This is a genomic window from Pseudomonas sp. FSO-7 (assembly GCF_059579345.1).
In genome coordinates, this window is sequence record NZ_CM184193.1 from 6,051,374 (window position 1) to 6,109,044 (window position 57,671).

The following is a 57,671-nucleotide window of genomic DNA, read 5'->3' on the forward strand; positions in this document are numbered from 1 at the left end:
TTGCTGACTGCGGTCCACCGAACGCAGGCGATCGACCTGCACGTCGGACGACTGGCTGGTGACCGAACGTTCGATCGTGTTGTTGGCGATCTGGCTGGAGGCCTGATCGACGCGGTTCTGCCCTGTCTGAATCGTGCTCAGACCGGCATAGAACGCGGTGTTTCCTGAGATTTCCATGGCAGGGTTCGTCTTCTTGAAGGGTCGACAGTGGCCATTGAACCAGAAGCCCCGGGAAAAGGCCCGACAAAAACACTAATGGCACAGTGCCGCGTCATAGGCAAAACCTTGGCGGGCCTCAGTCCAGCAGATCCAGTTGCAGGTGTTCGGCCACGGCTTCGGCCGTCACGCTCTGGATCCGCGCCACCCGGCCCAGGCACGGAGTCGGCAGCCGCTCGGCCAAGGTTGCCAGGTTTTCTTCCAGGCGCGAGGTGGCCGGGTCGATGATGTTCGCGACCCAACCGGCAAGCTGCAAACCATCACGGGCGATCGCCTCGGCGGTCAACAAGGCGTGGCTGATGCAACCCAGGCGCACGCCCACCACCAGGATCACCGGCAAGCCCAGCGCGATCGCCAGGTCGGAAAGATTGTCCTGGCCGGACAGCGGCACGCGCCAACCACCCGCGCCTTCGATCAAGGTGAAATCGGCGCCCAGCGCCAGCACTTCACGCATCGGGCCTAGCAGCGACTGCACCGTCAACGCAACGCCCGCTTCCCGGGCGGCCAAGTGCGGCGCTATCGCCGGTTCGAACGCCACCGGATTGACCTGTACGTAAGTCAACGGTATCGAGCATTCGGCCAACAAGGCCAAGGCATCGGCGTTGCGCAGGCCCTTGGGCGTCACGTCGCAGCCGGAGGCCACGGGTTTTCCGGCAGCCGTGCTCATGCCAGCTAGCCGCGCGGCATGCAGCAGGCCCGCCGCGACAGTGGTCTTGCCTACATCGGTGTCGGTGCCGGTAATGAAATAGGCCTGGCTCATAGCGGTTTCTCCAAAACGGCGTAGACCACCTGGTAAGTTGCCGGCAGCCCCTGGGCCTGACGAAATTGCTCATAGGCTTCAACCAGCGCGAGAATCCGCGCCCTGCCCGTCAAGCCGCCCGGGCGACCCGGGTTCAGATTGTGGGCACCCAACGCTTTCAGTTCATGGGTCAGGCTGCGCACATAGGGGTAATACAGCACATGGGGACGGTTTTCCAGACTGACGACATTCAGCCCGCTGGCCGCGCAAAGGTGCTGATACGTCTCAAACCCACGGAAACGGTTGACGTGCACCAAGCCATCCACCTGACGCCAACTGTCGCGCAATTCGTACAGAGTGCCCACACAGAGGCTGGTAAAGGCCAACACCCCACCCGGTTTCAACACGCGATGGGCCTCGCTCAGCACTGCGGCAAAATCCGCACACCATTGCACCGCCAGGCTGGAGAACACCAGGTCGCAGCTCGCCGCTTGCAAAGGCAGCCGCTCAGCATCACCGGCGACAAAATACGCGGCGCCACCTTGGGGACGCGCATGGTTGAGCATGCCTTCGGCGATATCCAGCGCCAGGCCGTTTGTCTCACCGAAACGTGCGCCCAGTGCCCGAGTGAAATAACCGGTGCCACAGCCCAGGTCCAGCCAACGTTGCGGCATGAATGAAGGCGGCAAGCGGCCGAGCAATTGCTGGCCGACATCGCGCTGCAACGCCGCCACGCTGTCGTAACTGGTCGCTGCACGGGAAAACGAAGCCGCTACCTGGCGCTTGTCAGGCAAGACGCCGGGCAATTTGGGAAGAGACAAATCAGTCATCACCGGACTCATGCAAAAAAGCCTGGATCGCGCCCGCTACACCGTGGGGGTCCTCCAGAAGAAATCCGTGGCCGGCCTGTTCGATCAAACCGATTTCGACATCCGGCAGCAAGACCAGCAAATCCCCCGCGGCCTCGGCCGGTACCAGGGCGTCGAGCCCGGCAAACAGATGCAGTTGCGGGCCACGGAAGCTCTGCAACGCGGCGCGGGTGTCCAATCGCGCCAGCAGTTCGAGCCCGGCCATCAATATTTCGGGCGGAGTGCTCGGTGCCCCGGCCAACAACAACCGCGACAACCCGCGCGGATCATTGCAGCCCTGGGCACACAGCAAACTGAAACGCTTGAGGGTCTGGCGTGGGTCGGCAGCGCACCCGGCGAGAAAACCATCGAAGGTTTCACCGACCATCGCGCTCGGCCATTGCTCGTGGGCGACAAAGGACGGATTGCTCGCCAAGGTCAACACGCCGCAGCAGCGCTCCCCCCGACGCGCCGCCAGCGCCGAGGCCAGCATACCGCCCAGGGACCAACCGCCCAGCCAGGCGTCCTGGGGCACGGTGGCGTCCAATTCTTCGAGCCATTCATCGGGATCGCTCGACAACAACGCCGGCAACGGCTCGATTTCCACCCGAAGATGTTCGTCGAGCCCTTGCAAGGCCGCCGCCAGCGGTTCCAGCGGTGAAACGCCCAAGCCCCAACCGGGCAACAAAATCAGTCGATCACGCATGGCTTGGCTCCGGCCCCAACAGGGCAAAACACTCGGCCAGTGCATTCAACAATAACTGCACCTGGGCCTCACTGTGGGCGGCGGTCAGGGTCACGCGCAAACGAGCGCTGCCGGCCGGCACGGTGGGTGGTCGGATCGCCGTGACCATCAGCCCGCGCTCGCGCAGCATCTGCGACACGCGCATGGCCCGCCCCGCATCGCCCACCAGGATCGGCTGGATCGGTGTGAAGCTGTCCATCAATTGCAGGCCGATCTGCTCGGCGCCCTGGCGGAACTGGCGGATCAACAGCTGCAGGTGTTCGCGCCGCCAATGCTCGTCGCGCAGCAGTTCCAGGCTCTTGAGCGTCGCGCAGGCCAGGGCCGGCGGTTGGCTGGTGGTGTAGATGTAGGGGCGAGCGAACTGGATCAGGCTTTCGATCAGTTCCTCGCTACCCGCGACGAAGGCCCCGGCAGTGCCGAAGGCTTTGCCCAAGGTGCCCACCAATACCGGCACGTCATCCTGGTTCAAGCCGAAATGCTCGACGATACCGCCGCCGTTGGCCCCTAGAGGGCCGAAACCGTGGGCATCGTCGACCATCAGCCAGGCGCCCTTGGCCTTGGCTACGCGGGCCAGGGCCGGCAAGTCGGCAATGTCGCCGTCCATGCTGAACACGCCGTCGGTGACCACCAGGGTATTGCCGGTGGCCTTCTCCAGGCGGTTGGCCAGACTCTGGGCATCGTTATGCAGGTATCGGTTGAAGCGCGCACCGGACAACAGCCCGGCGTCAAGCAGCGAAGCATGATTGAGGCGGTCTTCCAGCACCGTGTCGCCCTGCCCCACCAGCGCAGTGACCGCGCCGAGGTTGGCCATGTAGCCGGTGGTGAACAGCAGCGCCCGCGGACGCCCCGTCAGGTCGGCCAAGGCTTCTTCCAAGGCGTGATGAGGGCTGCTGTGGCCGACCACCAAATGGGAAGCGCCGCCACCGACACCCCAACGCGCCGCGCCGGCGCGCCAGGCTTCGATCACTTGCGGATGATTGGCCAGGCCCAGGTAATCGTTGTTGCAGAACGCCAGCAGCGGCTGGCCGTCCACCACCACTTCCGGGCCCTGGGGGCTTTCGAGCAGCGGGCGCTGGCGATAGAGGTTGTCGGCACGACGGGCAGCCAGGCGTGCGGCGAGATCGAAGGGCATGCAGGCCTCGGGGTGAACCACTTATTTAAGACGGGTGAGATCCCCTGTGGGAGGGCTTTTGTGGGAGTCGAGCTTGCTCGCGATGAGGGCTCCACGGTCTATGGCAAGACCGCGTTACAGTTCATCGCGAGCAAGCTTGGCTCCCACAAAGCCCGCTCCCACACTGGGTTTTGCGTCAACTCAAACAGCGGCGTTATAGAACTGCTCGCTGCTTTTCTGCTCCACCAGCGCCTGTTCAATCGCCGCCTGGTGCACTTCGTCGGCGTGTTCTTCGCGGGCTTCGGGCTGGATGCCCAGGCGTGCGAACAATTGCATGTCCTTGTCGGCTTGCGGGTTGGCGGTGGTCAACAGCTTGTCGCCGTAGAAAATCGAGTTGGCGCCGGCAAAAAATGCCAGGGCCTGCATCTGCTCGTTCATCGCTTCACGGCCAGCGGACAGGCGCACATGGGACTGGGGCATCATGATCCGCGCCACGGCGAGCATGCGGATGAAATCGAACGGATCGATGTCTTCGGCATTCTCCAGCGGCGTGCCGGCGACTTTGACCAGCATGTTGATCGGCACCGATTCCGGGTGCTCCGGCAGGTTCGCCAGTTGGATCAGCAGGTTGGCGCGGTCGTCCAGGGACTCGCCCATGCCCAGGATGCCGCCGGAGCAGATCTTCATCCCCGAATCACGCACATAGGCCAGGGTTTGCAGGCGCTCGCTGTAGGTACGGGTGGTGATGATGCTGCCGTAGAACTCCGGCGAGGTATCGAGGTTGTGGTTGTAGTAGTCCAGGCCGGCCTGGGCCAGCGCTTCGGTCTGCTCCTGGTCGAGACGGCCCAGGGTCATGCAGGTCTCCAGGCCCATGGCCTTCACGCCTTTGACCATTTCCAGCACATACGGCATGTCCTTGGCCGACGGATGTTTCCAGGCCGCGCCCATGCAGAAACGGGTCGAACCGATGGCCTTGGCCCGGGCGGCCTCTTCGAGGACCTTCTGCACTTCAAGCAATTTCTCTTTATCCAGGCCGGTGTTGTAGTGACCGGACTGCGGACAATATTTGCAATCTTCCGGGCAAGCGCCGGTCTTGATCGACAGCAGCGTGGAAACCTGGACGCGGTTGGCGTCGAAGTGCGCGCGGTGCACGGTCTGCGCCTGGAACAACAGGTCATTGAATGGCTGGACAAAGAGTGCTTTGACTTCGGCCAAAGACCAGTCATGACGCAGGTTGGCAGTGGTGCTGGCGCTCATGGGCATTTCCTTGATTATGCTTGGCTAGCGCCTGGGGGATGGAATACCCACAGGCGCGACACGGATGTTCGGCATATTTAAGGAAGAGTCATGCGCTGTCAACCACGTTACAAAGGACCGGTTTACATCTGGTTAAAAAACAAACAATCCTGCTTATTGTGCGGAGAAAGCACCGACACACCACAGCCTATCTGCACCCCCTGCGAAAGCGAGCTGCCCTGGCTCGGCGATCAATGCGGCATTTGCGCCCTGCCACTGCCCATGGCCGGATTGCGTTGCGGCCAATGTGCCTCGCGGCCGCCGGCCTTCGAGCGGGTCCTGGCGCCCTGGGCCTACGACTTCCCGGTGGACAGCCTGATCACCCGCTTCAAGCATCAGGCGAAATGGCCCCTGGGTCGGCTGCTGGGCGAACTGCTGGCGCAGTCGCTGCAACACCATTTCGACGAAGGGCTGGAACGGCCCGACGCACTGGTTCCGGTGCCACTGGCGACTCGGCGCCTGCGCCAGCGCGGCTTCAACCAGGCGGCGCTGCTGGCCCGCTGGCTCAGTGGGCCGCTGGCGATCCCTTGCGAAGAAAACCTGCTGCGACGCACCCAGGACACCCCCGCCCAACAGGCACTCGACGCCCGGGCCCGGCGACGCAACCTGCGTCAGGCCTTTGCCCTCGCGCCCCAGGCAGCGTTGCGCAACCGTCACCTGGCATTGGTCGACGATGTGCTCACCACCGGCGCCACCGCCCAGGCGCTGGCCGCCCTGTTGCGCGATGCCGGCGCTGCGCGGGTCGATGTGTATTGCCTGGCCCGCACGCCAAAACCCGGTGAGCCGGCTTGACGTGTCGCGCCCAAGGCGCCAACGTCCGCTCATCGACCTTTGCACGCAGTTTTCTGCCATGTCATTGCCCACACTCCTGACCCAGCACATCGTTCGGCGACCCCAACGCATCGCCCTGTTGCAGCACATCGCCGAACAGGGTTCGATCACCCGCGCCGCCAAGAGTGCGGGCCTGAGCTACAAGGCAGCGTGGGATGCCATCGATGAGCTGAACAACCTCGCGGACCAACCGCTGGTAGAACGCAGCGTCGGCGGCAAGGGCGGTGGTGGCGCCAAGCTGTCGGAGGAAGGCCAACGCGTGCTGCGCCTGTATCAGCGCCTGCAAGCACTGCAGGCGCAACTGTTGGAAGCCAGCGAAGACGCCGGCGACCTGGGTCTGCTCAGTCGCCTGATGCTACGCACCAGCGCCCGCAATCAATTGCATGGCAAGGTCCTGGGCATCGAGGCCCAGGGCCACAACGACCGGGTACGCCTGGAGCTGGCCCGGGGCCTGGTCATCGAAGCGCAGATCACCCATGACAGCACGCTGCGCCTGGAGCTGGGTATCGGTACCGACGTGGTGGCGCTGATCAAGGCCGGCTGGCTGGAATTACACCCAATCGAACACGCGCAAAAACCGGGAATCAATACCCTGCGCGGCGTGATCGAGCAGGTCGACGCCGCCGAAGACGGCCCCAGCGAAGTGCGCATCGGCCTGCCCAACGGCCAGACGCTGTGCGCCTTGGCCGACCCGCTTCAGTTGCAAGCGCAGAACCTGGCAGCCGACTCACCGGTGCAAGTGACGTTTTGTGCCACAAATGTGCTGCTCGGCACACCGCTGTAGCGCGCTGCAACAATAGTTTCATCGACCCGCTTTAAGGTGACTGCCAAAACCAGCAGGGAGCCTGATGATGAGCCTATTAGAAGAAAACCAATCCACCGACCTGGAAAAGATCGTCGGCCTGAGCCGACGCAGTTTCATCAGCGCCGGCGCCCTGTGCGGCGCGGCGATGTTCCTGGGCGGCAACCTGCTGAGCCGCAGCGTGCTGGCCGCCGCCGTGAGCGAAGGCAACAGCCGGCTGCTGGGTTTCAACAGCATCGCCGCCGCCACGGCCGACACCATTACTCTGCCGCCGGGCTACAAAGCCTCGGTGCTGATCAGTTGGGGCCAGCCACTGCGCAAAAATGCACCGGCGTTCGACCCCAGTGGCAATGGAACAGCCCGCGCTCAGGAAGAGCAGTTTGGCGACAATAACGACGGCATGAGCCTGTTCGAATTCCCCGGCGACAAGAACCGGGCGCTGATGGCGATCAACAACGAGTACACCAACTACCAATACCTGTTCCCTCACGGCGGCCAGCCGCAGTCGGCCGAAGACGTGCGCAAGGCCCAAGCCGCCGAAGGGGTGTCGGTGATCGAGATCCAGCGTCGTCGCGGCCAGTGGCAGTTCGTCCAGGAATCGCGCTACAACCGCCGGATCCACGGCAACACGCCGATTCGCCTGCGTGGTCCGGCAGCCGGCCACGACCTGCTGAAAACCAGCGCCGACAAGAGCGGCAAAAAAGTGCTGGGGACTTTCCAGAACTGCGCCAACGGCATGACGCCGTGGGGCACTTACCTAACTTGCGAAGAAAACTTCACTGACTGCTTCGGCAGCAGCAAGACCGACCTGCAGTTCGACGCGGCACAAAAACGCTATGGCGCCACCGTCACCAGCAGTGAAATCAACTGGCACCTGCACGACCCACGTTTTGACCTGGCGAAGAACCCCAACGAACTCAATCGCCATGGCTGGGTGGTGGAAATCGATCCGTTCGATCCAGAATCCACGCCGGTGAAACGCACTGCCTTGGGCCGCTTCAAACACGAAAACGCCGCCCTGGCCCAAACCAATGACGGTCGCGCGGTGGTGTACATGGGCGACGATGAACGCGGTGAGTTCATCTACAAATTCGTCAGTCGCGAGCGCATCAACCATCGCAATGCCAAAGCCAACCGCAACCTGCTGGACCACGGCACCTTGTATGTGGCGCGCTTCGATGCCGGCGACGGCAACCCGGACCACCCCAAAGGCAAGGGCCAGTGGATCGAGCTGACCCACGGCAAGAATGGCATCGATGCCAGCAGCGGTTTCGCTGACCAGGCCGAAGTGCTGATCCATGCGCGCCTGGCCGCCAGTGCCGTTGGCGCCACGCGCATGGACCGTCCGGAGTGGATCGTGGTCAGCCCCAAGGACGGCCAGGTCTATTGCACCCTGACCAACAACTCCAAGCGCGGCGATGCCGGCCAACCGGTGGACGGACCAAACCCTCGGGCCAAGAATGTCTACGGACAGATCCTGCGCTGGCGCACCGACCGCGACGATCATGCCTCCAAGACCTTCTCCTGGGATCTGTTCGTGGTCGCCGGCAACCCGACAGTACACGCCGGCACGCCGAAAGCCGGCTCGTCCAACATCAACGCCCAGAACATGTTCAACAGCCCCGATGGCCTGGGCTTCGACAAGGGTGGACGGTTGTGGATCCAGACCGACGGCGACTCGAGCAACGCCGGGGACTTCGCTGGCATGGGCAATAACCAGATGCTCTGCGCCGACCCCAACAGCGGTGAAATCCGCCGCTTCCTGGTCGGGCCGGTAGGCTGCGAAGTGACCGGGATCAGTTTCGCGCCGGACTACAAGACGATGTTCGTCGGGATCCAGCATCCCAGCGGCGGCTCGACGTTCCCTGAGCACCTGCCCAATGGCAAGCCGCGGTCTTCGGTGATGGTGATTACCCGGGAAGATGGCGGGGTCATCGGCGCCTGACACTTTGTGGCGAGGGAGCTTGCTCCCGCTGGGTTGCGCAGCGACCCCATTTTTTATGGGCGCTTCGCACCCAAGCGGGAGCAAGCTCCCTCGCCACGAAGAGCGATGCAAGTCTCATCGATCAATCTCGACTGCTTTGCGCTACCATGCTGGGCCGGACGCGGCAGCCCTGCCGCTGCGCAGGAGTCAGCATGTCCCATCCGTTTGAAACCCTCACGCCCGACCTTGTGCTCGATGCCGTTGAAAGCATCGGCTTTCTCAGCGATGCCCGCGTGTTGGCCCTCAACAGCTACGAGAACCGCGTCTATCAGGTCGGCATCGAAGATTCCGAGCCGCTGATCGCCAAGTTCTACCGCCCCCAGCGCTGGACCAACGAAGCGATCCTGGAAGAGCACAGCTTTACCTTCGAACTGGCCGAATACGAAGTGCCGGTGGTGGCGCCGCTGATCCACAACGGCGCCAGCCTGCACGAACACGCCGGGTTTCGTTTCACCCTGTTTCCTCGTCGCGGTGGCCGGGCGCCGGAGCCGGGCAATCTCGACCAACTCTATCGCCTGGGACAATTGCTCGGACGCTTGCACGCGCTCGGGGCAACGCGACCGTTCGAACATCGCGAAGCCCTGGGCGTGAAAAATTTCGGCCACGATTCACTGGCCACCGTCCTGGCAAGCGGCTTCGTCCCCCGCAGCCTGCTCCCGGCCTACGAGTCGGTTGCCAGGGACCTGCTCAAGCGCGTCGAAGAGGTCTACGCGGCCACGCCCCACCAGAACATCCGCATGCACGGCGATTGTCACCCCGGCAACATGATGTGCCGCGACGAAGTGTTCCACATCGTCGACCTGGACGACTGCCGCATGGGCCCGGCGGTGCAGGACTTGTGGATGATGCTCGCCGGCGATCGCCAGGAATGCCTGGGGCAATTGTCGGAACTGATGGACGGCTACCGTGAGTTCCACGACTTCGACCCGCGTGAACTGGCGCTGATCGAGCCGCTGCGAGCCCTGCGCCTGATGCACTACAGCGCCTGGCTGGCGCGCCGCTGGGACGACCCGGCCTTCCCCCGCAGCTTCCCGTGGTTCGGCAGCGAACGTTACTGGGGTGACCAGGTGCTGGCGTTGCGCGAGCAACTGGCGGCGCTTAATGAAGAGCCGTTGAAGTTGTTCTGACCATGCTGCGGCCCCCCTGTGGGAGCGAGCTTGCTCGCGATGGCGATCGAACATTCAACACCTGTGTCGAATGACATACCGCTATCGCGAGCAAGCTCGCTCCCACAAAGGGATTGCGCTGAAACGCTCACAAAGGTTCGCAGCACAATCTGACAAATCTCCTTACAATCACTCCTTTGTTAGCTGCCTAAGCAAGGATTCTGCATGCAAGCCGCCAACCCGCGCCGCGGGTACATCCTGGGCCTGAGCGCCTACATCATCTGGGGTCTGTTCCCGATCTACTTCAAGGCCATCGCCAGCGTGCCTTCGGTGGAAATCATCATCCACCGGGTGCTGTGGTCGGCCCTGTTCGGCGCGGCGTTGCTGCTGGTCTGGAAACACCCGGGTTGGTGGCGCGAACTGCGGGACAATCCACAGCGCCTGGCGATTCTCGCCCTGAGCGGGACACTGATCGCGGCCAACTGGCTGACCTACGTCTGGGCGGTGAACAACGAGCGCATGCTCGAAGCGAGCCTGGGTTACTACATCAACCCGCTGGTGAACATGTTGCTGGGCATGGTGCTCCTCGGCGAGCGCCTGCGCCGCATGCAATGGCTGGCGGTGGGGTTGGCGGCCGTCGGCGTGGCGCAGCAGGTCTGGCAAGTGGGCAGCCTGCCGTGGGTGTCGCTGGTACTGGCGCTGACCTTCGGTTTCTACGGGCTGATCCGCAAACAGGCGCCAGTCAAGGCATTGCCGGGGCTGGTGGTGGAAACCTGGATGCTGGTGCCGATCGCCATCGCCTGGTTGCTGTTCAATCCCACGGCCACCAGTGCCCAGGCCGCTTTCTGGACCACCTCCGAAGCCTGGTGGCTGGTGGCGGCGGGTCCCGTGACACTGGTTCCGTTGGTGTGCTTCAACGCCGCAACACGGCATTTGCCCTACACTACCATCGGTTTTCTCCAGTACATCGCACCGACCCTGGTGCTGCTGCTCGCCGTGTTGCTGTTCGGTGAGCACCTGTCGTCCAGCACGCTGGTGGCGTTCCTGTTCATCTGGGCTGGGCTGGCGGTGTACAGCGTCGATGCGGTGATCAGCATGCGCCGGCGCAGCTGATCAAAAAACGCACAAACCTCTACAGGCCACGTCCGGCGTGGCCTGCGCTTATCTTTCCCAAGGTTATCCACAGCGTGATCCCCGCCGTTTGTGCACAAGCGCTTGAAAATTGGTGATTTTTTGATCATTGGTCGCTGAGCCCCGGCAGGCCTGGGCTGGGGCCGGGTCTCTACAGGTTATCCACAGGCAGGCGCAGTTTTTCCTTGGATAACCTTCATTACGCTTCGTCGCTGAGCTTGAGCTCCACCATCAACTCATCGGCCAAGGTTTCCAGGCGTTCCTGCAAGGTCTCCAGCGACAGGGTCAAGGGCACGCCCAGGATCGCCTCGGCATGAAACAGCAGCTCGCTGCTCATCGGTGCCGGCCGGACGTGGGTCACCAGGCGCTCGACATTGACGCCCTGTTCGCTCAACAACCGGGTGATGTCCCGCACGATGCCGGGACGATCATTACCCACCAGTTCCATGGTGATGGGTTTCCAAGCGCAGGACTCCTCGACGGCGCTTTCCGCGATCAACACGCGGATGCCGTGGGCCGTCAGCCCCTGCAGGGCTTCGATCAATTCTTCATGGGCCTCGGCCGGGGCGCTGATTCGCAGGATCCCGGCAAACTGCCCGGCCAGGTGCGACATCCGGCTTTCCAGCCAGTTACCGCCATGCGCGGCGATGCATTCGGCGATGCGCTCGACCTGCCCGGGCTTGTCCGGGGCGAAAACAGTGATGACGAGGTGGTCCATGGCGCAGTCCTCTTGTTGTGGAACGGACAGTATAGGCAGCTGATCTGCGAGCAGACGGTGGCCTGGAGATTTATACCTCTCCCTGTGGGAGCAAAGCTTGCTCGCGATACAGGCACCTTGGTTCCCAGAAGAATCGAGTTGATTTCATCGCGAGCAAGCTTTGCTCCCACAGGATGACATCAGCGGCATCGTGTACAAACCTTGAGATTTATCTGGAACAATCCATCTGTTTTTTGAGAACATCCCGTGTCCCGACGTGACCGTAACACTTTAGTCGGTCGCGGAACGACGCAATTAGTCTAATTTTCACAACCGCAATTGATCATGTAGTATTCCGCAGCGCGCACTACATAATCGCGACACCCCTGTTGTACCGATGTCTGCTTAAGGCCAGTCGCATCCCTGAAAAGCCCCGTCAGCAAGGCTTGAATACCCAGCCGCCAGCGATGGCATGTACTGGTTCCGGGGTTTGTGGTTTAAATGTCCCGAGGCTTCATTGTCAAAATCGAAGAGCTGAAAAGCGAAATAGCTGAGCAGAGTGAGGCAAGCAATGACTGAACACGTTCAAGTCGGTGGCCTGCAGGTCGCCAAAGTCCTGTTCGACTTCGTGAATAACGAAGCCATTCCCGGAACCGGCCTCACCGCCGACGCGTTCTGGGCCGGTGCCGACAAGGTCATCCACGACCTGGCCCCGAAGAACCAAGCCCTACTCGCCAAACGCGATGATTTCCAGGCGCGGATCGATGCCTGGCACCAGGCCCGTGCCGGCCAGGCCCACGACGCCGTGGCTTACAAAGCCTTCCTGCAAGACATTGGCTACCTGCTGCCAGAAGCGGCGGACTTCCAGGCCACGACCCAAAACGTCGACGACGAAATCGCCCGCATGGCCGGCCCGCAGCTGGTGGTGCCGGTGATGAACGCCCGCTTTGCCCTCAACGCCTCGAACGCCCGCTGGGGTTCGCTGTACGACGCGCTGTACGGCACTGATGCCATCAGCGAAGCCGATGGCGCGGAAAAAGGCAAAGGCTACAACAAGGTACGCGGCGACAAGGTCATCGCCTTCGCCCGCGCCTTCCTCGACGAAGCGGCCCCCCTGGCGGCCGGCTCCCATGTCGATTCCACCGCGTATAAAATCGTCGACGGCAAACTGGTCGTCGCTCTCAAGGGTGGCAGCAACAGCGGCCTGCGTGACGATGCCCAGTTGATCGGCTTCCAGGGCGATGCCTCGGCACCGACCGCCGTGCTGCTGAAACACAACGGCCTGCACTTCGAAATCCAGATCGATGCCAGCACGCCCGTCGGCCAGACCGACGCCGCCGGCGTCAAAGACATCCTGATGGAAGCGGCGCTGACCACCATCATGGACTGCGAAGACTCGGTCGCCGCCGTCGATGCCGATGACAAAGTGGTGATCTACCGCAACTGGCTCGGCTTGATGAAGGGTGACCTGTCGGAAGAAGTCGCCAAGGGCGGCCAGACGTTTACCCGGACCATGAACCCTGACCGTGTCTACACCGCCGTCGACGGCTCGGGCGTGACCCTGCACGGTCGTTCGCTGCTGTTCGTGCGTAATGTCGGCCACCTGATGACCATCGACGCGATCCTGGACAAGCACGGCAACGAGGTACCGGAAGGCATCCTCGACGGCCTGATCACCAGCCTCGCGGCAATCCATAGCCTCAATGGCAACACCTCGCGCCGCAACAGCCGCACCGGCTCGGTGTACATCGTCAAGCCGAAGATGCACGGCCCGGAAGAAGCCGCGTTCACCAACGAGCTGTTCGGTCGCGTTGAAGACGTGCTGAACCTGCCGCGCAACACCCTCAAGGTCGGGATCATGGACGAGGAGCGCCGTACCACGGTCAACCTCAAGGCCTGCATCAAGGCTGCCAGCGAGCGCGTGGTGTTCATCAACACCGGCTTCCTCGACCGTACCGGCGATGAAATCCACACCTCCATGGAAGCCGGCCCGATGGTGCGCAAGGCCGACATGAAAGCCGAGAAGTGGATCGGCGCCTATGAAAACTGGAACGTCGATATCGGTTTGAGCACCGGCCTGCAAGGTCGCGCGCAAATCGGCAAGGGCATGTGGGCCATGCCCGATCTGATGGCGGCGATGCTCGAGCAGAAAATCGCTCATCCGCTGGCCGGCGCCAACACCGCGTGGGTGCCCTCGCCGACCGCCGCCGCCTTGCACGCGTTGCATTACCACAAGGTCGACGTGTTCGCCCGCCAGGCCGAACTGGCCAAACGCACCCGTGCTTCGGTGGACGACATCCTGACCATCCCACTGGCCGTCAACCCGACCTGGACGCCGGAGCAGATCAAGCACGAACTGGACAACAATGCCCAGGGCATCCTCGGCTACGTGGTGCGCTGGATCGACCAGGGCGTGGGCTGCTCCAAGGTGCCGGACATCAACGACATCGGCCTGATGGAAGACCGTGCGACGCTGCGTATCTCCAGCCAGCACATCGCCAACTGGCTGCGCCACGGCATCGTCACGCAAGACCAAGTGATGGAAAGCCTCAAGCGCATGGCGCCGGTGGTCGACCGCCAGAACGCCAGCGACCCGCTGTACCGGCCGCTGGCGCCAGACTTCGACAGCAACATCGCCTTCCAGGCGGCGGTCGAACTGGTGATCGAAGGCACGAAGCAGCCTAACGGCTACACCGAGCCGGTGCTGCACCGTCGCCGTCGCGAGTTCAAGGCAGCCAATGGGTTGTGATTGAGCGGTAGACGCGGCACAAAAAAAGCCCTGATCGAAAGATCAGGGCTTTTTCATTTGCAATGCCTGACTGCTTTTGTGGCGAGGGAGCTTGCTCCCGCTCGGTTGCGCAGCGACCGCAATGTAGGTTGATACGATTCCGAGTTCTGGAAAGAGGGTCTGCTTCGCAGCCCAGCGGGAGCAAGCTCCCTCGCCACAAAAGCTATTCCACCATGCCTTGGTTCCAGCCACAGAAGCACTTCGACACGATTGAGGACGATTGGCTAGAGATCCATCCCCAACTCATGCTTGACCAACCCCAACAGCTTGTCGGTATCGATCGGCTTGAGCAGAAAATCCACCACGCTCAAGTGCATGGCTTCGATGGCGTCCTTCACGTCGGCATCGCCTGACACGATGATGATCGGCAGCGCTGCCCGTTCGGACTCGCGCACCAGGCGGACCAGTTCCAGGCCATCGACATTGCCCATGCGCAGGTCGGTGATCAGCAGGCCGATCGACGGTTTGGTTTCCAGCATCTTGAGTGCCGTTTCGCCACTGGCGGCGGTCATGCAGTGAATCCCGTCCAATGCCAGGATCTCCGACAACAGCTCACGGGCGTCCTTGTCGTCATCAACGATCAAGACGCGCTGCGGCGGCAGGTCAGGTTCCAACATGACGGCACTCAGCGCCTCGCGCTCATCGTCACTCAAAATATCGTGGTCGGGCATGGTGCTCTCTACTTTTTTTAAATCGATCCTCTGGCACAGTGGTCAGACATCGTTCTGCGGCGCTTCAATGTGCACTTCGTCGGATTTTTTTCCAAGAACATTCAATGAAGATTTTCCTGACGCTTGGCGTAAGACTTTTCCGTAAGTCCGGCCCTTGGGCAGCGACCTAGACTTACGTCCAATGGGCACCCCGCGCTGAGGGGCCGACCATGGAGAACAGATCCGACCACAACAATTCGAATAAGACTGCGTAATGGTTATGAAAAAAGCGGACGCCTTCATCCAGGCAGGGAAAACCGCGGTGTTGCAAAACATCCAGGGGACGCTGCAGTTTCTCCAGCGCTTTCCCCCGTTCAACCAGATGGAAAACGCCCACCTGGCCTACCTGGTGGAGCAATGCCTGCTGCGTTTCTATGCCCCGGGCGACACGATTATCAAACCAGCCGACGGCCCGGTGGAGCACTTCTACATCGTCAAGCAGGGCCGGGTGGTGGGCGAACGTCCGCATTCGGCCAAGGGGGGCACCGAGACCACCTTCGAGATCACCACCGGCGAATGTTTCCCCCTTGCCGCGCTACTGGGCGAGCGGGCCACTCGCACCGAGCACCGGGCCGGCGAAGACACGTTCTGCCTGCAACTGAACAAACTGGCCTTCATCAAGCTGTTCGCCCTGTCCGCCCCGTTTCGCGATTTTGCCCTGCGCGGGGTCAGCAGCCTGCTTGATCAGGTCAACCAGCAGGTCCAGCAGAAATCCGCGCAAACCCTGGGCACCCAGTACTCCCTCAATACGCGGCTGGGTGAACTGGCGATGCGCCACCCGGTCAGTTGCAGCCCGGACACACCGCTGCGCGAAGCCGTGAAGCTGATGCACGAGCAGCAGGTCGGCAGCATCGTGGTGGTGAATGAGCAGAAAGCGCCGGTGGGCATTTTCACCTTGCGCGACCTGCGGCATGTGGTGGCCGATGGATCCGGGGATTTTTCCCAGGCCATCGTAGGACACATGACCCAGGCACCGTTTTTCCTCTCGCCGGACCATAGCGCCTTCGACGCGGCCATCGCCATGACCGAGCGCCACATCGCCCACGTCTGCCTGGTCAAGGACCAGCGCCTGTGTGGCGTGGTCTCGGAGCGCGATCTGTTTTCCTTGCAGCGCGTCGACCTGGTGCACCTGGCCCGGACCATCCGCAATGCCCCCAGGGTGGAAAACCTCGTGGCCCTGCGCGGCGAGATCGGCCAACTGGTGGAGCGCATGCTGGCCCACGGCGCGTCGTCGACCCAGATCACCCACATCATTACCCTGCTCAACGACCACACCGTGTGCCGCGTCATCGAACTGACCCTGGCCGACAAGGGCGACCCGGGCGTGCCGTTCAGTTGGCTGTGTTTCGGCAGTGAAGGCCGGCGCGAGCAAACCCTGCACACCGACCAGGACAACGGCATTCTGTTCGAGGCCCGGGACGCCGCCCATGCCGCGCAGATCCGCGGCCTGCTGCTGCCCATCGCCCAACAGATCAACCAGAGCCTGGCCCAGTGCGGCTTCACCTTGTGCAAGGGCAACATCATGGCCGGCAACCCCGAGCTGTGCCTGTCCCGCGCCGAATGGGCCCGGCGCTTCGCGTCATTCATTCGCGAAGCGACGCCGGAAAACCTGCTGGGCTCGAGCATCTATTTCGACCTGCGGGTGGTCTGGGGCGATGAGCAAGGGTGCGAGCAGTTGCGCCAGCAGATCCTCGGACAAGTGGCCGACAATCGCTTGTTCCAGCGCATGCTGGCCGAGAACGCACTGCGCCACCGACCGCCCGTGGGACGCTTCAGGGATTTCGTGCTGAGCCGCAAGAATGGCGAAAAGGCGACCCTGGACTTGAAAGTGCAAGGCCTGACGCCCTTCGTCGACGGCGCCCGTCTACTGGCATTGGCCAATGGCATCGAAGCCAACAACACCTTGGAACGCTTGCGGCAACTGGTCGTCAAGGAAGTGATCGAACCGCTCGATGGCGCAGCCTATGAAGAGGCCTATCACTTCATCCAGCAGACCCGCATGCAGCAACACCAATTACAAACCCGCGAGAACCTGCCCTATTCCAACCGCGTCGACCCCGACAGCCTCAACCATCTGGACCGACGCATCCTGCGCGAATCCCTGCGCCAGGCCCAACGCCTGCAAAGCAGCCTGACGTTGAGGTATCAGTTGTGAGCATTTTTTCCTGGTTGCGCCCAGCCCAGCCAATGGTGCCCGAAGAAATGCAAAGGCGCCTGGAACGCTTGCCGGCGGCTTCAGCCTTGGGTGAAGGCAACCTGCGGGAACAACGCTGGGTCGTCCTGGACCTGGAAACCACCGGGTTGAACCTGAACAAGGACCAGGTGCTGTCCATCGGCGCGGTGGTCATCGAAGACGGCGCCATCGACTTCAGCCAGCAGTTCGAACGGACCTTGCAGTGCGATCAGCAAAAGCTCGGGCCCAGTGTGTTGATCCATGGCCTGGCGCCCAGTGCCATCGCCGCCGGCAGCGACCCGGCCGAAGCGCTGCTGGCGTTCATGGAATTCGTGGGCGACAGCCCGATGCTGGCCTTTCATGCGCCGTTCGACTCTCACATGCTCGGACGCGCCTTGAAAGACTACCTGGGTCATCGCCTGCAGCATCCGTTCCTCGACGTGGCGGACCTGGCCCCGATGCTTTGCCCCCAGGCTCATCTGCGCAAGGCGGGCCTGGATGAGTGGATCGACTGGTTCAAGCTGCAAGTCTTCGACCGTCACAACGCCAGCGCCGACGCCCTGGCTACGGCGGAGCTGGCGCTGATCCTGTTCAGCCGCGCCCGCCAGCAACAGATCCACAGCCCGCTGGACCTGCAACAACGCCTGGGCCAGTGGAAACGGCGGCAGCAGGCGCCTTCGCTTTAAAACCCCGAGAACACAACACCCTCTTGTGGGAGCGAGCTTGCTCGCGATAGCGCAGTGTCAGCCACCATCAATGCAGCCGGCTCACCGCTATCGCGAGCAAGCTCGCTCCCACAAGGGTGTTGAGTTGTCTGTCCCGACCAGCGCCAATTGCTTTCCCGCCCCCGCCTCTGCCACAATCGCGAACAATTCTCGTTACTTAAAACTTCGGTGATGCTCTGTGTCGTCAGTCCCCAGTCCTCATAGTGATTTGGTTGGTGCGTTGTACCGTGACCATCGCGCTTGGCTATTGGCATGGCTGCGACGCAACGTGGCGTGTGCGCACCGAGCCGAGGACCTGAGCCAGGACACTTTTGTGCGCTTGCTGGGTCGCGAGGAACTGAAGGCGCCACGCGAACCCCGGGCGTTTCTGGTGGCCATCGCCAAGGGCCTGTTGTTCGATTATTTCCGTCGAGCGGCATTGGAGCAGGCTTACCTCACCGAACTGATGCTGATCCCCGAGGCCGAGCAGCCCTCGGTGGAAGAACAGCAAATCATCCTGGAAGACCTCAAGGCCATCGATCGCCTGCTCGGCAAGTTGTCGAGCAAGGCCCGCGCAGCCTTTCTCTATAACCGCCTCGACGGCCTCGGCCACGCCGAGATCGCCGAGCGCCTGGGGGTTTCGGTGCCGCGGGTACGGCAGTACCTGGCCCAGGGCATCCGGCAGTGCTACATCGCCCTGTACGGTGAGCCTACATGAGCCAGGCCCATGCCAAACCGGTCTCGGCCAGCGTGCTGGATGCCGCCATTGCCTGGCAGTTGTCCCTGGACGCGAGCAGCGCCCAGGAGCGTGAAGCGTTCGCCCGTTGGCATGCCGCCGATGAAGAACACGCCCGGGCCTGGCGGCAATTGGGCATGCTCGATCAGCGCTTCAGCGTGGCCAACGGGCCGGCACGGGCGGCGTTGCTGCAATCGCGGGTGAGCATTCGGCGACGGATACGCAAGATGGGCAGTGGCCTGGCCAGTGTTATCGCGGTCATCGGCCTGGCGTTGTTCGCCGGGGAGCGTTACCTGCCGCTGGATTACTGGCTGGCCGATCAGCGCACCGCGACAGGCGAACAACGCACCCTGCGCCTGGCCGATGGCACGCTGATCAACCTCAACACCCATAGCGCGCTGGACGTGCGATTCGATGACAAGCAGCGCCGTATCGTCCTGCAGGAAGGCGAGATCCTGGTGGAAACCGGCCATGACGACCCGCGCCCGTTCATCGTCGAGACCCGCGAAGGCCGCCTGCGCGCGTTGGGCACACGCTTCCTGGTCAAGCGTGAAGACGAGGGCACGCGCCTGAGCGTGTTGCAATCCGCCGTGGCGGCGCATCCCCAGGCCACGGACATCGAACAGATCCTGCGCGAAGGCCAGCAAGTGCTGATGCGCCGCGACGGCCTCGGGCCGACCATCGCCCTGAGCCCCGGCGCCGATGCCTGGACCCGCGGCATGCTGGTGGTGGACAACGCCCGCCTTGAAGACCTGATCCATGAATTGGGGCGTTACCGGCGCGGCTACCTCGGCGTCGAGCCACAGGTGGCCGACCTGCGCATCACCGGCAGTTTCCCGCTGCACGACACCGACCTGGCCCTGACCGCCCTGCTGCCGACCTTGCCGGTGCAGGTCGAGCATCACACGCGATGGTGGGTGGTGGTGGGGCCGAGCACCGCGCCGAAACCCTGAGAGATCTTGTGTCAGATAGACCGCCTTCGCGAGCAAGCCCGCTCCCACATGGGAATGCGGACTCCTGTGGGAGCGGGCTTGCTCGCGAAGAGGCCTGTTGCCTCAGCACAAAAACCAAACTGGACGCCCCACTCGCAAAACGAATCTAAATTATTTTCATCCAGCCCTATCACTTTTCGATTTTCATCCGGCACCCAGGCAATTGAGAAATATTTCCATTCAGGAGCCGCCGTATGTCCCGCCCGCTAGACACCCTGTTGCGCCCCAGCCTGCTGGCCGTTGCCATGGCCTTCGCCGTCCCGTTGACCAGCGTCCCGCTGCTGGCCGCCGAACAGGCCACGAGCGTGCGCACTTACAACCTGCCCGCCGCGCCCCTGGCCAGCACCCTGAACCAGATCGCCAGCCAGGCCGGCCTCGCGCTGAGCCTGAATCCATCCCTGGCCTCGGGCAAGACCTCGGCCCCGGTCCAGGGCCAGTTCGACGCCACCGGCGCATTGCGCGCGGCCTTGCGCGGCACCGGCCTGCAACTGGAACAAAGCAGCGCCGGTACCTACAGCCTGGTGGCCGTGCCGGAAGGCGTCATGGCCTTGCCGGAAACCGGCGTGATCGGTGCCGGTCTCAGTGAAACCGCCTGGGGCCCGACCGAGGGCTACGTCGCCACCCGCACCGCCGCCGGCACCAAGACCGACACGCCGATCGTCGAACTGCCGCGCTCCGTCTCCGTGGTTACCCGCCAACAGATGGAGGACCGTTCTGTCCTCAACCTCAATGACGCCCTGCGCTACACCGCCGGCGTACAGAGCAGCGGCTACGGCTCGGACTCGCGCAACGACTGGCTGCTGGTTCGCGGTTTCATACCCACCCAATTCCTCGATGGCCTGCCGCTGCCCAAGGGCAACTACATCACCCCGAAAATCGAGCCCTGGAACCTTGAACGCATCGCCGTGCTGCGCGGTCCGGCCTCGTCGGTCTACGGCCAGACGCCACCCGGCGGCATGCTGGACATGGTCAGCCGCCGCCCACAGGCCGAAGGCAGCCATGAAGTCGAGCTGCAGGCCGGCAGCTACGAACACAAACAGATCAACTTCGACAGTACCGGCAAAGTCGATGACGAAGGCCGGTTCCTCTACCGGGTCAGCGGCACCGTGCGCGACAGCAATTCTCAGGTCGATCACATCCCGGACAAGCGCTACAACCTCGCGCCGAGCCTGACCTGGAACATCAACGACGACACGCGCCTGACTTTCCTGTCCCAGTACACCCGCGACGACACCGGCATCACCGGGCAATTCCTGCCGCTGCAAGGCACCAAGCTGTCCTCGCCGGCGGGCAAGATTTCCCACCACAAGAACCTTGGCGACCCGGATTGGGAATTCTACGACCGGACCTACTACGCGCTTGGCTATGCATTCGAACACCGCCTGAACGACACCTGGCAGTTCCGCCAGAACCTGCGTTACACCAAAAGCGACCTGGAAACCCAGGGCATCTCCGCAGGCGGAGCGTTTTTTCCTGCGGGCCCGGACCAATCCGTGGACGCCGACGGCACCGTCAGGCGCAGTGCCAGTGTCATTGACGAAGACATCAGCCAGTTCGCCGTGGACAACAACTTCCAGGCCGACTTCCAGACCGGGGCCCTGAGCCACACCCTGCTGCTGGGCCTGGATCACCAGCGCTCCAACAGCAATTCGCGCTGGGATTGGGGTTCGACCGGCGTGCCGACCAGCAACATCCACAACCCGATCTACGGACAGGATTTCTCCAACGCCCAGTACTTCACCATGTACGACTACAACCAGAAAACCCACCAGACCGGCCTGTACGTCCAGGACCAGATCGCCCTGGACAACTGGCGCCTGACCCTCGGTGGTCGTGAGGACTGGATTCACACCGGCACCGAATTTCACAACCAGAACAACGTCACCAACACCCAACGCGACAAGAAGTTCAGCGGCAACGCGGCGTTGAGCTATGTCTTCGATAACGGTGTGACGCCCTACATTTCCTTCGCCCAGTCGTTCCAGGCGGCGGCAGGTTCAACCATCAACAGCACCGAAGCGTTCAAGCCGACAGAAGGCGAGCAGTACGAGGTGGGTATCAAGTATCAACCGCCGGGCACCAAGACCTTGCTGACCGCCGCGGTGTTCGACCTGACGCAGAAAAACAACTCCGTAACCGAAAACAACGTCACCCGCCAGGTGGGTGAAGTTCAGGTGCGCGGCTTGGAACTGGAAGCCTCGGGCGATGTGACCGACAACCTCAAGCTCATCGGTTCCTACACCTACAACGACAGCGAAATCACCAAGGGCACCGCGGCGGAAAAAGGCAAGCGCATGGCCCAGGTGCCGCGCAACCAGGCCACCGCCTGGGCGGACTACACCTGGCACAACGGCCCGCTGGACGGCTTCGGGGTCGGCGCCGGTGTGCGTTATGTCGGCGACACCTACGGCAACACCACCAACACCGACGGGGGCCATGTCGGCTCCTACACCGTGTACGACGCCTCGGCCCATTACGACCTGGGCCGTTTGAACAAAACCCTCAAGGGGGTCACGGTAGCGGTGGACGCGAAAAACCTCTTCAACAAGGACTACCTGTCCACTTGCGACGGTTTCTACTGCTACTACGGTGACCAACGCAATGTCGTCGCCAGCGTGAATTACAAATGGTAAACGGTTAGCATTTGCGTAAACCTTTTGAGGGCATGCTGTTGGATGCAACGCTGTTCATGTAGGGGAACGAAACCGTGGCGAGGGAGCTTGCTCCCGCTGGGCTGCGTAGCAGCCCCAAAAGCTTGGGACCGCTGCGCGATCCAGCGGGAGCAAGCTCCCTCGCCACAATGGCTGTCCCCCGAGCGAACAGTGTTATCAGCCCAGGTGCCCTCTTGCATTCGGATCGCTCATGAAAAGCAAAACCATTCGCCGCTGGTCCTTCGTCCACACCTGGACCAGCCTGATCTGCACGGTGTTCCTGCTGATGCTGGCGATCACCGGGCTGCCGTTGATCTTCCACCATGAAATCGAACACCTGCTGGGCGACGCCCCCGAGCTTCGGGATATGCCGGCCGGCACGCCACCGCTGGACTTGCAGCAACTGGTGGAAAAAGCCAAGGCCCATCGCCCGGGTGAAGTGGTCCAGTATTTTGGCTGGGACGAGGACGATCCCAACGGTGTCATTACCATCATGGCGCCGACACCGGGCACCGAACCCAACTCATCCCACACCTTCATGCTCGACGGGCGTACCGGCGAAGCCCTGGAAATGCCCTCGGCCAATGGCGGTTTCATGATGGTCATGCTGCGCCTGCACGTGGACATGTTCGCCGGGTTGCCGGGCAAGTTGCTGCTGGCGTTCATGGGGTTGCTGTTCGTGATTGCCATCGTCTCCGGGGTGGTCCTGTACCTGCCGTTCATGCGCCGGTTGAAGTTCGCCACGGTGCGCCAGGACAAATCCACGCGCCTGCGCTGGCTCGACCTGCACAATCTGATCGGTGTGGTCACGCTGGTCTGGGCGCTGACCGTGGGCGTCACCGGCGTCATCGCGGCGTGCGCCGACCTGCTCATCGCGGCGTGGCGCAACGACAGCCTCAGCGCCATGGTCGAACCCTACCGCAACGCCCCGCCCCTGACCCAACTGGCGCCGGCCACCCGCTTGCTGGACATCGCCAAAGGCGTCGCGCCGGGCATGGAGCCAAGTTTCATCGCCTTCCCCGGCACGCTGTTCTCCAGCGAGCACCACTACAGCGTCTTCATGAAGGGTGACACCCACCTGACCTCGCACCTGCTCACGCCCGTGCTGATCGATGCCACCACCCTGGACGTCACCGCCGTCGCCGAACGACCGTGGTACATGGACATGATGAGCCTGTCCCTGCCCCTGCACTTCGGCGACTACGGTGGTCGGCCAATGCAGATCTTCTGGGCGACCCTCGATGTGCTGACCATCATCGTCCTCGGCAGCGGCGTCTACCTGTGGCTGGTGCGGCGTAAAGCGGCCAAGCGCGCAACCGTCGGCACGGAGGTCGCTTCGTGAGACCTCGGCAGTCGAGTTTCTGGAAGGTGTTTGGTATTCCCCTGATGATCGGTGCGCTGAGTGCGGCGGGGTTGTTCAGCGCGTTGCTCGGTGACGGAGGCTGGGATGCGGTGAGCTGGGTTGGGCTGGGGATACCGACGGTGCTGGGGGCTTGGGGCTTATTCAAACGGGGATGATTTCAGCGTGGCACGAGACCTGTGGGAGCGAGCTTGCTCGCGATAGCGAAGCGTCAGTCGACGTCAATGCAAGCTGATGCACCGCCATCGCGAGCAAGCTCGCTCCCACATTGGAATCCACTGGCCAACCGGGCACTCGCCAGCCGTCTTGGAACTGTCTAGGCTAAGCCCCTGGCCGTTCATCGAGGATACCCGCATGTCCACCCCCACCATGACACTGTTCCACAACCCCGCCTCGCCCTTCGTGCGCAAGGTCCTGGTGCTGCTGCACGAAACCGGCCAGCAAGACCGCGTGGCGTTGCAGCTCAGCCAGCTCACCCCGGTCAAGCCGGACCGCGCGCTGATCGAGGACAACCCGCTGAGCAAGATCCCGGCCCTGCGCCTGGCCAACGGGACGGTGATCCATGACAGCCGCGTCATCCTCGACTACCTCGATCACCAGCATGTCGGCAACCCGCTGATTCCCCGGGACGGCGCGGCTCGCTGGCGACGCCTGACCCTGGCCTCCCTGGCCGACGGGATCATGGATGCGGCGGTGATGATCCGCTACGAAACCGCGCTGCGCCCGGTGGAAAAACACTGGGACGAGTGGCTCGATGCGCAACGGGACAGGATTCGCCGTGCCCTGGGCCTGCTCGAAGCCGACGCGATTGCCGAACTGGCCTGCCATTTCGACGTGGCCTCCATCAGCGTGGCCTGCGCCCTGGGCTACTTGGACCTGCGCCATCCCGATCTGGAATGGCGCGAGGCCAACCCGCAATTGGCGGCGTGGTTTGCCGAGGTGAGCGTGCGGCCTTCGATGCTTGAGACGGTGCCCAGGGTCTAGTTCTGTATTGGCTGCACCGACCTCTTCGCGAGCAAGCCCGCTCCCACAATGATTGCGCAAGACTTGTGGGAGCGGGCTTGCTCGCGAATGGGCCAATACGGTTCCAGAGGAAACAACCCAGCAATCAGCGCCACCAACTTTTCCCCCTCACGCTGATCTTCACGCAACCCCAACGACCGGCTCATTTCACCTCTCCCAACTCGAAGCTCATCGCCGCCGTCGGCTTCGCCCCAACCCCATACCAGTCCAGCTTGCGGGTCAGCACCATGAACACGCCCAGCAGGCCGAACAGCAACAGCGACCCCATCAGCAGCGCATAGTCCTCGGCGCTCAACAGGCCGTAGAGCAAACCGTACAAACCCGCCAACCCTGCCGAGAACCCCAGGCCGTGGCTCACGCTGCGCAGCACATGGCAGACATAAAACCCGATCAACACGACACAGGCACCGGCCGACACCAGGTACGCCAGGGTGAAGCCGATGTGCTCCGACAGCGACAACAGCAGCAGGTAGAAGAACGCCAGCGCCACGCCCACCAAGGCGTACTGGACCGGGTGCACCGCCAGGCTCTTGAGCACTTCGAAGAGGAAGAAGCCGGCGAACGTCAGGGCAATGAACAGCAGCGCATATTTGATCGCCCGGTCGCTCTTGAGGTACTGGTCCACCGGGTCGATGAAACTCACCCCGAAGGCTCGGCTGCGGAACGCTTCGCAACCATCGCTCGGCTCGCAGGCTTGCAACGTCTCCAGCAGGTTGGTGGAGAAAAACGACGTCTGCCAGTCAGCGCTGAAACCCTGCTCATTGATCTCACGATTGCTGGGCAGATAGTTGCCGATGAAGCTCGGGTGCGGCCAGTCCGCCGACAGGTGCACCTGGGTGGATTTGCCCACCGGCAGAATCTGGAACTCGCCAGTGCCTTGCAGGCGCAGGTCAAAACCGAAGGTCAGCTCGGGGCCGCCCTGGGCGGTGATCATCGGCAGCGGCACATGCACGCCCTGCCCCAACCAGCCAAGCCGCGAGCCGGGCAGGAAGTCGACGGTCTGCTGGTTCAGCGTCAAGGTCAGCGCATTCTCGATGCCACGAATATCGCTGATGCCAACGCTCAAGTACGGCTCGTCGAAGCGGTAGTCGGCAAAGTCCTTGGCAGCGACACCGTAGCGCTCAGGCACCTTGAAGCGGCCATCAATGCGGTTGTCGGCGTGGAACATCCGCGCTTCGTAGATACCCCGGGCACGGGTCTCGGTGCGGACTTGGCCATCGAGCTCGAATTGCTCCGGCAAGAAATACAACTCGCCCGTTCGCTCGACGGTTTCCAGGAAACGCACGCCGGTCTTCTCGTTGGTGTTCCAGACCTTCACGCTCTTGCGAAACGGCACCACGATCATCGGTCCGATCAGTTGCTGGCTGTAGCTGGAGCTGCGGGCGATGTCCTGCAGCACACCGTCGCGCAATTCCTGGCGCTCGTCGATGAGGCCATTGATCATCAACAGCGGGATCATCAGCAAGAGAATCAAGAGGGCGATCATGCCCAATTTTATGGCTAGGCTGCGGTTCATGTGGGGCTCTCCCTGTTCGAATGAGGGAGAGTCTGGGGTGGCTGTGTGAGGGGTTTATGGGGGGAATGTGGAGATTGTGTGGAGAAGCAGAACCAGGCTCGCTCCCACAAGGATGAGTGTTTGGCCAGATAGCAGATACGGTTTCAGGGCAACCGCAAAACCACCTCCACCCCACCCTCGACATTGCCAATACCGAACTGCCCCCCATGCAACTGCACCACCTCCTCCACGAAGTTGAGCCCCAGGCCGGTGCTCTTGCGGCCGCTGTCCGGGCGCGGCAGGGAGTAGAAACGTTCGCTCAGGCGGGGCAGCGCGTAGTCGGGGATCGGCGCGGCCTGATTGAACAGGCGGATCTCGACGCGGTTCCCACGGCGCTCGGCGCTGACCCGTAGCAGGCCGTTGACGGGGGTGAAGTCCAGGGCGTTTTCCAGCAAATTGCCCAAGGCCTGGCGCAACAGAAACGGCTCTCCGGTCAGCGTCAGGTCGGCAGCGATGTGCTGCTCAACCGTCAACTGGCGACTTTCGATCCAGCCGCCACGCGCCTCCAGCAACTCGTCCATTAACGCCGCCAGCGGCACCGCGACTTCTTCTTCCAGGCCCTGGCGCTGCTCGATCTGGGCCAGGTTGAGCAAGCGTTCGATCAACTGCTGCATGCGCGCACTTTCGTTGTCGATGTTACTGACGAAACGCTGGTGCTGGGCGGCGGGCATGTCGCTTTGCAGCAGTTCGGCAGCGCCACGAATCGCCGCCAGCGGGCTCTTGAGCTCGTGGGTGAGCGTGTGCACGTAACGCTCGACGTACGCCTTGCCTTCGAGTTGCGTGCGCATGTGTTCCACGGCACCCGCCAGTTGCTCGAACTCGCCGCCACGATAATGCGGCACTTCCACCCGACGCCCCTGGCTGACCGCCTGGGCGTAGATCGTCAAACGCCGCAGTGCCGCGCTGAGCCACCACGACAGCAAGCCGCCCAGCAATAAGCCCAGGGCGACCAAGCCGGCGCCATAAAGCAACAGGCGTCGTTCGGTGCGATCGACATAAGGCTGCAAGGAACTGTTGGGCTTGGCGACCGTGACGACACCGATGATCCGACCGTTGTCGCGAATCGGCGCGCCGACGTGCATCACCGACGACGCCGGATCGTCCGGATCGCTGCGGCTCGAGCGGGCGCCGTAGTGGCCACGCAGGGTCAGGTAGACGTCGTTCCAACGCGAATAATCCTGCCCAACCGCCACGCCACTGGAATCGAGCACTACCATGCCCTTGGCATCGGTGACGTAGATGCGATGGCTGACCTGGTTCTTCGGCAGGCCCCAGATCGTCGCCGCCGGCTGGCGCTCACCGTAGGCCTTGAGCAACTGTGGCCAGCGATTCTGGTTGAGGGTGCCGGCCTTGAAATCGTCCCGCAGGATCTCGGCCATCAGGTTGGCGGTGTCCACCAGGGTTTCTTCGGTGGACTGGCGCACGCCGGGACGGATTTCCTCCATGACCGTGTTGAGCACGAAATAGCCGGTCAGGGCGATAAACAGCACATACACCAGGAAAATCCGGATCCCCAGCGACATCAGCTGTGCCCCGGGCTGTAGCTGTAGCCCAGGCCCCGATGTGTCTGGATCGGTTCGGCCTCGGCCCGGACCAGGCGCAACTTGGCGCGTACGCTCTTGATGTGGCTGTCGATGCTGCGCTCGTAGCCGGCATCGCTGGCAACGCCCAGGGCATCGAGCAATTGTTCGCGGCTGAAGACCCGCTCGGGTTGCTCCAGCAGACAATTGAGCAGACGAAATTCGTGGCGGGTGAGGTTCAGCGGTTTGCCGCGATAGTTGATCTGCACACGGTCGGTATCGACCTGAAACAGCGCCATGCCCGACTCCGCCGCCGGACGCGGCGCCACGCGCTTGAGGATCGCCCGGACCCTGGCCGCCACCTCGCGGGGGCTGAAGGGTTTGACCACGTAATCGTCGGCACCGATCTCCAGGCCCACGATCCGGTCGATCTCGCCATCCCTTGCTGTAAGAAAGATGACCGGAACGTCGCTGAAACGTCTGAGATTTTTACAAGTCTCGAATCCGCTGATATCCGGCAGGCCCACATCGAGAATGATCAGGTCCGCCGGGGTGCTTTTCTGGTGCTCGAGGGCGGCGGCGCCAAGGCTCAACCAAGTGGTGTCAAAGCCTTCACCTTGCAGGGCAAACACCAGCGTATCGGCGATGGCGGCTTCGTCTTCGACAATCAGGATATGAGGCATGGCTTGCGAGCCCGGCAGTAAAGTTGCCGGAACGGTGCCGCAAGCCTCGGGGTGAGTCAATCAGGGAAATCAGCAGTCCGGCTTATCCGCCGTAAACCGCCGCGCCGGGTTCACCGCCGCGCCGAACTCACGCAACGCCTTGGCCCCGATCAACAGTGGGTAATTGAAACTGCTGCGGTCGGTCAGGTTGACCTCGACCGTGCGCTTGACGTTACCCAGGCACAACTCCAGATCGACCACCGGGCGCTTGGTGGGCGCGATCTTTTCGTCGTCGTCTTCATCCTCTTCGGAACGGGTCTTGATCTTGCTGATGCGGGCGATCTTGTGTTCGTAGACCTTATTGTCCGCATCCTTGGTCGCCAGGCGAAACCGCACCCAATCATCGCCGTCACGGGTAAAGGTCTCGATGTCCTTGGCCGACAGCGAGGCGGTCAGGGCGCCGGTGTCCATCTTGGCCTTGAGAACTTGACCGCCGATTTCCGGCAGCGCGATGTACTCATAGCGCCCGTAGAGGGTCGGCTCGGCGGCCAGCACTGGAAGGGCCATCAGGGAAAGCAGGGCGAGAACTGATTTCATGTAATTAGGGCTTCCATTGTGGGAGTGGGGTTTTAGACCGTGGCTGATGAATTCGTTCGGTTGATCGCACACCTGTGGCGAGGGAGCTTGCTCCCGCCCGGCTGCGCAGTCGTCATAATCAGGTCTAGCCATCGCCGCCAATTGGGGGCCGCTTCGCAGCCCAGCGGGAGCAAGCTCCCTCGCCACAAAAGCAGTCCCAACCTACCCTAGCCCAAGTGAAACTTTCGTCCACACCGATTTGGCCTACCGCCCGAAGCTTGCTTATCATGGCCCGCCCACCCGTTTGCAAGAGTCATCTATGCGCCGCCTGCTCACCGGCTGTTTCGTCACCCTGTTGCTGTTGCTCAACACCCTGGTGCTGTTCGGGCCGTTGATGGTGTTCGCACTGCTCAAATTGGTCCTGCCCGGGCGCTTTCGCGACTATGCCTCGTGGTCGGTGATGTGGATCGCCGAGACCTGGGCCGAGATCGACAAGCTGATCTTTGCCCTGTGCATCCCGACCCGCTGGGACATTCGCGGCGGCGCGGACCTGCGCGGCGATACGTCTTACCTGGTGATCAGCAATCACCAATCCTGGGTGGACATCCCCGCCCTCGTCCAGACCCTCAACCGGCGCACGCCATTCTTCAAGTTCTTCCTCAAGAGGGAACTGATCTGGGTGCCATTCCTGGGGCTGGCCTGGTGGGCGTTGGATTACCCCTTCATGAAACGCTACACCAAGGCGTTCCTGGCGAAGAACCCGGAGCTGGCCGGCAAGGACCTGGAAATCACCAAGGCCGCCTGCGAGCTGTTCAAGCGTCAACCGGTCACCGTGGTCAACTACCTCGAAGGCACCCGCTTCACTGCCACCAAAAGCCAACAACAGCAATCGCCCTTCACCCACCTGCTCAAGCCCAAGGCGGGTGGCGTGGCGTTCGTGTTGGCGGCCATGGGTGAACAACTGGATGCGGTACTGGACGTGACCGTGGTCTATCCGCAAGAGCGCATTCCCGGGTTCTGGGACTTGATCAGCGGCGCGGTGCCCAGGGTCATCATCGACATCCAGACCCGCGAACTGGACCCGGCGTTGTGGCAGGGCGACTACGAAAACGACCCGGTGTTTCGCCAGCACGTGCAGAACTGGGTCAACCAGCTCTGGACTGAAAAGGACCAGCGCATCGCGGCCCTGCGTAGCGAGGGAAGTACTGCCTGACCGTTCTGACAGGTAAAGCCGCGGATGAAATACCTTGAAGGGGAAGGTCCGTTTTTTTGGACCTGATCTCTTTTAATTCCAAATCAGCATAAAAAACTGTCAACACTGACAGTAGCCCTGGCCAGGCACAGCCGCAAACATGTCGCCGTCACAGAATAGGGAGGCAGGCCAATGGGAAACTTCATCACGGGCGGCTCAGGAATACTCTTGTTGCTAATCGGCCATGTCCACGCCGCAGAAGTCACTGGCCCGATTGCGACACCCAGCCATGGCAACACTGAAACGGTAGAGATTCAGAATGATCGCGAATGGCAGCACCCGCGCCTCATGCAGGCCGCCAACCCAGCGATGGAGCAATTCAACGAGGCCGAGTTCGCGGTCCATGAATCCGACGAAGAGGAACAAGCATCAAGCAGGCTGACCCTCACTTGCAAAGTGGGTGGCATCCATCTCACGCGGCATTACCTTCACGCCCAAGCGCCAACACCCGACTGCTTCAGCTTGAGCTTTTAAGAGGTTCGTGGCGGATTTTCGATGTCGCCACCTTCATCAGACACCCGCCCCCGTGCCCCAAATACCACCCAGGTTCTGCAACAGCGAACCGGCAACACCCTGTTGGCCAAGGTACTGCAGAATGATCGGGGCAAACTGGCCGATCATGCCGCTGTCCATGCCCAGCGCACTGAAGGCATTGTTCAGGTCACCGGTGTCCTTGACGTTACCCAGCAGGCCGTCAAGCAAAGCATTCTTGTCCGACCCGCCACCGAGCAAACCGCCCAAGCCGTTGAGTCCACCGATGGCGCTGTTTCCGGCAATCTGATCCAGCCCCGGCACACTTTTGCTCAACTCGGAGAACTGCGGCTCGCTGAGCCGATTCTTCGCCAGCCCCAGCATCGCACCGGCGCCGCCGATGGCCTGTTCCGGTGTGATCTTGAGTTCCGATCCCAGGGTGTTGAGCAGGCCGGCGGCTTTCGGCGCCGCGGCCACGACACCCTCCTCCTCACCTGAGTTGCCCTGCATCGCCGACACCACATTGGCCGCATCGCTGAGGCTGAACTGCGCGAAGGCCGGGCTGGCGGCCAGTGTCAGCAGCCAGGAGAGTGCAAAACCTCGTGAAACCTTCATTCGGGACATCCTCTTGAGCATGAAAAACCGCCCTTAAAGAGCGGCGCAAAGCGTGCGTTGGACTGGCGCACACAGGGATTGTTCCTAAACGTATTACGCGAGTGGCCGATAGCCATTACAGAAAATTCTTCGAAGACCGTCAGAAGCGTCTGTTTTAACGAAAACTGCGCTTTTTTATATAGCAAAAAGTTACCAAATATTCACACACAGTTCTAAATTGACATAAATAACTGTCAACCTTGACAGTACCCGCCCGACCGAAGCCATGAAATTGTTGAACTGAGCCATGGAGCCTGGCACATGAAAAAAATACTGGCTGGCGGCGCGATCTTGCTTTTGCTGATCATCGGCCACGTCCATGCCGGTGAAATAACCTGCCCCGCCGCCACTGACATTCACAGGAATATTGAATCGCTGGAAGACGTTTACACCGTCGATGGGTGGGAAGAGCATGAATGGAAAAGCGAAAGCCTGGTGGACGTGGTCGACCCGACCTCGTTGCAATTCGAAGGTGCCGACTACGTCATTCATGAGGACGATGGGGACGAGCAGACAGCCTCCCAAGGAACCATCACCTGCAGGTATGGGGCGATCAATCTGAAGTTGGACTATCGACAAATCCTGGAACCGGCCTTCTCAAAGTGGATAAGCAATCGCTGCGAAAGTACGGATACCCGAATGTGCATGTTGATGGACGACGACTACTTCAACTTGATTGATTGATCGGTCATGGTAACCGCGTCACTGTTCCAGCCCCCCGCTCATAGCCCCTGCCCTCGCCTGCGCCATTACCGTACAGTGCGGCTTCCTCCAACAGAGTTTGCCCATGAACGTAAAAATCGGTGGCGCCACCCTCGCGGTCATCCTGACCGGCATGCTCATTGTCCTGGGCGTCAACGAATGCCAGCGCGGCCCACTGAATCCGGAACTGGCCGATGGCACCCGCGAAGAACAAAAGACCTGGCTGACCATCGAACACCGCATCAAGCGCTCCGACCCGACCCTGACCGAGGTGACCCGCGACCAACAAACACTGACCGTGCACTACCGCCCGAACGCCGCCACGGAGAGCGACGACTGGGTTGCGGACCTGCTGCGAATTGTCGGCCACGGCCTGGCGGCACTCAATGGCGCACCGGGGGGCAAGCAGTACACGCAAGTGACGGTCAAGGCACGCCTCCATGCCGATGATGAAGTGGAGCTGGTCTATGACATGCCAGGTTTTGACGCCATCAAGACCCAACAAGGCGGCTACGAAACCTTTGCCGGCATGCCCCTCAGCCTGAAATTCAGCGGCGACGCCCTGGCCCAGGCGCAAGCCTATTGCCAAGGCCCTAGCGCCAAAGGCTTCTACCCTGAATTCTGCGAACGGGTCGAGACCGCAACTGCCCAGCAGTAACCGTGGAGAGGGAGCTTGCTCCCGCTGGGCTGCGAAGCAGCCCCCGCTTCTCGGATACCAACGGCGAGCGCTTCGCACTCGAGCGGGAGCAAGCTCCCTCGCCACAACAGCGCTCGATCATCGTCGACCAAAAATCTTATAACTACTTGGGAAATCCCCCCTCGACGTCCGCCACGACTTCACTCTGCTCCTGGCGATTCCGTTACGCGACGGCTAGCACAAGCCATGGCATGACCGCAGCGACCGTCATCCGACTATCAACGCGCAAGCCGTTATTTCCTCTCGGTATTGCCTACTGTCAACGTTGACAGTAGGCAGCTGTCCACACGGGTTCTAAGCTGCAGCCGTGACAACGAAAACAAGGCTATGGGCAAACCACAGTCCCTGTGCCTTTCTTCATTCGGGCAAGCAGGAAGAATAAAAATGAGCGACCGAATCAAAGGAACCGTGAAGTGGTTTAACGATGCAAAAGGCTATGGCTTCATTACTTTCGGCAAAGAAGGCGAGGAGTTGTTCGTTCATTACTCGGCGATAGCCGGCGAGGGTTATAAGACACTGAAACAGAAGCAGACTGTTTCGTTTGAAATCCAGCAAGGCAATAAAGGCATGCAGGCTATGAGAGTGACGCCGGAATAGCCATCGGTTCGCTCAGGCACGCCTCCTAAAACGGCGCATGAAAATCCGCAAGGTTATTTCCTTTTGGTCTGACCTACTGTCATTTCTGACAGTAGGCTCAAGCACAACGCTCAGCGATCATCATGGCTCCAATCAACAAGCGAGTACGTGAAATGCGCGGTTTAATCGTTGGCTTACTTTCCGTCGCTGGACTTCTGGGCGTTACCCAAGCTGCGAACGCAACAAACTGTCCCGCCGTAGGGGAAATAGTGTTTCGTTCAATGCCAGAGACCACTCCTGGCCAACCGGTCTTCGAGGAATATGCTGTGAAGGACCCCACCGGAAAAGTTATCTGGCGGGGCGAAGCCGTGGGCCCTAACTTTTTGCAACCGCAGTACCAAATGACGTTAACAACGCCCACCCCTATAGCAAACACCTGTTTATATAGTTATCGGGAGGAATATGTGGATGAGGGCCCCCCTCCTCAGCAGGCCTGGAGGAATAAACAGCTGACACTCCATAAACAGCCTTGAGGGCAAGCCCTTATCAAATAAAAAGGGCGACATCACTGTCGCCCTTTTTCCGTCTTGCCTACCGCTTTACGCCGCACTGAACAACTTGTGCGGGTCAATCACAAACTTCTTCGGCACGCCCGCATCGAACTCGCCGTAGCCTTTCGGCGCGTCGTCCAGGCTGATGACCTGCACGCCGACGATTTCGGCGATGTTGATACGGTCCCACATGATCGCCTGCATCAGTTGGCGGTTGTACTTCATCACCGGGGTCTGGCCGGTGTGGAAGCTGTGGGATTTGGCCCAGCCCAGGCCGAAGCGGATGCTCAGGCTGCCCATTTTGGCCGCCGCATCGACGGCGCCCGGGTCTTCGGTGACATAGAGACCGGGGATACCGATCTTGCCGGCGACGCGGACCACGCCCATCAACGAGTTGAGCACGGTGGCCGGGGCTTCGTGCTTGACGCCGTCGTGGCCGTGGCCGCGGGCTTCGAAGCCTACCGCATCGACGGCGCAATCGACTTCAGGCTCGCCCAGCAAGGCGGCAATCTGTTCGTGCAACGGAGTGTCCTGGGACAGGTCGGCGATTTCGAAACCCTGGGCCTTGGCGTGAGCCAGGCGGACCGGGTTGACGTCGCCGATGATCACCACCGCCGCGCCCAACAGGCGAGCGGAAGCGGCAGCCGCCAGGCCAACCGGGCCGGCACCGGCGATGTAGACCGTGCTGCCAGGGCCAACACCGGCGGTGACGGCGCCGTGATAGCCGGTCGGCAGGATGTCGGACAGGCAAGTCAGGTCACGAATTTTCTCCATGGCCTTGTCGCGGTCCGGCAGTTTCAGCAGGTTGAAATCGGCGTACGGCACCAGCACGTATTCGGCTTGGCCGCCGGTCCAGTCGCCCATGTCCACATAACCGTAGGCACCGCCGGCACGAGCCGGGTTGACGCTCAGGCACACACCGGTGTGTTGCTCCTTGCAGGAACGGCAGCGCCCGCAAGCCACGTTGAACGGCACCGACACCAGGTCGCCGATTTTCAGGTTCTCGACGTCGCTACCCTTTTCGATCACTTCACCGGTGATCTCGTGCCCCAGGACCAGGCCGGTCTGGGCAGTGGTACGGCCGCGGACCATGTGCTGGTCGGAGCCGCAGATGTTGGTGGAGACCACGCGCAGGATGACACCGTGCTCAATCTTCCTGCCGCGCGGGTCCTGCATTTTTGGATAGTCGATTTTCTGTACTTCGACCTTGCCGTTGCCGAGATACACGACACCACGATTACCAGACATGCTTTCACCTCGCTGTTGTTTTTGTGGAACTGCGTTGCCCAGGCAGGCAGCGCCTTGATTGCTCGGGTTAGTGCTTGTGTCTTGTTTCTTTGTTGTCTGTTGGGGCCTCATCGCGAGCAAGCTCGCTCCCACAGTTGATCGCGTACTCCCTGTGGGAGCGAGCTTGCTCGCGATGTCGTTCTAAAGAACGACCGTGCGATTGGCGTTCAAGAACACCCTTCTTTCGATGTGATACCCCACGGCCCTGGCCAGGGTCAGCCCTTCGATGTCCCGCCCCTTGGCAATCAGGTCTTCGGGATAATGGCTGTGGTCCACCACTTCCACGCCCTGGGCGATGATCGGGCCTTCGTCCAGGTCGTTGTTAATGTAGTGCGCCGTGGCGCCCACCAGTTTCACGCCTTTGTTGTAGGCCTGGTGATACGGCTTGGCGCCCTTGAACCCCGGCAGCAGCGAGTGATGGATGTTGATCGCCTTGCCGTCGAGCTTGCGGCACAACTCCGGCGACAGCACTTGCATGTAGCGGGCAAGGATCACCAGTTCGGCACCGGTGTCTTCGATCACCTGCCACACTTGTCGCTCCTGGGCCGGCTTGTCGTTCGGGTCCAGGGGGAAATGGTAGTAGGGAATCTGGTGCCAGTCGGCCAGCGGCTTGAGGTCGGGGTGGTTGGACACCACGGCCACCACGTCCATGGACAACTGGCCGATGCGCTGGCGGTAGAGCAAATCGTTGAGGCAGTGATCGGCCTTGGAGACCATGATCACCACTTTGGGCCGGTAGTTGGGCGGCGTCAGTTCGAAGACCATGCCGAAGGCTTGCGCACGCTCGGCCAGGCCGGCACGAAAGGCCTGCTCGTCGAAACCATCCGGCTGGCGGAATTCCACACGAATGAAAAAACGCCCCGAGAGACGGTCGTCGAAGGAATGGTGCTCGGTGACGTAGCAGCCCTGCTCGAACAGAAAGCGCGTCACCGCGTCCACCGTGCCGAGCACGCTGGGGCAGTCGGCAGTCAAGATCCATGTGTCTGGGGCGCGGCTCATTGCGGTGACTCCTGTTCAAAATTTACCGGGCGACAAAGAACCCTGTGGCCACAACAGCATTCCAAAGCCAAAAATCAGGCCTGCACGCTCAACCCATACTCCGCCGCGGCATCCTGCAACCACAGCCACCAGTAATCGGAGAAGCTGCGGCGGATCACCAGTTCCCAGGTGTCTTCGGCGGTATGGCGGATCACCAGTTGCGACTTGGCGAATACCGTACCCACGGCCTTGCCCACCGGGAAGTTGCTTGGGTGTACATCGTAGCTGGTGGATTTCATCAGCACGTCGCGCACGTTCGGGCCGGACAGTTCGAGGATCTGCTGGCCACCACTGACGTTGACGATCTGGATGTGCAGGTCGCCCAGGGCTTCACGCAGTTTCTGCTCGGCGGCGAACTCCTCGCCGGTGGGCACCACCAGCAGCCATTCATCCGGGCCAAGCCATTGCAGGCTGGTTTCACCCTTGACGATGACGGTCAGGGCGCCTGGCAATTCCAGGCCCAGGGCCTTGTGCACGCCGGCGGCGAACGCCGGGTCGTGGCCGTCGCCACGAAGGGTCAGGTGGCCCAGGAGTTTTTTCTCGCGCACGGTCACGCCGGCGTTCTTGCGACCCTTGCCCACCAGGCTGGCGAGGTCGGCATGGTGCAGCGACGACTCGGCCTTGGCCCCGGTGGTTGGGCGTTGTTGGTACACGTTGACTGCGGTCATATGGAGCACCTGTCTTGAATTCTGTAGTTCCGGCATTTGTGGTGACTGTTCTGCCGCCTTCGCGAGCAAGCCCGCTCCCACATTGGATTGATGCCTGGCTCAAATTCCTTTGGCGACTTCGATCCTGTGGGAGCGGGCTTGCTCGCGAATCAGGCGACGCGGTGTAACTGCCCACCCACAGGACCAAAGTCCCTTTAGATATTCTGCCGATCCCCCTTCGGATCGAAGAACACCGAAGAAACAATCTCTGCCTCGATCACGCTGCCGTCGGCCAGTGGCGCGAACACGCGTTCGCCCATCCGCTTGAGGCCGCCCTTGACCACACCCATGGCAAATGAATAACCCAGGGAGTTGTGGGCGTAGCTGGAGGTCACGTGACCGACCATGGTCATCGGAATCGCCTGCTTGGTGTTGAACACCAGTTGCGCACCTTCCGGCAGCCAGACATTCGGGTCGATCGGCTTGAGGCCCACCAGTTGCTTGCGGTCTTCACGCACGCAATCTTCGCGATTCATGCCACGCCAGCCGATCCACGAGAACGGTTTGGTCCGGCCTACGCACCAGCCCATGTTCAGGTCGTCCGGCGTCATCGAGCTATCAGTGTCCTGACCGACGATGATGAAGCCCTTCTCGGCCCGCAATACGTGCATGGTCTCGGTGCCATACGGGGTCAGGTTGTATTTTTTCCCGGCCTCGACGATCTGCTCGAGCACGCCCATGGCGTAGTCGGCCTGCACGTTGATTTCGTACGACAGTTCACCAGTGAACGAGATCCGGAACACCCGTGCCGGCACGCCGCCCACCAGTCCTTCCTTCCAGGTCATGAACGGGAACGCGTCCTTGTCCAGGTCGATGTCGGTGACATCGCTCAGCAGCTTGCGGCTGTTGGGCCCCGACAGGGTCATGGTCGCCCAGTGGTCGGTGACCGAGGTGAAGTACACCTTCAGGTCCGGCCATTCAGTCTGGTGATAGATCTCCAGCCATTGCAGCACGCGCGCCGCGCCGCCCGTGGTGGTGGTCATCAGGAAGTGGTTGTCCGCCAGACAGGCCGTTACGCCGTCGTCGAAGACCATGCCGTCTTCCTTGCACATCAGGCCGTAGCGAGCCTTGCCCACGTCGAGCTTAGTCCAGGCGTTGGTGTAGACGCGGTTGAGGAACTCACGGGCATCCGGGCCCTGGATGTCGATCTTGCCCAGGGTCGAGGCGTCGAGCAGGCCGACGCTGTCACGCACGGCCTTGCATTCGCGCTTGACCGCGGCATGCATGTCTTCGCCGTTCTTCGGGAAGTACCAAGGGCGCTTCCACTGGCCGACGTCTTCGAACTCGGCACCGTTCTTCACGTGCCAGGCTTGCAGCGCGGTGTAGCGCACTGGTTCGAAGATGTGCCCACAGTGCCGGCCAGCCACCGCGCCAAAGGTCACCGGCGTGTAGTTCGGACGGAACATGGTGGTGCCCATCTGCGGGATGCTCACGTTCAGCGAACGGGCCGCGATGGCCAGGCCGTTGACGTTGCCCAGTTTGCCCTGGTCGGTACCGAAGCCCAGTGCGGTGTAGCGCTTGACGTGTTCCACCGACTCGAAGCCTTCGCGGGTGGCGAGCTCGATGGCGGCGGCGGTGACGTCGTTCTGCAGGTCGACGAATTGCTTCGGCGCCCGTGCAGTGGATTTTTCATGAGGCACCTGGAACAGCGCCAGGGTCGGTTCTTCGTGACGGCTCAGGGCTTTGGGCAACACGCCCTCCACCGTTTTGAAGCCGGCTTCGCTGGCCGCGCGCACGCCGCCTTCAAAACCGTCGGCCAAGCTATCGCCGAGGCTGTAGACGCCATTCACGCCGCCAACGCACACACGCTTCTGCGGTGCTTCGCCCGGTACGAAACCGAGGATGTCTTCACGCCAGATCGGCTTGCCGCCCAGGTGCGAAGCCAGGTGGACCACCGGGCTGTAGCCGCCGGAGCTGGCCACCAGGTCGCAGTCCAGCCATTCGCCGGGGCTGGTGACTTTATGGGCGCGGACGTCGATCGCGGCAACACGTGCCCCGGTGACGCGCTTGCTGCCACGGGCTTCGACCACGGCGCTGCCGGTGAGGATGCGGATGCCCTTGGCGCGGGCTTCTTCCACCAGCGCGCCACGCGGGTTGCTGCGAGCATCGGCCACGGCCACCACTTGCAGGCCGGCGTCGAACCAGTCCAGGGCCACGCGATAGGCGTGGTCGTTGTTGGTGCTCAGCACCAGTTTCTTGCCCGGCGCCACGCCGTAGCGACGCACGTAGGTGGACACCGCGCCGGCCAGCATGTTGCCCGGCACGTCGTTGTTGCCGTAGACCAGCGGCCGCTCGCAGGCGCCGGTCGCCAGGACCACGCGCTTGGCACGAACACGGTTGATGCGCTGGCGGACCTGGCCGATCGGTGCACGGTCGCCGAGGTGGTCGGTGAGGCGCTCGTGGATGGTCAGGAAGTTATGGTCGTGGTAACCGTTCACCGTGGCGCGTGGGAGCAGCACCACGTCCGGCATCGACTTGAGTTCAGCGACAACAGCGGCCACCCATTCGGTCGCCGGCTTGCCGTCCAGGCTTTCGCGGGAGTCGAGCAGGCTGCCGCCGAACTCTTCCTGCTCATCGGCCAGGATGACGCGCGCACCGCTGCGGGCCGCGGCCAGTGCGGCGGCCAGACCAGCAGGGCCAGCGCCGACAACCAGCACGTCGCAGTGACGGTTCATGTAGTCGTAGGTGTCCGGATCGTTCTCGGTCGGCGAGCGACCCAGCCCTGCGGCCTTGCGGATGTACTTCTCGTAGGTCATCCAGAACGATTGCGGGTACATGAAGGTTTTGTAGTAGAAGCCCGGCGGCATCAGCTTGCCGCCGACCTTGCCGAGAATCCCCATCATGTCGTTGTTCACGTTCGGCCAGCCATTGGTGCTGGTGGCGACCAGGCCCTGGTACAGCGCCTGTTGCGTGGCGCGCACGTTAGGGATTTGCGTGGCCTCGGTGGCACCGATCTGCAGCACCGCGTTCGGCTCTTCGGCACCGGCGGCGAAAATGCCGCGCGGCCGGGAATACTTGAAGCTGCGGCCGATGATGTCGACACCGTTGGCCAGCAGCGCAGCGGCCAGGGAATCGCCCTCGAAGCCTTTGTAGGTCTGGCCGTTGAAGGTGAAGCTCAGCACTTTGTTGCGGTCGATCCGTCCGCCGTTGGACAGGCGATTGATCTGGCTCATACCTTCTCTCCCAGAGCCTGTGCGGCCGCTTTCGGACTGTCAGCCTTGTCGGTGAACTGCGGCTTTTGGCCGATCTTGTAGGTTTCGAGAATCTCGTAGGTCACGGTGTCACGGGTCACGTTGAAGTACTGACGGCAACCGGCGACGTGGTCCCACAGTTCATGGTGCAACCCGCGTGGGTTGTCACGGAAGAACATGTAGTCGCCCCACTCCTCGTCGGTGCAGGCGTTCGGATCCAGCGGACGCGGGATATGCGCCTGGCCGGATGCATGGAATTCCTCTTCGGAGCGCAGTTCGCCGCAGTGAGGACAGAAGATGTGCAACATGGGGATTTCTCCTGTTAGTGGGCAACCGCAGCAGCGCCGTGTTCATCGATCAACGCACCGTTGTGGAAACGGTCGATGGAGAAAGGTGCAGCCAATGGGTGCATTTCACCCTTGGCCAGACTCGCGGCAAATACGTTGCCCGAGCCAGGTGTCGCCTTGAAGCCGCCGGTGCCCCAACCGCAGTTGAAGAACATGTTCGGCACCGGGGTCTTGGAGATGATCGGGCAGGCGTCCGGCGTGGTGTCGACGATGCCGCCCCACTGACGGTTCATGCGTACACGGGACAACACCGGGAACATCTCGACGATGGCCTGGACCGTGTGCTCGATCACCGGGTACGAGCCACGCTGGCCGTAGCCGTTGTAGCCGTCGATACCGGCACCGATCACCAGGTCGCCCTTGTCGGACTGGCTGATGTAGCCGTGCACGGCGTTGGACATGATCACACTGTCGATGATCGGCTTGATCGGCTCGGACACCAACGCTTGCAGCGGGTGGGATTCGATCGGCAGGCGGAAGCCCGCGAGCTTGGCCATGTGCCCGGAATTACCGGCGGTCACCACGCCGACGCGCTTGGCGCCGATGAAGCCTTTATTGGTTTCCACGCCGATGCACACGCCGTTTTCCTTGCGGAAACCGATCACTTCGGTCTGCTGGATCAGGTCCACGCCCAACGCGTCGGCCGCCCGGGCAAAGCCCCAGGCCACGGCATCGTGACGGGCCACGCCGCCGCGACGCTGGACGGTGGCGCCCATCACCGGGTAGCGAGTGTTTTTCGAGCAATCCAGGTACGGGATCTCGTCGGCCACTTGCTTGGCGTTGAGCAGCTCGCCGTCCACGCCGTTGAGGCGGTTGGCGCTGACGCGACGCTCGGAATCACGGATGTCCTGCAGGGTGTGGCACAGGTTGTAGACGCCACGCTGGGAGAACATCACGTTGTAGTTCAGGTCCTGGGACAGGCCTTCCCAGAGTTTCATCGCGTGTTCGTACAGGTGGGCCGATTCGTCCCACAAGTAGTTGGAGCGCACGATGGTGGTGTTGCGCGCGGTGTTGCCGCCGCCCAACCAGCCCTTCTCGACCACTGCCACGTTGGTGATGCCGTGTTCCTTGGCCAGGTAGTAGGCGGTCGCCAGGCCATGCCCGCCACCGCCGACGATGACCACGTCGTAGACCTTTTTCGGGGTCGGCGTGCGCCACATCCGCTGCCAGTTTTCATGATGGCTGAGTGAGTGTTTGAAGAGGCCGAAGCCCGAATAGCGTTGCATAGTCATTACTCCAAAACCGACTCAGCGATAAACCGGGAAGTCCGCGCACAGGGCCGCCACTTGCTGGGCGACATTGGCCTCGACATCGGCATCGCCGAGGTTGTCGAGAATGTCGCAGATCCAGCCGGCCAGCGTGACGCACTGGGTAACCTTGAAGCCACGGGTGGTCACCGCCGGGGTGCCGATGCGCAAGCCCGAAGTCACGAATGGCGATTGCGGGTCGTTCGGCACGGCGTTCTTGTTGACGGTGATGTGGGCGCGGCCCAGGGCGGCATCGGCATCCTTGCCGGTCAGGCCCTGACGGATCAGGCTGACCAGGAACAGGTGGTTATCGGTGCCACCGGACACTACATCGTAGCCGCGCTTGATGAACACGCCAGCCATGGCCTGGGCGTTATCGATCACTTGCTGCTGATAAGCCTTGAAGCCAGGCTCCGCCGCTTCCTTGAAGCACACTGCCTTGCCGGCGATCACGTGCATCAGCGGGCCGCCCTGGGCACCCGGGAATACCGCGGCGTTGAGCTTCTTCTCGATTTCTTCGTTGGCCTTGGCCAGGATCAGGCCGCCACGGGGACCGCGCAGGGTCTTGTGGGTGGTGGTGGTGACCACGTCGGCGTACGGCAGCGGGTTCGGGTACAGACCGGCGGCAACCAGGCCGGCCACGTGGGCCATGTCGACGAACAGCAGGGCACCGACCTTGTCGGCGATCTGGCGGAAACGTGGGAAATCCAGGGTCTTGGAGTAAGCGGAGAAACCGGCAACGATCATTTTCGGCTTGTGCTCGACCGCCAGGCGCTCGACTTCGTCGTAGTCGATCAGGCCGGTGGTGGTGTCGATGCCGTATTGCACCGCGTTGTAGAGCTTGCCCGAGGACGACACTTTGGCACCGTGGGTCAGGTGACCGCCGTGGGCCAGGCTCATGCCCAGGATGGTGTCGCCGGCTTGCAGCAGGGCCAGGTACACGGCGCTGTTGGCCGAAGACCCGGAGTGCGGCTGGACGTTGGCGTAATCGGCACCGAACAACTGCTTGGCACGCTCGATGGCCAGGGCTTCGACTTTGTCGACGTGCTCGCAGCCACCGTAGTAGCGCTTGCCCGGATAGCCTTCGGCGTACTTGTTGGTCAGGCCGCTGCCCTGGGCCTCCATCACGCGCTTGCTGGTGTAGTTCTCCGACGCGATCAGCTCGATGTGATCTTCCTGGCGTTGCTCTTCGGCGTTCATCGCCGCCAGCAGCGCATCATCGTAGCCTTGAATTTGGTCTTGTTTGCTGAACATCGCGTCTCTCCCAGCGGCGGCGGTGCGCCTTTCGTCTCGGTGAGGCACGGACCATTCGGTCGTGCCCTTTGGATGCGATGGTATGGCTGGCGCAGGCATGTCAAATGCCTATGGACGCCACGCAAAGGTGCGTTTACGACATGCGCTCAAATGGAGCCAGACACTCCCTCGCCACAAAGGCTATGCGCCGATCTGGCGAACCGCGAGCAACAGCAAAAAATGCGCGGGATACAGACCGTAGGCCCAGCGCCGCATCGCCGGTGGATGAAAACGACCCGCGTGTCGCAAAAGCACCCGCCCAAGCCATGGCGCGATCAGGCAGGCCACTAATCCCCAAAGCGCCACCCCATCCCCCAGCCACGCCGCGCCATACAACACCCGCCATTGATTGGCCGCCACGCAGACCAGCCCCGGCAACAAGGCCATATACAAAGGACGCTTGAATACCAGCAACATCGCCAGCGGCAGCAGCACACCAAAGAAACCGAACATCAGCTGCGACGAAAACAGCGCCGCCAGCAGCAACGCCGTCACCGCCAGGCATCGCGCCTCCAGGGTGGGCGTCTGCCAACAGCGCGCCACAAGCAGCCCGAGCACCAGCGTCGGCATGACGTTCAGCGTGGAAGGGTCAGGAATGAACAAGCGGTAGGGGATTTCGCTGACGGCGCTGAATAACAACAACCAGCCCAGGTAACGCCATGGAGCGGTGCTGGCACCGTCGCGCGCCAGATTCGCCGCCATCGCCAGGCAAAACCACGGGAACGCCAGGCGCCCCGGCACGTACAGCCAATCAATGGAAAAACCGATATATCGCAGGTGATCGAGCACCATCGACAACAATGCCAGCCATTTGAGCAGGTCCAGGGCACCGTCGCGCCGACTCATGCGTGCAGCGGCCCGATGACTTTGTGATTTTCTGACAGAAACATCCGGTGTGTTCCCCCGCTAATCTTGGGTAAAGTGCGCACCAGTATCGACCACGGTGCGACGGACTCAAGCACGCCGAGCCATGATCGACCACGGCGCGACGGACTCAAGCACGCCGAACCATGATCGACCACGGCGCGACGGACTCAAGCACGCCGAACCATGATCGACCACGGCGCTGTGGACCCAAACACGCCGAACCAGGGAACGCCCCACCCGGGCATTCCGCCAGGGATCTCTTTACCCAGGACTCTCTATTCAAGGAGCAAAGCCATGACCGACAAGAGTCAACAGTTTGCCAGCGACAACTATTCCGGCATTTGCCCCGAAGCCTGGGCGGCCATGGAAGAAGCCAACCAGGGTCACCAACGCGCCTACGGCGACGACGAGTGGACCCACCGCGCGGCGGACGATTTCCGGGCCTTGTTCGAAACCGACTGCGAAGTGTTCTTCGCGTTCAACGGCACTGCGGCCAACTCCCTGGCCCTGTCCTCGCTGTGCCAGAGTTACCACAGCGTGATCTGCTCGGAAACCGCCCACGTCGAAACCGACGAATGCGGCGCACCGGAGTTCTTCTCCAACGGTTCCAAGCTGCTGGTGGCACGCACCGAAAACGGCAAGCTGACCCCCGAGTCGATCCGTGAGATCGCCCTCAAGCGCCAGGACATCCACTACCCCAAGCCACGGGTCGTGACCCTGACCCAGGCCACGGAAGTCGGCAGCGTCTACACCCCGGATGAAATCCGCGCCATCAGCGTCACCTGCAAGGAGCTGGGGCTGAACCTGCACATGGACGGCGCTCGCTTCTCCAATGCCTGCGCCTTCCTCGGCTGCTCCCCGGCGGACCTGACCTGGAAGGTCGGCGTGGACGTGTTGTGCTTCGGCGGTACGAAAAACGGCATGGCGGTGGGCGAAGCCATCCTGTTCTTCAATCACGACCTGGCGGTGGACTTCGACTACCGCTGCAAACAGGCCGGGCAACTGGCCTCGAAAATGCGCTTCCTCTCCGCGCCCTGGGTCGGCCTGCTGCAAAACGACGCCTGGCTCAAGCACGCCCACCACGCCAACCACTGCGCCCAATTGCTGGCCGAGCTGGTCAGCGACATTCCCGGCGTGGAACTGATGTTCCCGGTCCAGGCCAACGGCGTGTTCCTGCAACTCTCGGAACCGGCCATCGCCGCCCTCACTGCCCGCGGCTGGCGCTTCTACACTTTCATCGGCAAGGGCGGTGCACGGTTCATGTGTTCGTGGGATACGCAAGAGGCGCGGGTAAGGGAATTGGCGGCGGATATTCGGGAAGTGATGGCAGGCTAGAAAGAACTGAGGGGACTATTGTGGCGAGAGGATTTATCCCTCAGGTCGTGAGTGATACGGTTTTCGTCCCGAAGTCCCCTTCGTCAAAACCGGGCCCACGCAAGTTTATTCACCAGTGACGCTCAGCGTGGCAATGCCTCCACGAACACTAGAGTTCTTGCGCTCATGAAATACGCCGCCTGCTATAACCTTTCGCAATAAAGCCATTCTTCTTACTATCAGAGAAATAAGCAAAACCTAAACCCGCAAAAAAGCTACAACATACAAGACATTTACCCTCTTCAATGCCGGCTCAGTTCGAGCCACAAAACCTCCACAGTGTCTACTGTCAGTGTTGACAGTAGACACTGCTCCGCGCCTCAAAATAATATCGGCACAACCTTGAACGAGGACATGGGCAGTGCGCCTTCAACAACTCGATCAAGGTGGATAACAATCCTTTTTTGAATAATCGAGGTGACTCACACTGTCGCATCCACAAAAAACCATGTCTTCATTTTTTGTGGCACTTTCCGGCACGCTGAGCTCATTTACCTTATAGCTATTGACGACTGTCATTCACGATTGTTGTCCGGCTCGAAAGTTTTAATATGCGTGAAGCATTATTATTCCTTACCTACAAGCGGAGCTGAAAACATGACAACTAGCAAAGTGCAATTTTCAGTAGAAAACGGTTCTAAAACTACTGTTTACGAATCCGATATGGACGTAGCCCCCTATGTGCAAAGCGGTGACTTCCTCGAAATATTGGGTCAACTGCACATCGTTACAAAAAAGGTGTGGCGTTATGATCGCGATAGCGGAGCATTGACACCTTACTACGGTATGCAAATCCTAAAACCCAGTGAAGAACCATAAGCCTATACCGCATGAGTTTCCCCTACTACCTAGAGCGCGGAACCAATCACTCTTTTTGAAGAAAGATGTCAAGGGATGCTCCAGGCGTCCCTTGCATCGGACAGGCGTCAAAACTCGATCCGCACATCCCCCTTCGGCACGCTGCAGCACGACAGGATGTAACCCTCGGCCTCATCGTCCTCGGTAATCCCGCCGTTGTGGTCCATTTCCACTTCCCCGCCCAGCTTCAGCACTTTGCAGGTGCCGCAGATGCCCATGCCGCAGGCCTTGGGGATCATCATGCCGAGCTTGGCGGCGGCGGCGTGTACGGTTTCTCCCGGGCCCACGCGGATGCTCTTGCCCGAGGAGGTGAACTCCACCAGGTGCAGGTCCGCCGCATCGACTTCCGGAGCGTCGGCCGCCTGTTCCGCCTGTTCCACGGCGTCGGCGCGGGCTTCCGGTGGCGTGGCGCCGAAGGACTCCTCGTGGTAGCGCTTCATGTCGAAGCCAGCGGTTTCCAGCAGGCGCTTGACCGCGTTCATGTACGGCGTCGGGCCGCAGCAGAACACTTCGCGCTCCAGGAAATCCGGCGCCATCAGCTCAAGCATCTTGTGGTTCAGGTAGCCGCGATAACCGGCCCAAGGCTCGCCCAGGCCGTGTTTTTCGCAGATCAGGTGCAGGCTGAAGTTGTCGATCCGCGACGCCATGTGTTCCAGCTCACGGTGGTAGATGATGTCCTTGGGCGAACGGGCACTGTGGATGAACACCATGTCGACGTTGGCGTTGGTGTCGTAATACCAGCGCGCCATGGACATGACCGGGGTAATCCCGACGCCGCCGCTGAGATAGAGCACCTTGGGGCTGGAGAAATCGATGGCGTTGAACAACCCCACCGGCCCGTGCACCGCCAGTTCCTGGCCTTCATGCAGGGTGTCGTGCAACCAGTTGGACACCTTGCCCCCCGGCACGCGCTTGATGGTCACCGAGAAACTGTAGGGCACTGACGGCGAACTGGAGATGGTGTAGGAGCGCATGATCGGCTGGCCTTCGATTTCCAGCTCCAGGGTGACGAATTGCCCCGGCTTGAAAAAGAACATGATCGGCTGGTCGGCCATGAAGCAGAAGGTGCGCACATCCCAGGTTTCCTGGATGACTTTGACGCAACGTACGATATGTCGGCCATTGGCCCAGGTCTGGGTGGTGACCGGGTTCAGGAAGTTATTGGACATGCTGATCTCCACGGCCGACTGTCGGCCTTCATGATGGCGATTGTGCGCAGGCACCTGAGTGACCATTTACCTATCTGCGACATTCACATACTTATCGCGACCAGCCCCCAACTACCGGGGCTTGCGCGTCGGGAACAGATTGGGCCATGTCGCCCATGGATAAGGTTGCGCCCCTGCGCGGCCCCACACTCGCCCCAACAGATAAACAAAGTTTTCTGCCTTGCGTAGCACAACCGATTAGTCATTTTTCGCCGGCCACGTAGAGGGCCATGAGGATAAAACGATGGACGTCACCACTACCCTGAGCCTGGGCGATCCGCTGGAACCCGCACGCAAGGCCACCGCGCAAATGCTGCAAGAGCGCGAGCGCACCTTTTCGCTGCCGCAACCGTTCTACTCCGATGAGCGCCTGTTTGATATCGACATGCAGGAAATCTTCCAGAAAGAGTGGTTGATCGCCGGCATGACCTGCGAAATCCCGGCCAAGGGCAACTACCTGACCCTGCAAGTCGGCAAGAACCCGATCATCGTGATTCGCGGCGCCGACGGCGTGGTCCACGCTTTCCATAACGTCTGCCGCCACCGTGGCTCGCGGCTGTGCACCAGCGAAAAGGGCAAGGTCGCCAAACTGGTCTGCCACTACCACCAGTGGACCTACGAGCTGGACGGTCGCCTGCTGTTCGCCGGCACCGAGATGGGCGCCGACTTCGACATGAAGCAGTACGGCCTCAAGCCTGTGAACGTGAAGACCGCGGGTGGCTACATCTTCATCAGCCTGGCCGAAAACCCGCCGGCCATCGATGACTTCCTGTCGACGCTGAACCATTACATGGAACCGTACGACATGGAGAACACCAAGGTGGCGGTGCAAACCACCTTGATGGAAAAGGCCAACTGGAAACTGGTACTGGAAAACAACCGCGAGTGCTACCACTGCGGCGGTTCGCACCCGGAACTGCTCAAGACCCTGCTGGAATGGGACGACGTCACCGACCCACGGGCCGACCAGGCCTTCAAGGACCATGTGGCCGCTTCCGCCGCCGCCTGGGACGCCGAGAAGATCCCTTACGCCCACGCCAGCTTCGGCCTGCGCAACCGCATCGTGCGCATGCCGCTGCTCAAGGGCACCGTGTCGATGACCATGGACGGCAAGCAAGGCTGCGCCAAGCTGATGGGCCGCATCAAGAACCCGGACCTGGGCTCGATGCGCATCCTGCACCTGCCGCACTCGTGGAACCACTGCATGGGCGACCACATCATCGTGTTCACCGTGTGGCCGATCAGCGCCCAGGAAACCATGGTCACCACCAAGTGGCTGGTGCACAAGGACGCGGTCGAAGGCGTGGACTACGACGTCGCGCGCATGCGCCAGGTCTGGGACGCCACCAACGACCAGGACCGTCGCCTGGCCGAAGAAAACCAGCGCGGCATCAACTCCACCGCCTACCAGCCTGGCCCGTACTCCAAGACCTATGAGTTCGGCGTGGTGAACTTCGTCGACTGGTACAGCGAGCGCATGCTCAACAACCTCGGGGCTGAACCGGCGCCGTACCTCAAGGGCGTTCCGGTCCAGGGGTAAAATCAAAAGCTTCGCGAGCAAGCCCGCTCCCACAGTTGACCGAGTTTCTTCAGGAAGAATGCGGTCGAATGTGGGAGCGGGCTTGCTCGCGAAGACGATCTCTCATTCACCCGATCACTGCGAAGACCACCGCACACTGCCATCCTCCCCATAAAACGTCTCGACAATCTCCTCCCCCACCAACCTCACCTTCACATACCCGTTCAACACCCGCAGCGGATACGCCTCGTCTCCCGCCAACTGGGTTTCCGACCACAACACCCGGGCATGCCCGTTCAGCTCGCTGGTGGTGCCGTAGGGAATCGCCCCATGCCCGGCGCAACGCGCGTGCAACCCACCTTGCGGCGCGTAGCAGATGCCATTGTGCAAATGTCCCCAATACCAGTAGTCCGGCTCACGCCCCAAGGCGTCGCACACCGGTTGGTAGAGCGCGGTCTTGTTGTGTCCGGAAATATCGAAGCCTTGGTGATGACTGAGTACCATCAGTTTCTTGCGCTTGGGCAGGGTTTTCATCCACTCGATCTGCTGGGTGTTGAGGGTGCCGTCCATGTACAGGTTCATCGCGTCCGAGGCGTAGGCGCTGTCCAGGCCGACCACCAACCAGTCGTCGTTGTACAAGGCAAAGTAGCTGGTGCCCTGCTGCACCGGGAAACGCTTGGCCAGTTCCTTGAAATAGCCGTGGGCACCGCTGTACATCTCGTGGTTGGAATTGAGGGTGAACGAGCCCTGCTTGCCCTGGGGCCAGCCGGCCATGTCGACGTCTTCCTGGGAATGGGTGCCGGCGTAATACACATCGCCCAGATGGATGGTGAAGTCAGCCTCGGCCAACTGCATCTGATTGGCCACGGCCACGGCCGGGGCGTGGCTGTCGAACGGCCCGGTGCCCCAGTCGCCGGCGATGGCCAGCACCACGTCGCTGTCCATTTTCACCAGCGCCGGGTTCGTGGCGAACGGCGCGTGATGGCGCAGGTTCTCGATCCACTTGAGCAGCGCCTCGCTCCACAACAGGTCCAGCAGTTCCCATTTGCGACAGCCGAGCAAGGTGCCGTCCTTGAGAACCTGAGTAGGAAGCTCGGCGACGGTTTGCGGCAAGGGGCTGGGATTGCCGATTTTAAGGATCGACAGACCATGGGCCAGTTCCCAGGGAACGGCCGGTTCGTCGTCCGGCAGTCCGCCATGTTTAATGGCGTATTGCGCCTGATCGTGACCTCGCTGCAATAACTTGACGATGGCCTCGAACTCTTCAGGTTCGAGCTCGTTGACGAGTTTCTGCCAGGACATTTCCAGCCGCGTGACCAACCCGTGCAGGCGGACCTTGACCTTGTCGAACTCATGTTCCCAATGGTGCAGTAATGACATGTGAACGCTCCTTCGCAATGCCCTGGGCTACAGGGTCTTCATGAATTCGATCAGGGCCCGTTTGTCGACGTCCGACAGCTGCGTGCCATACAGGTGACCGCCGTTGTGGTTGCCTTCCAGGCGGGTGTCGTATTTGAAGTCCGCCGACGCCTTCATTTGCGCGCCGCTGGTGATGAAGCCGACCTTCTCCTGGTCGTAGATGTCGGAGCCGGTGTAGAACACCTGTGGCCGCTGCTCCGGCGGTTGCAGCAAATCCCACAGGGTCGGCACCGAACCGTTGTGCAGGTACGGCGCCCGCAGCCAGATGCCGTCGGTGGGGGTGTTGCTGTAGCTCTGGGTCTTGCGGTAGGCGCCAAAGTCGAACGGCGGTTTCTTGAAGCCGTGGAACGCCGCCACCAGGCCGGTGGTGAAGGAATTCAGGCGATGGGGATCGGTGCCCAATTGGTCAATGTTGGTGGTGACCTGGCCGGTGTCGCTGCGGCCGAAATCATGGCAGCCGGCGCAGTTTTTCTCCCAGACCGGTTTGCCCTGGGCGACTTTGACCGGGTCCAGGGCGAACGGCCAGGCCGGTGCCTTGTGGCCCAGCAGCCAGTTGGTCACTCGGTTGAAGCTCGGTGGCAGCACCGATTCCGGCGTCGCGCCCACGGCCATGGCCGCTGCGTAATTACGCTCGTGGATCTTGTTGTTATTGCCGTCCCAATGCAGGTACATGGACTCGCGGGGTTTCTGGTTCCAGACCTGCGGCAGATCCACGGTGCCGATGGTGGAGTCATCCGGGAAGCCGAACACCACCATTTTGGTCGGGTTGAAGGTGTCGGTCCGCCCAGGGCCCTGGGCCGGACGCAACTTCTGCCAGGCGTAGGCCTGCTTCTGCTTGAGCAGCGCACTCTTGGCCATCGGGATGATCAGGTAACGGTTGTACAGCTTTTCAAAAAAGCCCAGCTGGAACTTGCCATTGATCGTCGCCATCACCGCATCGGGGGTGAATTTCGGGTCGCTGGCACACTCGTAGGCGAACCACTGGAACGCCTGCAGTTGCAGGGTATTGGCCGGCGCGGAAGCGACCGGCACCGCGACGTCAGTGGCATTGGCCCGGTAGGAGCCAGTGTGGCACAGGGCGCAGTTGGGCTCGACGGTGGGGTAACCGAGTTGCCGCTTGGCCATGCCGATGGGCAGGTCTTTGCCGTTTTCATAGAGGAAACCGAACACTTCATAGCCGCCCGGCTTGGGCAGTTTTTCCGGGCATATCTGCGGCAGCACGGCGAACAGGTAGTAGGGAATCCGCGCCTCGATGCCCAGGCCGATGGCGGCGTATTTATAATGGTCTTCGTCGGAGGCGAAGTCCGGTTGCGGCACTTCCCGGATCATCTGGTACCAGGTCTGGTAGCCGATGAAACCCAATAGCAATACCACCAGCAACGTGCCGACCTTGAACCCGTGGCTCTGCCAGCGCAGCGCCCAACCGGCACGCCATTCCCGCCACCCGGCGCAAAGCAAGGCCAGCGGACGATTGGCCTTCGGGCTGCCCAGGTACAACAGCACGCCCAGGATCAGGAACATGCTCAGGTCGCCCATCAACATCGGCTTGAATAATTGGCCTTGGTTGTTGGTGTTGATCAGGTAGATCCAGAACACCACCGCCACCAGCCGCGACAGCACGCACAACCACGAATGCACCACGAAACGCGGCGCGTTGAACCCCGAGGGCATGTAGAACAGGCTGATCCCCACCAGCAACATGCCGGCGTTCTCCAGCCAGGGATCGGACAGTACGGGTGGCAGGCCGATCATGGACGTCAGCAACGCCGGCGCGAACAACGCCGGGATCGCGAAGAACATGTTCATGATAATCCCGACCCAGATGATGCGTTGGAACCAGCGGATGTAAGTGTTCATGGGCATCCTTTTTCCTTATTCCTGACTCGCCACAAAACCCATGTGGCGAGGGAGCTTGCTCCCGCTGGGCCGCGTAGCGGCCCCCAAGACTTCAAAAGCGACGACTGCTTCGCAGCCGAGCGGGAGCAAGCTCCCTCGCCACGGGTCAGTCGCGACTTCAACCGAGCGCGGTCTTCTCCAGGTGTTCGAGGATGATCGGATACACATCCACCACCGCATCCTTGCCAAACATGCAGTCGATGTGGCCGTACCCCGGCACTTCGTGGCGGCTGAACAACTGCGGGCCGTGCATCTCGCACAGTCGCTCGTAGGTCTTGAGGGTGCTTTGCGGCAGGTAGCACTGGTTGTCGGCGCCGCTGATAAAGCAGATCGGCAACTTCAACCGATCGAAATGCGGCATGTAGACGTCGTTGCCCTTGAAGTCCACCAAGTGCCCCTTGCGCACGATCAGTGCCAGGTGCTCGAAGGTCTGGATGTTCGACTCGCCGAACAATTCATGCAGGTTGTCGTGCAGGGTTTCGTTGAGGGTGTCGTGGCGGTACAGCGACGCATACATGAACGTGATGCGATGGCAGACCGGGTTGGTGCAATAGCCCTGGGCCTCGATCCGGGCATAACCGTTGAGGGCCTTGTCGTAAAGTTTGTTGAACCAGCTTTCCTTGGTGTCGGCGTAGGCCGTGAGGGACTTGATGCCGATGGCATCAAGCATCCCCGGCAAATGCAAACCGGCCTTCAGCCCGGTGGCGGTGGCAACCACCGTGTCGGCGGCGATCTGCGAGCAGACCACCGAGCGCACCCCTTGCAAGCCCGCCAGCATCGACATGAAGAACGTCGTCGCGCCGTAGCAATGCACCACGCACTGCACGTCACGGGCCAGGGTCGCTTGCTGGATCTGCTCGATGGCGGCCTTGAAATCGTACTGGGCCACCTGGTCGCCGTTCCATTCATGCTTGCTGGCCGGCAGCAGGATACTCACCCGCAAATCCAGCAGCCAGACGTCGTACTCGTGCTTGCACAGGTACTCCAGCAGGTTGGTGTGGATGGTGTCGGTGGAGAAGATATTCGAACCCACGCCCAGGCCATGGACCAACATCACCGGGCCTTTGGTGCCGGCCTGGTAACGGGTCAGGCGCAACTCGACGTTGTCGTCGGTCTGGAAGAAATGCACGGCCGGCGCCGGCGCATCCAGTGGCCGTTTCAACCGAGGCGGCGCATCCGGGTTGAAATAGACATCGCCAGCGAAGACACCACCGTAACTCTCCCACAGGATCCCGGCAAAGAACTTGCCGAACCGCGCCAGTGCCTCCACGCGTTCACGCTCGTTGCGGGCGTTGAGCACTTTCATGGTGGTCATCTGCTTGGCGAAATCGGCCGGCAGGATGTGCATCACCCCGGAGCCGATCACCTCGCCGGTCTTGTCCGGCCCGCGATAGAGCGTGACGTACAGGGTGCTGGTGTCGTGCCAGACGTTCAGCATGCCGTTGTCCTCGGGCACGGTCTTGAAGGCGCTGAAGTAATAGTCGCTGCCGTCTTCGGCGGTCAGCTTCATGTCGTAGTTCATGTGCCGCACGCCGACCTGCTCCTGGTACTGCTCGAACAGGTTGAACACCCCATTGCTGGCGACCAGCGGCTGTGGGGAGAGCAGCGGTGCATCGAGGGTGCCCACCAGGGCCGCGGCGTGTTCCGGCTCCTTGATCAGGCGGTTGAGGTCGGCGGCGGTGATGGTCAGGGTGAATTCGATGGACGAGTTGTCGGCCTTGCCCCGCTTGGCCGCTGCTTCGTACAGGCTCAGATCGGTGCCCTGGGCCTGGGTGACGGCGGTGGAGAAGTAACCCTTCATGGTTTCGGTGAACTGCACGCCGAGGGTCGGCGCCGCCACGGCTTTACGCGGGGCCGAGGGCAGCGTGTAGTCGATGATCCAGCCACGGTCGGCCGCCAGTAGCCCCATGTTACGTTCGCTCACCGCCGAGATGGTCAGCAGCGGGTTGACCGCCAGGGACGTGGGGATCACCGCACCGTCGGTCACGTACAGGCCTGGGTAGACATCGGTGCCGCTGGCGCCACTGAACACTTGGCCCTTGTGGTTGACCACCCCTTGCGTCGCATCTTCGCCCATCACGCAACCGCCCAGGGGATGGACCGAGACGATGCTGTGCTTGAGCAGCTTGGTCCAGATCGGGTTTTCGACCCAGATCCCGCCCAGGGCCTTGGTGCTCTGGTGCAGCCGCTCGTTGCCGAGGGTGACGTTCTCCTGTTCGCCAACGCCGGGCCAGTCGATGCGCAACTGGTCCTTGTTGTCGAGCAGCATGCGGCCCTTGGCGTTGTCATGGCTCATGATCAGGTAGGTCTGCATATTGTGCAGCGCCCCGTGATAAGGCCCGCGCAGGAAGCTCTCGGTCTCCCGGCCCTTGTACTTGAGGCTGGCACCGAAGCCGGTATCGGTGGGCACCCCGATCATCCCCGAGAACGCTGCCATGCTCGGCACCATGGCCTGGCCGAGGGCGCCGGGGATCGAACCTTCCTCGATGACCATGCGGCTGCGCCAGTCGCCTTCGGTGCGCATGTCGATGATCGAGGTGATGCACGGCCCCACCGGTTCCAGCTCCTTCGCCGAATGGGCACCGAAGCCGATGCCGTTGATGACCTGGTCGCAGTTGTGGCCGAAGCCGAGGATGTCGCCATTGCCACTCATGTGCTCGCCGAGCTGGCTGGACATGACCAGGCCCTTGTCCCGCGAACGCAACATGATTTCGGTGGAGCCCAGGGTGCCGGCGGAGACCACCACGATATCGGCCCGCACGAACAACGTGGGCGCCGAGAACAGCTCGCGGCCGCTGTCCAGGTATTGGAAATGCACGATCCAGCCATCGCCGTCGCGCTCCAGGTGCCGCACCTCGGCCTGGCAGAAAATCTGTGCGCCGTGGTTCCAGGCATCTGGCAGGTAGTTCATCAGCGTGGTGTTCTTGGCCTTGTTGTTACAGCCCGAGACGCAATCGCCACAGCCGTTGCAGGGCAACTGTTCGACGCCGACGTGGTTGAGGTTGTTGGGCAGCTTGTCGAAGGTCACGTTGATCGGCGGCTTGTAGAAATGTGCGCCTTGCTTGAGGTAATCGGCTGACTTCTTGTGGGCGTCGAGCTTGGGCAGGTTCGGTTCCGACGCCGGATAGGGATTGGGCTTGAGCATCTCCCGGGCCCGGGCGTAGCCGTCCTTGAGCAGCGTGTCGCGGTGTTCCCGTACCGCCAGGGGCCAGCGCGGGTCGTCGAACACGCCAGGCTCGGGCTCGAGCGCAACGTTGGCATTGATCAGCGACGTGCCGCCCAGGCCACAACCGACCACCACGTTCTGCTGGGCGTTGACGTGCAGGTCGAACAGGCCGGTGCGCGAACCGATATGGCCGTCCGGATCATGGACCTGCAGTTCCTCGGTGGCCGCCAGCAGGGTGTTGGGGTATTCGCCGGGCTGGATTTCCCGGCCACGCTCCAGCAGGCATACCTTGCGCCCGGCCCGGGACAGGCGCGAGGCAGCGATGCCGCCACCGTAGCCGGAACCGATGACGATCACGTCGTAGTGCTCCTGGATATCACTGATGGGGGTTGAGATCCGTGTCATGTTCAAGTCCTCTCAGGCAGAAGGGGCAACTCTGCGGTTGCCTGCAAATCGACAGGCGCACGAACGCCTGGCCACTGTCCCGTGCAGGGCCAGCGGCAGTCAGCGGTGCTACAGGGGGGAAAAGCGGACGCTATAGACGTGCACGCTGATTGGCGGCGCGACGGTGGGTGCGTTTGTGCAGCGAAGTGGGCGGTGCCGGGACGCAGGTCAGCAGGGGGAGCGGATGCGGGTGGGGGGGCTTGCTATCCATCATGTGTTCTCCCTGAACCTGATATGGATAAAGTCGCAATGTCCTTGTGCCATGAAAGTGAAGACAGCCACCAGACCCGCGTCAAGGTGGTTCCTTAGAACTGTATGAAATTTGATCTATCGCGATTTGCGCTATGCCGGCCGTGGCGTGTAGCGTTTGGTGAACAAGTTATCCACATGGCCACCCACAGCAAATGGGGACAAGTGTGCGCAGGTCCGGCATTTTTTCTACGGCAAAGTGAATAAAAACCGTGACTTATGGGCAATGACGGTTTTACCCGCCCATCGGTTGTTTTTTGACCAACTCTCTGTAAGCCCCGAAAACCATGGGCTGTGGCGGTGAACGAACACCTTATCCACAGAACCACCAACAGTGTTTGGGGGTAGTTTTGACGATTCTGTGGAAAACCCTTTGAACAGCGTATAAATCGAGGTTTTCCAGAAGTTTTCCTGATAATAAACGCCAATTGATCATTTTATGATCAACCCACTGAACGCCCCGCTCCGTATGGCTTGCAGCGTAGAGCGAACATCTTATCCACAGAAGCGCCAACAGAGATTGGGGGCAAGTTTCGACTGGAACGGCTCGTTATTCACAGAGAAAAGCCAATGAAAACCGTGGGTTAAGCTGACTGTTTTTTGATCGCACGCCTGCAGGGCCTGATTGGCCTGGGGTGCAGCGAGGGGCGAACAGGTTATCCACAGAGGCGCGCACAGGGATTGTGGGTAAACCGAACCTACCACCATGACTGGGCTTGGCAGGTGCCCCAGGTGCTCCACCAAGCCCCTGTGGGAGCGAGCTTGCTCGCGATGGGGGACTGGCAGTCGCCTTCATCGTTAACTGACACCCCGCTATCGCGAGCAAGCTCGCTCCCACAGGGTTTCTGGTGAAGCCGCCATGGCGATCAAGGCCGGTGCATCAAATACGCCTCCCCCGTCACCCGAATCAGTGAATGCGGGACGACCTGACAGGTTTTGACGATGCTAAAGCCATGGCGCTCATAAAAACGCCGGGCGCCGGCATTCGCGGCGTAGTCGATCAGGCTCAACCCTTTGAGTGCCAGTTGATCGGCACGCTGTTGCGCCAGTTCGAGAAAGCGCACGCCGAGCCCCTTGTTACGCCAGCCTTCATGCAAGGCGAGGCTGGAGATATAGAGGGTGTCGGGCACTTCCATATCGGCATAGGGCGCCAGGACCGGATCGGTCACCGGAGCCGCCAGCGGATCCTCGCGCGTCACATAACAGTGCATCATGCCGATGACTCGGCCATCGGCCTGGGCGACAACACAGTTCTGGTAGGAAAAATCGACATTCTCTCGGGCATAACGAGCGGTTCCCACTTCCAGGAGGTCCTGCCCTGGCTCCGCCAATTGGCTCCAGATGTAATCCGACGCGCCTTCCGAGGAAATCCGGAACAGACGGGCGATCTCCCGTGCATCCGTGGGCAAGGCCGGGCGAAATTCTACTTCCATTGATGGGCTCCAATTGGCTGACAGCGGTCGCTTTTTAAGCGCAGGCCTGGACGACCCGGTTGGCGCCGTGTGCGACGAGTGTCGAACAGGTTATCCACAGAGAGGCCCACAGGGATTGTGGGTAACACGCATTTCACTTGTGGGAGCGGGCTTGCTCGCGAAAGCGATGTGTCAGGCAACCCTTTCGTCGACTGATGCCCCCCTTCGCGAGCAAGCCCGCTCCCACAGGTTTTTGTGTTGAGTCTGGGCTCAGCGAACCACCCCTTCCT

49 protein-coding genes (2 of these 49 running past the window's edge) are annotated in these 57,671 nt (G+C 61.5%); 22 read left to right on the forward strand and 27 right to left on the reverse strand.

Going from position 1 to position 57,671, the window contains the following annotated elements:
* The 6 genes from AC515T_RS26595 to bioB form a co-directional block, all read right to left on the reverse strand.
* Positions 1-177, reverse strand: the 5' portion of a protein-coding gene (locus AC515T_RS26595) for a pyrroloquinoline quinone biosynthesis protein PqqE (RefSeq protein ID WP_496530595.1). It extends 120 nt beyond the left edge of the window; the window shows 177 of its 297 coding nt (coding positions 1-177); the start codon lies at positions 175-177; its stop codon lies beyond the left edge, outside the window.
* 118 nt (positions 178-295) lie between these two features.
* Positions 296-976, reverse strand: coding sequence for a dethiobiotin synthase (gene bioD, locus AC515T_RS26600; RefSeq protein ID WP_496530596.1), 681 nt, complete (start codon positions 974-976; stop codon positions 296-298).
* Positions 973-1,785, reverse strand: coding sequence for a malonyl-ACP O-methyltransferase BioC (bioC, locus tag AC515T_RS26605; RefSeq protein ID WP_496530597.1), 813 nt, complete (start codon positions 1,783-1,785; stop codon positions 973-975). The genes bioD and bioC overlap by 4 nt, the downstream gene beginning before the upstream one ends.
* Positions 1,778-2,509: an alpha/beta fold hydrolase gene (locus AC515T_RS26610; protein WP_496530598.1), complete on the reverse strand. Its 732-nt coding sequence runs from the start codon at positions 2,507-2,509 to the stop codon at positions 1,778-1,780. Before AC515T_RS26610 ends, bioC begins: the two co-directional genes overlap by 8 nt.
* Complete coding sequence (gene bioF / locus AC515T_RS26615; RefSeq protein WP_496530599.1) at positions 2,502-3,680, reverse strand: 8-amino-7-oxononanoate synthase; 1,179 nt, start codon at positions 3,678-3,680, stop codon at positions 2,502-2,504. Before bioF ends, AC515T_RS26610 begins: the two co-directional genes overlap by 8 nt.
* A 180-nt stretch (positions 3,681-3,860) precedes the next feature.
* Entirely contained in the window at positions 3,861-4,916 is a 1,056-nt protein-coding gene (bioB, locus tag AC515T_RS26620; protein ID WP_014340550.1) for a biotin synthase BioB, read from the reverse strand.
* 90 nt (positions 4,917-5,006) lie between these two features.
* Here bioB and AC515T_RS26625 point away from each other — a divergent pair, with 90 nt between their 5' ends.
* From AC515T_RS26625 to rarD, 5 genes are all read left to right on the forward strand, one after another.
* The gene (locus AC515T_RS26625) at positions 5,007-5,747 is read left to right on the forward strand and encodes a double zinc ribbon domain-containing protein (protein WP_496530600.1); all 741 of its coding nucleotides are present in this window, start codon (positions 5,007-5,009) and stop codon (positions 5,745-5,747) included.
* Positions 5,748-5,805: 58 nt separating this feature from the next.
* Positions 5,806-6,570 (forward strand): TOBE domain-containing protein, encoded by a 765-nt coding sequence (locus AC515T_RS26630; RefSeq protein ID WP_496530601.1) that lies wholly within the window; start codon positions 5,806-5,808, stop codon positions 6,568-6,570.
* A gap of 67 nt (positions 6,571-6,637) precedes the next feature.
* Entirely contained in the window at positions 6,638-8,533 is a 1,896-nt protein-coding gene (locus AC515T_RS26635) for a PhoX family protein (protein WP_496530602.1), read from the forward strand.
* A 191-nt stretch (positions 8,534-8,724) separates the two neighbouring features.
* Positions 8,725-9,699 (forward strand): serine/threonine protein kinase, encoded by a 975-nt coding sequence (locus AC515T_RS26640; RefSeq protein ID WP_060740323.1) that lies wholly within the window; start codon positions 8,725-8,727, stop codon positions 9,697-9,699.
* Positions 9,700-9,903: 204 nt separating this feature from the next.
* Entirely contained in the window at positions 9,904-10,791 is an 888-nt protein-coding gene (gene rarD, locus AC515T_RS26645) for an EamA family transporter RarD (protein ID WP_496530603.1), read from the forward strand.
* A 217-nt stretch (positions 10,792-11,008) separates the two neighbouring features.
* Here rarD and AC515T_RS26650 read toward each other — a convergent pair whose 3' ends face one another.
* On the reverse strand, positions 11,009-11,527 hold the full coding sequence (locus AC515T_RS26650) for a glycine cleavage system transcriptional repressor (protein WP_496530604.1): 519 nt from the start codon (positions 11,525-11,527) through the stop codon (positions 11,009-11,011).
* 550 nt (positions 11,528-12,077) lie between these two features.
* Between AC515T_RS26650 and AC515T_RS26655 the strand changes: the two genes are divergently transcribed.
* The gene (locus AC515T_RS26655) at positions 12,078-14,255 is read left to right on the forward strand and encodes a malate synthase G (protein WP_496530605.1); all 2,178 of its coding nucleotides are present in this window, start codon (positions 12,078-12,080) and stop codon (positions 14,253-14,255) included.
* Positions 14,256-14,518: 263 nt separating this feature from the next.
* Here the strand turns inward: AC515T_RS26655 and AC515T_RS26660 are convergent, their stop codons facing one another.
* Complete coding sequence (locus tag AC515T_RS26660) at positions 14,519-14,965, reverse strand: response regulator (RefSeq protein ID WP_092443109.1); 447 nt, start codon at positions 14,963-14,965, stop codon at positions 14,519-14,521.
* A 253-nt stretch (positions 14,966-15,218) separates the two neighbouring features.
* On the opposite strand from AC515T_RS26660, the gene AC515T_RS26665 reads away from it, so the two are divergent.
* The 8 genes from AC515T_RS26665 (at position 15,219) to AC515T_RS26700 (ending at position 24,604) form a co-directional block, all read left to right on the forward strand.
* Entirely contained in the window at positions 15,219-17,159 is a 1,941-nt protein-coding gene (locus AC515T_RS26665; RefSeq protein WP_496530606.1) for a putative nucleotidyltransferase substrate binding domain-containing protein, read from the forward strand.
* Complete coding sequence (locus AC515T_RS26670; RefSeq protein ID WP_496530607.1) at positions 17,156-17,863, forward strand: 3'-5' exonuclease; 708 nt, start codon at positions 17,156-17,158, stop codon at positions 17,861-17,863. The genes AC515T_RS26665 and AC515T_RS26670 overlap by 4 nt, the downstream gene beginning before the upstream one ends.
* Before the next feature lie 217 nt (positions 17,864-18,080).
* Positions 18,081-18,599 (forward strand): RNA polymerase sigma factor, encoded by a 519-nt coding sequence (locus tag AC515T_RS26675; RefSeq protein ID WP_053126008.1) that lies wholly within the window; start codon positions 18,081-18,083, stop codon positions 18,597-18,599.
* Entirely contained in the window at positions 18,596-19,570 is a 975-nt protein-coding gene (locus AC515T_RS26680) for a FecR domain-containing protein (protein ID WP_496530608.1), read from the forward strand. Before AC515T_RS26675 ends, AC515T_RS26680 begins: the two co-directional genes overlap by 4 nt.
* A 233-nt stretch (positions 19,571-19,803) precedes the next feature.
* Entirely contained in the window at positions 19,804-22,242 is a 2,439-nt protein-coding gene (locus AC515T_RS26685; protein ID WP_496530609.1) for a TonB-dependent siderophore receptor, read from the forward strand.
* Positions 22,243-22,471: 229 nt separating this feature from the next.
* Positions 22,472-23,602 (forward strand): PepSY-associated TM helix domain-containing protein, encoded by a 1,131-nt coding sequence (locus AC515T_RS26690; RefSeq protein ID WP_496530610.1) that lies wholly within the window; start codon positions 22,472-22,474, stop codon positions 23,600-23,602.
* The gene (locus tag AC515T_RS26695) at positions 23,599-23,778 is read left to right on the forward strand and encodes a hypothetical protein (RefSeq protein WP_305468703.1); all 180 of its coding nucleotides are present in this window, start codon (positions 23,599-23,601) and stop codon (positions 23,776-23,778) included. The genes AC515T_RS26690 and AC515T_RS26695 overlap by 4 nt, the downstream gene beginning before the upstream one ends.
* A 196-nt stretch (positions 23,779-23,974) precedes the next feature.
* Complete coding sequence (locus AC515T_RS26700; protein WP_496530611.1) at positions 23,975-24,604, forward strand: glutathione S-transferase; 630 nt, start codon at positions 23,975-23,977, stop codon at positions 24,602-24,604.
* Positions 24,605-24,785: 181 nt separating this feature from the next.
* Here AC515T_RS26700 and creD read toward each other — a convergent pair whose 3' ends face one another.
* From creD to rloA2, 4 genes are all read right to left on the reverse strand, one after another.
* The gene (gene creD, locus AC515T_RS26705; protein ID WP_496530612.1) at positions 24,786-26,159 is read right to left on the reverse strand and encodes a cell envelope integrity protein CreD; all 1,374 of its coding nucleotides are present in this window, start codon (positions 26,157-26,159) and stop codon (positions 24,786-24,788) included.
* Between the two features lie 143 nt (positions 26,160-26,302).
* Positions 26,303-27,721, reverse strand: coding sequence for a two-component system sensor histidine kinase CreC (creC, locus tag AC515T_RS26710; protein WP_496530613.1), 1,419 nt, complete (start codon positions 27,719-27,721; stop codon positions 26,303-26,305).
* Positions 27,721-28,401: a two-component system response regulator CreB gene (creB, locus tag AC515T_RS26715; RefSeq protein ID WP_496530614.1), complete on the reverse strand. Its 681-nt coding sequence runs from the start codon at positions 28,399-28,401 to the stop codon at positions 27,721-27,723. The genes creC and creB overlap by 1 nt, the downstream gene beginning before the upstream one ends.
* A gap of 69 nt (positions 28,402-28,470) precedes the next feature.
* Positions 28,471-28,977, reverse strand: coding sequence for a retropepsin-like aspartic peptidase RloA2 (rloA2, locus tag AC515T_RS26720; protein ID WP_496530615.1), 507 nt, complete (start codon positions 28,975-28,977; stop codon positions 28,471-28,473).
* A gap of 298 nt (positions 28,978-29,275) precedes the next feature.
* On the opposite strand from rloA2, the gene yihG reads away from it, so the two are divergent.
* Together yihG and AC515T_RS26730 are read left to right on the forward strand one after the other, a co-directional pair.
* Positions 29,276-30,169: a 1-acylglycerol-3-phosphate O-acyltransferase, YihG family gene (gene yihG, locus AC515T_RS26725; protein ID WP_496530616.1), complete on the forward strand. Its 894-nt coding sequence runs from the start codon at positions 29,276-29,278 to the stop codon at positions 30,167-30,169.
* A 171-nt stretch (positions 30,170-30,340) separates the two neighbouring features.
* Positions 30,341-30,682 (forward strand): DUF3757 domain-containing protein, encoded by a 342-nt coding sequence (locus AC515T_RS26730; protein ID WP_496530617.1) that lies wholly within the window; start codon positions 30,341-30,343, stop codon positions 30,680-30,682.
* Between the two features lie 36 nt (positions 30,683-30,718).
* Here the strand turns inward: AC515T_RS26730 and AC515T_RS26735 are convergent, their stop codons facing one another.
* A complete protein-coding gene (locus AC515T_RS26735) occupies positions 30,719-31,294 on the reverse strand; it encodes a DUF2780 domain-containing protein (protein WP_496530618.1) in 576 nt (191 codons plus the stop codon).
* A gap of 300 nt (positions 31,295-31,594) precedes the next feature.
* Between AC515T_RS26735 and AC515T_RS26740 the strand changes: the two genes are divergently transcribed.
* The 3 genes from AC515T_RS26740 to AC515T_RS26750 all read left to right on the forward strand — a co-directional run bounded on the left by AC515T_RS26740 (position 31,595) and on the right by AC515T_RS26750 (position 33,329).
* Complete coding sequence (locus AC515T_RS26740) at positions 31,595-32,017, forward strand: DUF3757 domain-containing protein (RefSeq protein WP_496530619.1); 423 nt, start codon at positions 31,595-31,597, stop codon at positions 32,015-32,017.
* 103 nt (positions 32,018-32,120) lie between these two features.
* Positions 32,121-32,693, forward strand: coding sequence for a hypothetical protein (locus tag AC515T_RS26745; protein WP_496530620.1), 573 nt, complete (start codon positions 32,121-32,123; stop codon positions 32,691-32,693).
* Between the two features lie 423 nt (positions 32,694-33,116).
* Positions 33,117-33,329 carry a cold-shock protein gene (locus AC515T_RS26750; RefSeq protein WP_496530621.1) on the forward strand — a complete coding sequence of 71 codons (213 nt, stop codon included), beginning with the start codon at positions 33,117-33,119 and terminating at the stop codon, positions 33,327-33,329.
* Between the two features lie 578 nt (positions 33,330-33,907).
* Here the strand turns inward: AC515T_RS26750 and fdhA are convergent.
* The 8 genes from fdhA to AC515T_RS26790 all read right to left on the reverse strand — a co-directional run bounded on the left by fdhA (position 33,908) and on the right by AC515T_RS26790 (position 43,815).
* Positions 33,908-35,107: a formaldehyde dehydrogenase, glutathione-independent gene (gene fdhA, locus AC515T_RS26755; protein WP_109755030.1), complete on the reverse strand. Its 1,200-nt coding sequence runs from the start codon at positions 35,105-35,107 to the stop codon at positions 33,908-33,910.
* 180 nt (positions 35,108-35,287) lie between these two features.
* Positions 35,288-36,145, reverse strand: coding sequence for a formyltetrahydrofolate deformylase (gene purU, locus AC515T_RS26760; RefSeq protein WP_496530622.1), 858 nt, complete (start codon positions 36,143-36,145; stop codon positions 35,288-35,290).
* A gap of 74 nt (positions 36,146-36,219) precedes the next feature.
* Positions 36,220-36,852, reverse strand: a complete 633-nt coding sequence (locus AC515T_RS26765) for a sarcosine oxidase subunit gamma (RefSeq protein ID WP_072342289.1) — start codon at positions 36,850-36,852, stop codon at positions 36,220-36,222.
* A gap of 194 nt (positions 36,853-37,046) precedes the next feature.
* A complete protein-coding gene (locus tag AC515T_RS26770; RefSeq protein ID WP_496530623.1) occupies positions 37,047-40,064 on the reverse strand; it encodes a sarcosine oxidase subunit alpha in 3,018 nt (1,005 codons plus the stop codon).
* The gene (locus AC515T_RS26775) at positions 40,061-40,390 is read right to left on the reverse strand and encodes a sarcosine oxidase subunit delta (RefSeq protein ID WP_014340581.1); all 330 of its coding nucleotides are present in this window, start codon (positions 40,388-40,390) and stop codon (positions 40,061-40,063) included. The genes AC515T_RS26770 and AC515T_RS26775 overlap by 4 nt, the downstream gene beginning before the upstream one ends.
* Positions 40,391-40,404: 14 nt before the next feature.
* Positions 40,405-41,655 carry a sarcosine oxidase subunit beta gene (locus AC515T_RS26780; protein ID WP_003177603.1) on the reverse strand — a complete coding sequence of 417 codons (1,251 nt, stop codon included), beginning with the start codon at positions 41,653-41,655 and terminating at the stop codon, positions 40,405-40,407.
* Positions 41,656-41,676: 21 nt separating this feature from the next.
* Positions 41,677-42,930 carry a serine hydroxymethyltransferase gene (gene glyA / locus AC515T_RS26785; protein WP_003206308.1) on the reverse strand — a complete coding sequence of 418 codons (1,254 nt, stop codon included), beginning with the start codon at positions 42,928-42,930 and terminating at the stop codon, positions 41,677-41,679.
* Positions 42,931-43,110: 180 nt separating this feature from the next.
* Positions 43,111-43,815, reverse strand: coding sequence for a TraX family protein (locus AC515T_RS26790; RefSeq protein WP_496530624.1), 705 nt, complete (start codon positions 43,813-43,815; stop codon positions 43,111-43,113).
* Positions 43,816-44,130: 315 nt separating this feature from the next.
* Here AC515T_RS26790 and AC515T_RS26795 point away from each other — a divergent pair, with 315 nt between their 5' ends.
* A complete protein-coding gene (locus AC515T_RS26795; protein ID WP_496530625.1) occupies positions 44,131-45,171 on the forward strand; it encodes a threonine aldolase family protein in 1,041 nt (346 codons plus the stop codon).
* Between the two features lie 636 nt (positions 45,172-45,807).
* On the forward strand, positions 45,808-46,029 hold the full coding sequence (locus AC515T_RS26800; protein ID WP_496530626.1) for a hypothetical protein: 222 nt from the start codon (positions 45,808-45,810) through the stop codon (positions 46,027-46,029).
* 107 nt (positions 46,030-46,136) lie between these two features.
* On the opposite strand, the gene gbcB is transcribed toward AC515T_RS26800, so the two are convergent.
* Positions 46,137-47,237, reverse strand: a complete 1,101-nt coding sequence (gene gbcB, locus AC515T_RS26805) for a glycine betaine monooxygenase reductase subunit (protein ID WP_496530627.1) — start codon at positions 47,235-47,237, stop codon at positions 46,137-46,139.
* A gap of 283 nt (positions 47,238-47,520) precedes the next feature.
* On the opposite strand from gbcB, the gene gbca reads away from it, so the two are divergent.
* A complete protein-coding gene (gene gbca / locus AC515T_RS26810; RefSeq protein ID WP_496530628.1) occupies positions 47,521-48,816 on the forward strand; it encodes a glycine betaine monooxygenase oxygenase subunit in 1,296 nt (431 codons plus the stop codon).
* 114 nt (positions 48,817-48,930) lie between these two features.
* Here the strand turns inward: gbca and AC515T_RS26815 are convergent, their stop codons facing one another.
* The 5 genes from AC515T_RS26815 to etfB form a co-directional block, all read right to left on the reverse strand.
* On the reverse strand, positions 48,931-50,175 hold the full coding sequence (locus tag AC515T_RS26815) for a metallophosphoesterase (protein WP_496530629.1): 1,245 nt from the start codon (positions 50,173-50,175) through the stop codon (positions 48,931-48,933).
* Positions 50,176-50,202: 27 nt separating this feature from the next.
* Positions 50,203-52,071 (reverse strand): c-type cytochrome, encoded by a 1,869-nt coding sequence (locus tag AC515T_RS26820; protein WP_496530630.1) that lies wholly within the window; start codon positions 52,069-52,071, stop codon positions 50,203-50,205.
* 157 nt (positions 52,072-52,228) lie between these two features.
* Complete coding sequence (locus AC515T_RS26825) at positions 52,229-55,681, reverse strand: GMC oxidoreductase (protein WP_496530631.1); 3,453 nt, start codon at positions 55,679-55,681, stop codon at positions 52,229-52,231.
* Between the two features lie 1,154 nt (positions 55,682-56,835).
* Positions 56,836-57,402: a GNAT family N-acetyltransferase gene (locus tag AC515T_RS26830; RefSeq protein WP_496530632.1), complete on the reverse strand. Its 567-nt coding sequence runs from the start codon at positions 57,400-57,402 to the stop codon at positions 56,836-56,838.
* Positions 57,403-57,651: 249 nt separating this feature from the next.
* Positions 57,652-57,671: the end of an electron transfer flavoprotein subunit beta gene (gene etfB, locus AC515T_RS26835; protein WP_496530633.1), read on the reverse strand. 751 nt of this gene lie beyond the right edge of the window; only the last 20 of its 771 coding nucleotides appear in the window; the start codon falls outside the window, past its right edge; its stop codon occupies positions 57,652-57,654.

Excerpts from the sequence above, each read along its gene's own strand:
- AC515T_RS26635 (WP_496530602.1), top strand. The coding sequence starts at position 6,638 with ATGAGCCTATTAGAAGAAAACCAATCCACCGACCTGGAAAAGATCGTC.
- bioB (WP_014340550.1), bottom strand. The coding sequence starts at position 4,916 with ATGAGCGCCAGCACCACTGCCAACCTGCGTCATGACTGGTCTTTGGCC.
- creC (WP_496530613.1), bottom strand. The coding sequence starts at position 27,721 with ATGTCGCTGGGGATCCGGATTTTCCTGGTGTATGTGCTGTTTATCGCC.
- AC515T_RS26770 (WP_496530623.1), bottom strand. The coding sequence starts at position 40,064 with ATGAGCCAGATCAATCGCCTGTCCAACGGCGGACGGATCGACCGCAAC.
- rarD (WP_496530603.1), top strand. The coding sequence starts at position 9,904 with ATGCAAGCCGCCAACCCGCGCCGCGGGTACATCCTGGGCCTGAGCGCC.
- purU (WP_496530622.1), bottom strand. The coding sequence starts at position 36,145 with ATGAGCCGCGCCCCAGACACATGGATCTTGACTGCCGACTGCCCCAGC.
- creD (WP_496530612.1), bottom strand. The coding sequence starts at position 26,159 with ATGAACCGCAGCCTAGCCATAAAATTGGGCATGATCGCCCTCTTGATT.
- glyA (WP_003206308.1), bottom strand. The coding sequence starts at position 42,930 with ATGTTCAGCAAACAAGACCAAATTCAAGGCTACGATGATGCGCTGCTG.
- AC515T_RS26815 (WP_496530629.1), bottom strand. The coding sequence starts at position 50,175 with ATGTCATTACTGCACCATTGGGAACATGAGTTCGACAAGGTCAAGGTC.
- bioC (WP_496530597.1), bottom strand. The coding sequence starts at position 1,785 with ATGACTGATTTGTCTCTTCCCAAATTGCCCGGCGTCTTGCCTGACAAG.
- AC515T_RS26650 (WP_496530604.1), bottom strand. The coding sequence starts at position 11,527 with ATGGACCACCTCGTCATCACTGTTTTCGCCCCGGACAAGCCCGGGCAG.
- gbcB (WP_496530627.1), bottom strand. The coding sequence starts at position 47,237 with ATGTCCAATAACTTCCTGAACCCGGTCACCACCCAGACCTGGGCCAAT.
- AC515T_RS26740 (WP_496530619.1), top strand. The coding sequence starts at position 31,595 with ATGAAAAAAATACTGGCTGGCGGCGCGATCTTGCTTTTGCTGATCATC.
- AC515T_RS26665 (WP_496530606.1), top strand. The coding sequence starts at position 15,219 with ATGGTTATGAAAAAAGCGGACGCCTTCATCCAGGCAGGGAAAACCGCG.
- AC515T_RS26730 (WP_496530617.1), top strand. The coding sequence starts at position 30,341 with ATGGGAAACTTCATCACGGGCGGCTCAGGAATACTCTTGTTGCTAATC.
- AC515T_RS26625 (WP_496530600.1), top strand. The coding sequence starts at position 5,007 with ATGCGCTGTCAACCACGTTACAAAGGACCGGTTTACATCTGGTTAAAA.
- rloA2 (WP_496530615.1), bottom strand. The coding sequence starts at position 28,977 with ATGAAATCAGTTCTCGCCCTGCTTTCCCTGATGGCCCTTCCAGTGCTG.
- bioD (WP_496530596.1), bottom strand. The coding sequence starts at position 976 with ATGAGCCAGGCCTATTTCATTACCGGCACCGACACCGATGTAGGCAAG.
- fdhA (WP_109755030.1), bottom strand. The coding sequence starts at position 35,107 with ATGTCTGGTAATCGTGGTGTCGTGTATCTCGGCAACGGCAAGGTCGAA.
- AC515T_RS26800 (WP_496530626.1), top strand. The coding sequence starts at position 45,808 with ATGACAACTAGCAAAGTGCAATTTTCAGTAGAAAACGGTTCTAAAACT.
- AC515T_RS26750 (WP_496530621.1), top strand. The coding sequence starts at position 33,117 with ATGAGCGACCGAATCAAAGGAACCGTGAAGTGGTTTAACGATGCAAAA.
- gbca (WP_496530628.1), top strand. The coding sequence starts at position 47,521 with ATGGACGTCACCACTACCCTGAGCCTGGGCGATCCGCTGGAACCCGCA.
- AC515T_RS26825 (WP_496530631.1), bottom strand. The coding sequence starts at position 55,681 with ATGACACGGATCTCAACCCCCATCAGTGATATCCAGGAGCACTACGAC.
- AC515T_RS26790 (WP_496530624.1), bottom strand. The coding sequence starts at position 43,815 with ATGAGTCGGCGCGACGGTGCCCTGGACCTGCTCAAATGGCTGGCATTG.
- yihG (WP_496530616.1), top strand. The coding sequence starts at position 29,276 with ATGCGCCGCCTGCTCACCGGCTGTTTCGTCACCCTGTTGCTGTTGCTC.
- AC515T_RS26690 (WP_496530610.1), top strand. The coding sequence starts at position 22,472 with ATGAAAAGCAAAACCATTCGCCGCTGGTCCTTCGTCCACACCTGGACC.
- AC515T_RS26700 (WP_496530611.1), top strand. The coding sequence starts at position 23,975 with ATGTCCACCCCCACCATGACACTGTTCCACAACCCCGCCTCGCCCTTC.
- AC515T_RS26610 (WP_496530598.1), bottom strand. The coding sequence starts at position 2,509 with ATGCGTGATCGACTGATTTTGTTGCCCGGTTGGGGCTTGGGCGTTTCA.
- AC515T_RS26745 (WP_496530620.1), top strand. The coding sequence starts at position 32,121 with ATGAACGTAAAAATCGGTGGCGCCACCCTCGCGGTCATCCTGACCGGC.
- AC515T_RS26820 (WP_496530630.1), bottom strand. The coding sequence starts at position 52,071 with ATGAACACTTACATCCGCTGGTTCCAACGCATCATCTGGGTCGGGATT.
- AC515T_RS26685 (WP_496530609.1), top strand. The coding sequence starts at position 19,804 with ATGTCCCGCCCGCTAGACACCCTGTTGCGCCCCAGCCTGCTGGCCGTT.
- AC515T_RS26630 (WP_496530601.1), top strand. The coding sequence starts at position 5,806 with ATGTCATTGCCCACACTCCTGACCCAGCACATCGTTCGGCGACCCCAA.
- AC515T_RS26765 (WP_072342289.1), bottom strand. The coding sequence starts at position 36,852 with ATGACCGCAGTCAACGTGTACCAACAACGCCCAACCACCGGGGCCAAG.
- AC515T_RS26830 (WP_496530632.1), bottom strand. The coding sequence starts at position 57,402 with ATGGAAGTAGAATTTCGCCCGGCCTTGCCCACGGATGCACGGGAGATC.
- creB (WP_496530614.1), bottom strand. The coding sequence starts at position 28,401 with ATGCCTCATATCCTGATTGTCGAAGACGAAGCCGCCATCGCCGATACG.
- AC515T_RS26680 (WP_496530608.1), top strand. The coding sequence starts at position 18,596 with ATGAGCCAGGCCCATGCCAAACCGGTCTCGGCCAGCGTGCTGGATGCC.
- AC515T_RS26660 (WP_092443109.1), bottom strand. The coding sequence starts at position 14,965 with ATGCCCGACCACGATATTTTGAGTGACGATGAGCGCGAGGCGCTGAGT.
- bioF (WP_496530599.1), bottom strand. The coding sequence starts at position 3,680 with ATGCCCTTCGATCTCGCCGCACGCCTGGCTGCCCGTCGTGCCGACAAC.
- AC515T_RS26640 (WP_060740323.1), top strand. The coding sequence starts at position 8,725 with ATGTCCCATCCGTTTGAAACCCTCACGCCCGACCTTGTGCTCGATGCC.
- AC515T_RS26735 (WP_496530618.1), bottom strand. The coding sequence starts at position 31,294 with ATGAAGGTTTCACGAGGTTTTGCACTCTCCTGGCTGCTGACACTGGCC.
- AC515T_RS26795 (WP_496530625.1), top strand. The coding sequence starts at position 44,131 with ATGACCGACAAGAGTCAACAGTTTGCCAGCGACAACTATTCCGGCATT.
- AC515T_RS26655 (WP_496530605.1), top strand. The coding sequence starts at position 12,078 with ATGACTGAACACGTTCAAGTCGGTGGCCTGCAGGTCGCCAAAGTCCTG.
- AC515T_RS26780 (WP_003177603.1), bottom strand. The coding sequence starts at position 41,655 with ATGCAACGCTATTCGGGCTTCGGCCTCTTCAAACACTCACTCAGCCAT.
- AC515T_RS26775 (WP_014340581.1), bottom strand. The coding sequence starts at position 40,390 with ATGTTGCACATCTTCTGTCCTCACTGCGGCGAACTGCGCTCCGAAGAG.